The sequence below is a fragment of the Streptomyces sp. NBC_00503 genome, assembly GCF_036346895.1.
Taxonomy (GTDB): domain Bacteria; phylum Actinomycetota; class Actinomycetes; order Streptomycetales; family Streptomycetaceae; genus Streptomyces.
This window is the reverse complement of sequence record NZ_CP107855.1, coordinates 3237413-3294480: the sequence shown is the minus strand read 5'-3', so window position 1 is coordinate 3294480 and position 57068 is coordinate 3237413. Positions and strand designations below refer to the sequence as shown.

The following is a 57068-nucleotide window of genomic DNA, read 5'->3' as shown; positions in this document are numbered from 1 at the left end:
GCGAACGCGGTGGCCGACGCCCTGTCGTTGAGCAGCAACCAGGCCGCCAAGAACACCGGGGTGCAGCTGCTGCTGTTCAGCCAGGCCGTGGCACCGTCCGACCCGGCCTCCGCGTCCGCGCCCCTCAGCGGGGCCGTCGGGCTGTGCGCCGGCGGGCTGCTGGGCGGGCTGTGGATGCTGGCCCGGCCCGCGCGGCGCCGGACGCGGGAAGAGGCGGCCGAGGCAGTGGTCCCCGTCGTCGCCGGGGAGTTCGCCTCGCTGCCGGCGCAGGGTGACCACAGCGAGACCAAGGAGAAGGAGTCCGTCCGATGACCTCGGGCTCCGCAGGGCCCCTGTCGGTGACGCTGTGCCGCGATCCCCGGCAGTTCGCCGCGCTGGAAGAGTCGTGGAACCGGCTCGTACGGAACTGTCCCACCGCCACCCCGTTCCAGAGCCACGCCTGGCTCCACTCCTGGTGGCTGTCCTACGGCAAGGACGGCCGGCTGCGGATCGTGCTCGTGCGGCGCGGGGAGGAACTGGTCGGCGCGGCCGCGCTGATGCTCGTACACCGGCCGCTGCCGCTGCTCGTGCCGCTCGGCGGGGGCATCACCGACTACTTCGACGTGCTCGTGGCCGCGGAACACTCCGACCAGGTCGTCCCGGCACTGGCCAACGGCCTGCACCGGGCCGCCCGGGGCGCGGTCGTCGACCTGCGCGAGGTGCGGCCCGGGGCGGCCGCCGAGGCCCTCTGCGCGGCGTGGCCGGGGATCACCGCCAAGCTCGCCGACTCCACCTGCATGGAGTTGCCGGCCATGCCGTTCGACGAGCTCGTCAAGCGGATGCCGGCCTCCGGCGCGCAGCGGGTGCGGGCCAAGCTCCGCAAGACCGACGCGGCCGGGATCGAGGAGCGCGAGGTCACCGAGCAGGAAGTGCCACGTGCCGTACGGACGTTGCTGCGGCTTCACGAGAAGCAGTGGCGCGGCCGCGGGGTGACCCCCGAGCACCTCAAGCCGCGGTTCGCCGAACACCTGACCCGGGCCACCCGGCGGATGGTGCGGGCCGGGGAGGGCCGGCTGGCCGAGTTCCGGCTCGACGGAAAGGTGGTGGCCGCCAACCTCACCCTGCTGTCCGGTGCGTTGAGCGGCGGCTACCTCTACGGGGCCGACCCGGACTTGCGGGACCGCAAGGTCGACGTGGCGACGCTGCTGCTGCGCTACGAGACCAGCCGGGCGCACGCCGAAGGCCGCCCGGTGGTGAGCTTCCTGCGCGGCGACGAACCGTACAAGAACCACTGGCGGCCGCGGACCGTGGTCAACCAGCGCTTCCTGCTGGCCACTTCGGCGCTCGCGCCCCTGCTGCGACTGCACGAGTCGCAGGTGACGGGGCGCGAGCGGGCGGTGGACGCGCTGCGGGAGGCGCTGCCGGCCGCCAGGGACTGGCGGGCGCGGCTCAACGAACTGCGGGTCCGATGACCCGACCGCCTCGTCTAGAAGGGCCAGTAACCGGAGTCCTTGCCCCAGTCGACCTTGACGCAGACCGACTGCTTGCCGACCAGCTTGGAGAGCCACTCGCCGAAGTTGAGCGGCACGCACCACTGCTTGCTGTTGACGGGCGGCGTCGTCGGAACGGTCGGCTGGGGCTTCGGCACGACCGGCGAGGGCACCGGGGACGGGACCTGCGGGGACGGGACCTGCGGGGACGGGACCGAGGGGTCGGGCTTGGGCACCACCGGGGCGGGGCTGGCGTCGGGGCTCGGATCCACCGGGACCTGCGGACTCGGGACGACCGGGCTGATCTCGGGGGACGGGACCACCGGGCCCGGGTCCACCGGGCTCGGCACGACCGGGCTGGGCACGACGGGACTGGGCGCGACGGGGCTGGGGCTCGGGACGACCGGGACCGGGACCTCCGGGCTGGGCGCGACCGGGCTGGGCACGACCGGGCTCGGGGCGACCGGGCTGACCTCGGGGGACGGGACCAGCGGGCTCGGGACGACGATCGGCGGCGGGGTGACTACCGGCGGGGTGACGAGCGGCGGGGTGACGACCGGGGTCGGGATCTCCGGTGTGGGGATCTGCGGGCTCGGGACCACGGGCGTGGGGACCACCGGGGTCGGGACCACGGGCGTCGGGATCACCGGGCCGGGCTTCTGCGGGGTCAGTGCGTCCCGGAAGGCCTTCGCCGATTCCGGGTTCTGCTTGCACTGCCAGACGCCGTGCGGGCAGTAGTCGGTGATGGTGTGGTAGAGCGGCTTCTGCTGCTCGATCCACTTGAGCATGCGCCGCACGTACTCCGGGTTGTCCCCGTTGCGGTACAGGCCCCACTCCGGGTACGAGATCTGCTTGCCGTGTGCTTTCGCGAAGTCGACGTGCTGCTGGAGCCCGTACGGCTGGCTGATCTGGTCGTCGAAGGTGCGGCCGGGAGCCTGGTCGTACGAATCCATCCCGACGATGTCGACCACGTCGTCGCCCGGGTAGCACTTGGTCCAGCCGATCGCGTCCGTGCCGCGGTTCGGGGTGAAATCGAACTTGAACTCCTGGCCGGGCACGGAGCGCATCGCGTTGACGACCCGCTTCCAGTACGCCTTCCAGTTCTCCGGGTCGGGCCCGCACCGGTGGGTGTACGTGGTGCCGTTCATCTCCCAGCCGAGGACGATCACCGTGTCCGGGACGCCCAGCGACACCAGCCGCTCGGCGAGCTTCTTGAAGTGCCGGTCGTACTGGCCGTCCGCGCCCGCCCGGATCAGCTGGGCCACCTGGTAGTCCGGGATCCGGTCCTCGTTGCGCTCCTGCATGGGCACGTTGAGGACGAACATCCGGTCGTCCTTGGCCCGGCGCCATTCGGCCCAGTCCGCCAGGAAACTGACGTTGCCTTCGATGCCGGCCCACTGGTCACCGGGCAGATAGGTGTGCCCGACCCGGATCTCCTTGCCGCCCAGCCAGTGCGACAGGAAGGGGATCCGGGCCACTCCCGGCGGCCCGTAGTCGAGATAGGCGCCCATGGCGATGTCGGAGCCCGTGTTCTGTTCCTCGGGGGCCGCGAGGGCGGCCCCGGTGGCCAGCAGTCCGGCAGTCACCGTTCCGATGCAGGTGCTCGCCAGTCGGCGACGTGGTCTGGGCATGGCGTCTCCCGAGCTTTCCTGAATCGGTGTGCTTACCAAAGACGTTAGACATCACATCTGACGAATGGCCTGTCCGGTGACGTCCGCATAGGCCATTCGCAGCTGCGCACCCTCCCCGCTTGGTCCGACTAGGTGAAAGACACCGTTTCCATGCACGCGCATCCCAACCAAGTGCCCGCAGTTCTGCTCAGACTCGATCGGAATCCGTTCCACCACGGAACCCTCGGCGCCGTCAGATCCCTTGGGCGCAAGGGCGTGGAGGTCCATGCCGTCGTCGAGGCCGGGGGAGGTCCCATGGGGCGTTCGCGCTACCTGCATGCCGTGCATCCCGGGCCGCCCGAGGGCCTGGATCCGGAGGCGCCCGAAGCGCTGCTGGAGTGCCTGACCGGGGTGTCCGAGCGGATCGGCCGCCCGGCGGTGCTCATCGCGATGGACGATCTGAGCGCGATCGCGGTGTCCAGGGTCGCGCCGATGCTGACGGACCGTTTCCGGATTCCCCATCAGCCCGACAACCTGCCCGCGCGGGTGGCGGACAAGGCCGAGCTGTCCCGGCTGTGCGCCCGGTGGGACATCCCGCACCCGGAGACGGTGATCCCGGCGAGCGGGACGGAGGCGGCGGAGGCGGCCTGGCGGCTGGGGCTCCCGGTGATCGCCAAGTGGAGCCGCCCCTGGCTGCTGCCCGCGGGCACGGGCCTGCGCAGCACCACTCTGGTCCACGCGGCCGCCGAGGCCCGGCGGCTCTACGAGCGTGCCGAGGAGGCGGGCAGCCGACTGCTGCTCCAGCGGTTCCTGCCGGCTGGTCCCGACACCGACTGGTTCTTCCACGGCGCGTTCGGTCGGGGCGGGCACCCGCTGATCGTCGGGTCGGGCCGCAAGGAGATGTCCTGGCCGGTGCGCACGGGGCTGACGGCGGTCGGGCGGTGGCTGCCGGACCCGGCGGTCGAGGAGGCGGGTCTGCGGCTCGCCGAGCGGCTGGCCTACCAGGGCATCCTGGACCTGGACTTCCGCCGTGACGAGCGGGGCGTCTTCCGGCTGGTGGACTTCAACCCCCGGCCCGGGGCGCAGTTCCGGCTGTTCACGGACTCGGCCGGGCTGGACGTGGTCCGGGCGATGTACCTGGACCTGACGGGGCAGCGGGTCCCGGAGCCCTCCGGCGGTCCGGGCCGGATCTTCGTGGCGGAGAACTACGCCCTGCTGTCGGCCGTCCGCTCCCGCTCGCTCCCGCGCCGCGCACCGGCCCCCGTACCCGCGACACCTTCCGGCGCCGGACCCGCTTCTGCTCCCGCTTCTGCTTCCGCTTCTGCTTCCGCTTCCGTGGACGGCGGCGCGGCGCAGCCGGGCCGGGCCGTACGGGCGCTGCCGCGCCGGGAGCGGGTCCGGGTGGAGGCGGCCTGGTTCGCCGCCGACGATCTGATGCCCTTCCTCGCGATGCTCGCCGCGTTCCTGGGCCGGGGCGCGGGCAAGGCCGCGCGGGTGCTGCGCGGGGTCCCCGAGCAGGGGCGCCGCCGGGCCCGGGAGGTGGTCCGCGCGCCGCGCCAGCGCGCCCGCGGCCTGCCCCCGGCCGCGTCCGGCGGTCCGGGGGCCTCCCGGCCCGCTCCGCCGGAGGCCTCGGCGGAGCCGGACGAGCTGGTGACGCGGTGAGGGAATGACGGGGTAGCCCGCCCGGGACCGGATCCCCGGATCCCGGTGCGCAGGAGGTGGTGGACGAACCAAGGGACTGGAGGGACAGCGGTGACACGGATGGACGATCTTGTGGTGATCGGAGCGGGCCCGTACGGGCTGTCGATCGCCGCCCACGCCGCGGGCGCGGGGCTCGGGGTGAGGGTGCTCGGACGCCCCATGGCCTCCTGGCGGGATCACATGCCCGAAGGCATGTACCTGAAGTCGGAGCCGTGGTCCTCCAACCTGTCGGCGCCCGGCGGGCGTTACACGCTCGCCGAGTACTGCGAGGGCCGCGGGATCGCCGCCGGACACGGAACTCCTCTGCCCATCGGGACGTTCAGCGCGTACGGGCTCTGGTTCGCCCGGCATGCCGCACCCCCGGTGGAGGAGGCGACCGTCACCGAAGTCACCCCGCAAGGCGACGGGTTCCGCGTCCGTACCGCCGAGGGGCCGCCCCTGCTCGCCCGGACGGTGGCGCTGGCCGTGGGCGTCATGCCGTTCGTGCGGCACCCCGAGGCGCTACGGGACCTGCCCGCCGCCCATTACTCGCACAGCAGCGGCCACCGCGACCTGACCCGCTTCGCCGGCCGCGAGGTCGCCGTGCTCGGCGCCGGGCAGGCAGCCCTGGAAACCGCCGCCCTGCTCGCCGAGAGCGGAGCCCGCCCGTGCCTCGTGGCCCGGCGGTCCCGGCTGAACTGGAACACCGTGCCGCAGCCGCTGCGGCGGCCCGTGCTGCGGTCCCTGCGCGCACCGCACAGCGGCCTGGGCACCGGCTGGCGCAGCTGGGCCTGGTCGGAGCTGCCCTGGGCCGTGCGCAGGCTGCCCGCGCCCACCCGGGAGCGGATCGCGGCCACCGCGCTGGGCCCGGCCGGAGCCTGGTGGCTGCGCGAACGCTTCGAGCGGAGGGTCCCCGTACTGCTGGGGCACCACCTGCACCGGGCGGTTCCCGCCGGGGAGCGGACCCGGCTGGGGCTGACCACAGCGGCCGGGGAGTCCGTCGTCCTGGACACCGCCCATGTGATCGCGGCGACCGGATTCACCCCGGCCCTGGACCGCCTCGAGCTGCTCGACGCGGGGCTGCGGGCCGCGCTGGCCACCGTGGGGGAGAGCGGGACCCCGGAGCTGAGTCCCGGTTTCGAGTCCTCGTGGCCCGGGCTGTTCTTCGCGGGGCTGCTGACGGCTCCCTCATTCGGCCCTTCCATGCGATTCGTACACGGCGCCGGGTTCACGGCGGGGAGACTGGTGGCAGGAGTCCGCAAGCGCCTGGGCACCCGGGGCCCGCTGGCGGGTTCCACCGGTGCGCCGCGGGCCGACCGGGCTCCGACTGCCGGGCACAGAGCGTGAGAGCCAGTCACACAAGGTGAGAGGTGTCGCGATGGGCGCTGAGCGGGCACAGGGCAACGGCTGGGTGAGGATTCCCGCCAGCCGCGGGGAACAGCAGCCCGCCCAGGCGAGGCCGGCGCCCCCGCAGGCCCCGTACGGGCAGGCCCCATACGCGCAGCCCCCATACGGGCAGGCCCCGCACGGGCAGCAGCCGCAGGCCGGATACGCGCAGGCCCCGTACCAGGGCGCCCCGTACCCGCAGGCCCCGTACGACCCCTCGATGATCTACCTCTCCCTCGTCAAGCGCTGGCGGGAGGCCGGACGGACCCTTCCGGGGCATCCTGACGAGGAGTGGGAGCGGCTCATTTCCCAGCCGTGCTGGCCCGGCCGTTAGGTGGTGTGAGTCTCGTGGCAGCGGCGGAGCGACACGATCGCAGACCGGGCGGGAAGAGCCCGGGGAACCCCCGTACCGGGCCCGGCGAGCGGCTCGCGCTCAACGGCATGGGCAGTTTCGAATGGGACCTCACCGACGGGACCCTGGTGCTGGACGAGGCCGGGATGACGGTCTTCGACCTGGAGCCGGCGGAGTTCGACAACACCCCCGAGGGCCTGGGGCTGCGGATCCCGCCCGATGACGCCGCGCGGCTGGGGGACACCGTGCTGGCGGTGCTGGACGGCGGGGAGGACGCGTACGGCCAGTACTTCACGGTGCAGCGGCGCGACGGCCGCGACCAGTGGACGCACACCCAGGGCCGGGTGGTCCGGGACGAGGACGGGCGGCCCCTGCGGATCCTCGGCATCGTCCGGGACGCGACGGCCGAGCTGGCCCACCTCAACGCGCTGCGGAAGCTGGAATCGGCCCGAGCCCAGCAGGCCACCATCGTGCAGCGGACCACCGAGGCCCTGTCGCGGGCCGTGACGGTCGACGACGTGACGGCCACCCTGACGGGCGCGGGCGCCCTGGAACGGCTGGGCGCGGAGGGTCTCGCGCTCGGGCTGGTCGAGGGCGGCACCATGAAGATCATCGCGTTGAGCGGGGAATCCCTGGAGATCCTCAGCGAGCGCAAGTTCACCCGGCTGGACGGATCGCTGCCGCTGTCCCAGGCGGTGCTCACCAGGAAGGCACGTTTCGTCACCTCGCTCGCCGACCTCTCGGACGAGTTCCCGCTGCTCGCCGACTACCTGCGCCGCATCCAGTACGACGCGGCCGCCTACCTGCCGCTCATCGCGCAGGCCAAGGCCATCGGCGGGCTGGTGCTCTTCTACCGGCGGCGCACCGAGTTCAGCCCCGAGGAGCAGAACCTCTGCCTGGGCCTGGCCGGCATCGTCGCCCAGTCGCTCCAGCGGGCCCTCCTCTTCGACCAGGAGCGCGAGTTCGCCACCATGCTCCAGGCCGCCATGCTGCCCCGCCGGATCCCCGAGATCGTCGGCGGGGAGATCGCCGTGCGCTACCACTCCGCCTGGAGCGGGCGCGAGGTCGGCGGGGACTGGTACGACGTGATCGCGCTGCCACGCGACCGCGTCGGGATCGTGGTGGGCGACGTACAGGGCCACGACACGCACGCCGCCGCCATCATGGGCCAGCTCCGCATCGCGCTGCGCGCGTACGCGGGCGAGGGCCATCCGCCGTCCACGGTGCTGGCGCGCGCCTCGCGGTTCCTCGCCGAGCTGGACACCGAACGGTTCGCCACCTGCATGTACGCGCAGGTGGACCTGGAAACCGGAGGCGTACGGGCGGTCCGCGCGGGCCACCTCGGACCGCTGATCCGGCACACGGACGGACGAACGGGCTGGCCCAACGTGCGCGGCGGCCTGCCGCTCGGGCTGGCCACGGTCTTCGAGCAGGAGGAGTTCCCCGAGACCCGGCTCGACCTCGTCCCCGGAGAGACCCTGGTGCTGTGCACCGACGGGCTCGTGGAAGAGCCCGGCACCGCCATCACCCAGGGCATGGAAGCCCTCGCCCACGCGGTCCGCAGCGGCCCCCAGGAGGCCGGGGCGCTCGCCGACCACCTCTCCGACCGGCTGTGGGAGCGCTGGGGCTCCGGCGACGACGTGGCCCTGCTGGTGCTGCGCAGGGCCCCCGACCCGGGCACCCACCGGGCCCCGCGCATCCACCAGTACGTCCACCAGGCGGACCCCGAAGGGCTCTCGGAGGCCCGCTACGCCCTGCGGCAGGCGCTGCGCGACTGGGGCATGCCCGAGCTCGCCGACGACGTGGAGCTGGCGGCGGGAGAGCTGCTGGTCAACGCCCTGCTGCACACCGACGGCGGGGCGGTCCTGACCATGGAGGTGCTGCCCGAGCCGGTCCGGCGGATCCGGCTCTGGGTCAAGGACCGCTCCAGCGTGTGGCCGCGCCGGCGCACCCCGGGGGAGTCGGCGACCACGGGGCGCGGGCTGCTGCTGGTGGACGCGCTGGCCACGCACTGGGGGGTGGAGTCCCGGGGCGACGGCAAGGCCGTGTGGTGCGAGTTCGACGCGGCGGGCAGCGCGGCCCGCCGCGCACCGTGACCGGGCGCACACGCCGAGTTGTGGAGCCCGCGGGGCGGGGTGATGATGCGGACCATGGAACGGATTTCGTGGATTTCACCGTGCGCCGTCTGAGCAAGGGCGCGGTGACGGGTGCGCTGGCGCTGCTGCTGTTCGCTGCCGGGGCGCCGAAGGTGGTGGACTGGACGACCGGGCGTCCGCACGCGGCTCCCGGATGCCAGACGGTGGCCTTCATGTCGATGACGGGCGAGGCGCCCGCCTGCCGCTGAGGCGCCCGCTTGCCGTTGAGGCGGCCGGGGCCCGGCGACGGCCCTCGCGGCGGCGCCGCCGACGCCCGGGTCCGGGTAGCGGCGGCTACCGGACGGGGCGTCCTCGCGCACTCGGGCGGCTACCGGTGGTCGACCACCATGACCGGGTGGCTGTCCTGCGCGACCGTGTCGATCGACCGCGGCAGCAGTCCGCCGCCGAAGTGGATCTCCTCCAGCCGGGCTTCGGCCAGGGCCTCGCCCGCGTGCACGCCCGGGGTGAACCGGAGCGTGCCGTGGGCCGCCCACTCGTGCCGGGCGCCGTCGCACACGGCGTCGCCGGCGCCGATGCTCAGGCGGACGTCGTCCTGGACCACCGTCGCCTTGATCTGAACCGCTCCGGAGGGTGACGGGTCGGTGCAGTGGTAGGCCCCGAAAAGGTGGATCGTTCCGTCCTCGGCGATGTGAGCTTCCGAAGATACTTCAATTCCATTGCCGTAGGGGGCGGCATTCGCCGGGGCGGTGAATGCCGCCGTGGCGCCCAGTGCGGCGAGTGCGGCCAAGGCCATGCGGGGGCCGGTCGCGGCCATCGTTCCTCCAGTTGGACGGGGGTTGCAAGGGGTTGCGGAATTCCGCCGGAACGCATTGTGCTGGCATATGGGGCGCCATGTGTTCCGCGTGATCGTGTCGGTGTGTGCAATTCCCCGCTCGGGCGCGTGAGACTGGCCGGAATTCGTCCCCGAAGATCCCCGAAGGGATCCCGCATGCGTCAGCTCCCACGACCCGCCGCCCGGTCCGTCGCCCGCCCTGCCCGCCCCGCCCGCCCTGCCCAGGCGCTCGCCGCCGCCGCTCTGCTCCCGCTCCTGCTGTTCGGCGCCACGGGCTGCTCCGGCGGATCCGAGGGCGGCGCGCTGGCCCCGGCCGCGGTGCCCGCCGTACCGGTGGACGACGGAGCGCCCGGCGTGGGGGAGGATCCCGGGGCGGAACGCGAAGGGGTGGTGCGGGCGGCTTCGAAGGACGCCCATGTGGGTGACTCCGTACGGGTCAACGGGCGACAGGTCGGCCGTCACCTCCAGGTGGTCCTCAATGCCTACGTGGACCCGGCGGTCACCGTCGAGAAGAACTTCGCCCCGGCGGCCGGCAAGCGCTGGGTGGCCGCCTCGATGTCCTTCGTCAACGTGGGCGGGGCCTCGTACGGGGCTCTCGGGCGCATGTGGGCGCTCGACGGCGCGGGTCAGCGCCACGCGGTGGTGCCGACGGGAGAGCTCACGACCGGCAAACCCCTCGTCTTCGATTCCCTGGAGGTGGGTGAGCGGGCCGAGGGATGGGTGGTGTTCGAAATCCCGGAAAACGCTCGGATCGTGCGGCTCCAGTACCAGGACGCGAACATCCAGGCGAATTCCGGAGGTGGATTCTGGGCGGTCTAGCCCGCCCGGGTGAAACGCCGTGAAAAGGTCGGGTGGGAGACCACTAAGGTGCGGCGCATGACTTCTATCCAAGCCGAAATCGACCGCTCCCAGCTCGGCACCCTTTCGGTGCTGGCGTGGATCGGCGATCCCTCCGAAGGCCACGACCTCCCCTACCTCATCGCCTACACCCTCGGTGACGGTCCCGGAGGACGAGAGGCGAGCGAGGCAGCCGCGCGCGGGCTGCTGGAGGAGGGCGGCCTGCCCATCGGCGACGTGGTCCTGGACGGCCGCGACCCGGTCCGGAAGTTCCCCGTGCAGGTGCTCCTGGAGGGGAACCAGATCGCGCTCACCCTGCCCGGGATGAACGCCCGCTGCACCGCTCCGGACGAGTGGGTCGCCGCCGCCGACGAGGGCGGCCAGGTCTACTTCCTCTTCGCCACCCGCGCCTGGCCGGAGGCGGCACCCGGCGCCCCCGTCGCGCCGGAGGTGCTCCAGGCGTTCGCGGGCGACCCCGAGGTGCTCAACAGCTGCGCCCACTTCCTGCTCCAGGTGACCCGCCTGAAGCGGTAGCGGCGCACCCCGCTCCGGCCGCCGGGCTCCCAGCCTGCCCGGTGGCCGGTGGCCGGTGGCCGGTGGCCGGTGACCTTCGGCCGGTGGCCCCTTTCGGGGTCAGGGCCGTTCGAAGGCGAAGCGCAGGGAGCGGACCCGGTTGTCGAAGTTGGACCCGGCCAGGTCCGGCAGGCCGACCGCGCGCAGGCCGACGGGGCGGGTCAGGAGCTCGCGGAAGAGCGCCTTCATCTCCACCCGGGCCAGGTGCGCGCCCAGGCAGAAGTGCGGTCCGCCGCCGCCGAAGCCCAGGTGGGGGTTGGGGGAGCGGGTGAGGTCGAAGGCGTCCGGGTCGGGGAAGACGGCCTCGTCGCGGTTGGCGGAGGCGTAGTACAGCACCACCTTGTCGCCGGGGGTGAACAGGTGCCCGCCCAGGGTGTGTTCGGCGGCCACCGTGCGGCGGAACTGGATGATGGGTGTGGAGTGGCGGATCATCTCGTCCACCGCGCCGTCCGCGTACTTCTCGAAGTCGCCCAGCAGCAGGTCGCGTTGGTCCGGGTGGTCGGTCAGCAGGGTCAGCCCGTGGGTGATGGCGTTGCGGGTGGTCTCCACCCCGGCGACCATCAACAGCGAGAAGAAGGCGCCGAGCTGGCGTGCCCCCAGGGCCTGTCCGTCCACGTTGGCGGTGACCAGCGCCGAGATCAGGTCGTCCGTCGGGTTCTTGCGCCGCTCCCGCCCGATCCCCGCCACCATCCGCTGCATGCGCGCCAGCGCCCGCAGCCCGCGTCCGGGCATCCGCAGCCGGGCCGCGATGCCCCGCTCCACGCCGATGTTCTCGGAGGCGTGGTTGACGCGGTCGGCGATCTCGGCGCGGTAGCGCTCCGGGATGCCCATCATGTTGCAGATGACCTCCAGGGGCAGCCGGGAGGCCACCGCCGAGACGAACTCCTCGGGCGCCCCCTCCAGTACGTCGTCCACGATGCGGGCCGCCACCGCGTGGATGTCCTCCTCGGCCGCCGCCAGCAGCCGGGGCGTGAAGGCCCGCTGCACGATCTTGCGCAGCTGCGCGTGGTCGGCGCCGTCCAGATTGACCATCGAGTCCCCGAACAGCGCCCGCACCCACCGGGCCGGCTCGGGCGTGGTCACCCCGGGCGCGCTGGCGAACACCTTGGGGAGCCGGCTCGCCTCCTGCACGTCCGCGTGGCGCACCAGGGCCCAGTGGCCGGCGTTCTTCCCCTCGGGGACGAACACCGGGGAGTCGAGGGCCCGTAGACGGGCGAAGGCGGCCAGCCGGTGGGCGGGGGGCGCCTGCCAGAACGCCGGATCGGCCAGTTCCCGGCCGGGGGCTTGGCCGGGTCGTTGCGCGGGGAGTGTCATGGCCTGGAAACGCTCCCAGGGGCACGGGAGTGACGGTTCGGCGCGGCGCCGTTGCCGCTGGAAATATCCAGCCCCGCCAGGGGGTCCCCCCGGACGAAGTCTGGGGGAGTTTGAGGCGCGGGGTCTGGGGCGGAGCCCCAGGAGCGGCGCCGCACGGGGTCAGTGGCGGGTGCGCCCGGCGAGCGTCATGCCGACCGCGACGGTGGCCGTCGACACCAGGCCCGCGTACAGCACCGCGTACGGGCCCGCCCAGGTGCAGGCGAGCACCAGGAGGGCGGAGACCGGCAGGGTCAGCTGCTGGGCGGCGCCCCGCTTGAAGTGGCGGGAGTGCAGCAGCCAGACCATCAGCAGGAAGAGCGAGGCCGGGACGGTGACCGCCGCGTTCGCGGCCAGCTGCGACACGTGCGCCTTCCCGACCGCGTGCTCGACGCAGACCTCGATGCCCGCCCCGATCGCCGCGCCCGAGGCGAAGATCAGCAGGTGCCCGTACCCCCAGGGGATCGCCTCCCGGTTGGAGGTCAGCCGCTCGTGCATGGGCACGGCGAAGTAGATCCACCAGGCGGCGAAGACGATCAGCAGCCCGCCGGCGGCGATGGGCAGCAGCTCGCCCAGGGCCTCGTGTTCGTCGATGGCGGACTTCACGGCCACCGTGCTCGCGGAGATCGTCTCGCCGAGCACGATGATCGTGAACAGGCCGTAGCGCTCCACGATGTGGTGGGCGTGCCACGGCGTCTGGTGACCCCGCTCGGCCACCACCGGTACGAGCAGTTCCGCGGCGGCCACGATCAGGAACAGCCAGCGCTTGGCGCCGTCCGGGGCGAACAGCAGCGCCACCCAGCCGGCCTGGCAGACGACCAGCCCGGCCGCGTACTTCAGGGCCGCGGCGCGGGCCTCGCCGCTCTCGCCGGAGGCGGCGCGGAGCCACTGGGCGGTGAGCGCGACGCGCATGATCAGGTAGCCGATGACGGCCACCGTCCAGTCGTTGCGGTCGAACGCCGAGCCCACGCCCGCCGCGTAGACGAGCACGCCGGCGATCTGGACGAGCGTCGCGATCCGGTACGGCACGTCGTCGCAGTCGTACGCGGAGGCGAACCACGTGAAGTTCATCCACGCCCACCACACGCCGAAGAAGACGAAGAAGTAGCCGATCACGCCGGTGCCGGGATGGCCCTCGGCGAGGGCGTGCACGAGCCGGGCGCCCGCCTGCGCGATCGCGACGACGAAGCACAGGTCGAAGAAGAGCTCCAGCGGGGTCGAGGCGCGGTGGCCCTCGTCCCGGCTGCGGGCGGTCATGGGTACGTAAGCCAGAGCCATACCGCCCAGGACAGCAGTCCTACGGGGCTCAGCAGGCGAGGCGCGCGGCCCTCAGCACCCGTGTGCCCCGGGCGGACTCGTAGCGGCTGAGCACCAGCCCGGCCAGGCGCGGATGGTCGGCCAGCGGCTCCGAGACCGTCCAGGCGCCCGAGCCGCCCAGGGCGTGCGTGAACCGGCCCGGGGCCAGCAGATGCGCCGCGACCGCGATCCGGCGGTACCCGGCGGCCTGGAGGCGGGCCAGTGCCTCGGGGACGGTGGGCCCGGCCGAGGTGAGGTAGGCCGGGACCACCGGGACGGGGTCGGGGCCGCTGTCGCACTCCAGCAGGGCGGCCAGCTGGGCCGCGCAGGCCTGCGTACCGGCATTGCCGCCGGGGCGGGAGGAGCCCGCACCGGCCACGATCACCGCGTCGGCCCGGGTGTAGGGGCCGCGGCGGCGCTCGGCCTCGCGCAGACGGCCGTGCACGGCGCGGGCGACGTCGCGCTCGCCGCTGAGGCCTTCGGTGAGCACGCAGCCGGTGCCCTCCAGGACGGCGGGGATGTCGACGCGGCGGTGGAAGCCGTCGCCGAGGAGCAGCGGGACGACCACCGAGCGCGGGTGGTCCCGTACGACCTCGGCGAGGGAGGGGCGCTGCACGTCGAGGTGGCCGACGAGCGCGTGGACCCCGCTGACGGCCTCGATGGAGGCGGTCAGGCGGGCGATGGTCGCGGCGGCGGCCGGGGCCGCGCTGCCGTGGACGGCGAGTACGAGCATGTGGTCTGCCTCCCTGGTCCGCCCCCGGGTCCACCTCCCACGCTAGGCGCGCTGCGGACCCCCGGGGCCCTGGCCAAGGGCCCCCGTCGCAGGTCAGAGGTCCTGTGTGGAAAAGGTCCGTCTCCCCGCCCCGAGGGGTCCTTTTCGGTCGTCCGGGGCTGTGGGGCGGACCTACCGTCGAAAGGTCGGAATACATGCACGCGTGACGTTTTGGCCCGGCCGCCTCGACCGCCCCCGGACCGCGCGGCACAGGGACACACGGAGTGAGATCCATGGCGCAGACGCTGGTTGTCATCGGCCACGGCATGGTGGGACACCGCCTGCTGGAGGCGCTCGCCGAGCGTGACGCGCTCGCCGACCCGACCCGCCCCGAAAGCGGCGGCTGGCAGGTCACGGTCCTCGCGGAGGAGGAGCGCCCGGCCTACGACCGTGTGCACCTGTCCGCGGCGTTCACCGGCTCCACCGACGCGGAACTCTCCCTGGTCGAACCCGGTTTCCTGGAGCAGCACGGCATCGACCTGCGGCTCGGCGACCCGGCCGAACTCGTCGACACCGCAGGCCGCACCGTCACCGCCCGCTCCGGGCAGGTCTTCCCCTACGACGCTCTGGTGCTGGCGACCGGCTCCTATCCCTTCGTGCCGCCGATCGACGGCGCCGACGCCGAGGGCTGCTTCACCTACCGCACCCTCGACGACGTCGAAGCCCTGACCGCCTACGCCGCCGACGGCGCGGCCCGCACCGGTGTGGTCATCGGCGGCGGGCTCCTGGGCCTGGAGGCGGCGGGCGCACTGCGCACGCTCGGACTGACCACGCACGTCGTGGAGTTCGCGCCGCGGCTGATGCCCCTCCAGGTCGACGACGGCGGCGCGGCCGCCCTGCGGGCCACCATCGAGTCCATGGGCGTGGCCGTGCACACGGGCGTCGGAGCGGCCGGGGTGCAGATCCATCCCGACGGGCGGGCGCAGGCGCTGCGGCTGACCAACGGCGAGGAGATCAGCTCCGACGTCGTGGTCTTCTCCGCCGGGGTCCGCCCGCGCGACCGCCTGGCCCGCGAGTGCGGCCTGGCGGTCGGCGACCGCGGCGGGGTCGTCGTGGACGCCCACTGCCGCACCAGCGACCCGTACGTCTACGCGATCGGCGAGTGCGCGCAGACCGTCGACGGCAAGGTGTACGGGCTGGTCGCGCCCGGCTACCAGATGGCCGAGGCGGTGGCCGAGGCCCTCGCGGGAGCCGGCGAGCTGACCTTCACCGGGGCCGACACCTCCACCAAGCTCAAGCTGATGGGCGCCGACGTGGCCTCCTTCGGCGACCCCTTCGCCCCCGAGGGCCGCGACGGGGCCGTGTCGGTGGTCTTCTCCGACGCCCGCGAAGGCGTGTACAAGAAGCTGCTGCTCGGCCCCGACGGGGCCCTGCTCGGCGGCATCCTGGTCGGCGACGCGCAGGCGTACGGTTCGCTGAAGCCGCACGCCGGCCGGCAGCTCCCGGCCCCGCCGGAGGCGTTCATCCTGCCGTCGACCGAAGGCGTGGCACTGCCCGGCGCGGACGCGCTGCCCGACGACGCGGTGGTGTGCAGCTGCCACAACATCACCAAGGGCCGGGTGCGCGAAGCGGTCGTCGCGGAGTCCCTCACCGACATCGGCGGCATCAAGAAGTGCACCAAGGCGGGCACGGGCTGCGGCGGCTGCCTCGGCACGCTGCAGGCGGTCCTGGACGCCGAACTGGCCGCGGCGGGCATCGAGAAGCCGCGCGGACTGTGCGAGCACTTCACCCTCACCCGGGCGGAGATCTACGAGAAGATCGCCGCCGAGCACATCCGCAGCTTCAGCGAACTGCTGGAGACCTACGGCGAGGGCGGCGAAGGCTGCGCCGTCTGCAAGCCGGTCGTCGCCAACGTGCTCGGCACCCTCGCCCCCGACCTGGGCATCGGACACATCCTGGCGGGCGAGCAGGCCGCCCTGCAGGACTCCAACGACCTCTTCCTCGCCAACCTCCAGAAGGACGGCACCTACTCGGTGATCCCGCGCGTCGCGGGCGGCGAGATCACGGCCGAGCAGGTCATCGCGCTGGGCGAGGTCGCCCGGGACTACGGCCTCTACACGAAGATCACCGGTGCGCAGCGGATCGGCCTCTTCGGGGTCCGCAAGGAGCAGCTGCCCGACATCTGGCGGCGGCTCGGCGGGGCCGGGTTCGAGTCCGGACAGGCCTACGGGAAGTCCCTGCGCGCGGTGAAGTCCTGCGTGGGAGCCCGCTTCTGCCGCTACGGGCAGGGCGACTCGATCCAGCTCGCGATCGACCTGGAGCTGCGCTACCGGGGTCTGCGCACCCCGCACAAGTTCAAGGGCGGGGTCTCCGGCTGCCTGCGCGAGTGCGCGGAGGCGCGGGGCAAGGACATCGGCGTCATCGCCACCGCCAACGGCTGGAACCTGTACGTCAGCGGCAACGGTGGCGCGACCCCGCGCCACGCGGACCTGCTGGCCTCCGACCTGAACACGGCCGAACTCTTCGCGCTGATCGACCGGTTCCTCATGTACTACATCCGCACGGGCGAGCGCCTGGAGCGCACGGCGGCCTGGCTGGAGCGGCTCGGCGGCAGCGCGGCCGGGATGGAGCACCTCAAGGCGGTGCTGATCGAGGACTCGCTCGGGATCTGCGCGGAGCTCGAGGCGCAGATGGAGCGCCACGTAACGGCGTACGAGGACGAGTGGTCGGCGGTCCTGGAGGACCCGGCGGCGCTGGAGCGCTTCGGGACCGTCGACTTCGGTGCGGCCGGGGCCGCGGGGGCGTCGGCCGCGGACTCGCTGGAGCCGGGCCGCGGGCGCACGGCGGTGCTGCCCGACGGCACGCAGGCCGCGGTCTTCAAGGACCGCGACGGCGAGGTCTACGCGGTGGGCAACCGGGACCCCTTCTCGGGCGCCGACGTCATCGCCAACGGGATCATGGGTTCGCGCGACGGAGTGCCGGTCGTGGCCTCGCCGATGCACAAGCAGGTCTTCGACCTGCGGACGGGCATCTGCCTGGACGACCCCGAGGTGTCCCTGCCGCTGGTGGAGCTCAAGTCCTAAGGCTCTGCGCAGGCCGTACCAACGCACTGTGGGCGGCGGGACCTTGTCCTGTCGCCCACCCGACGTTCTCCCCTGACGCGGGGCACCCCGGTAGGCGGACCCTAAGAAGGTCAGGACTCTCAGCTTCATTCTTCTCAACTCCCTCGAACGTTCAGGACGTGTCATGAGTTCCGCCAAGCAGGACGTGCGCTCGGCGACCGGCCGAGTGCAGGCGCCCGATCCGGCGCAGTACCGCCCCGGCCGCACCATCACGGAGTGGACGCCGGAGGATCCGTCCTTCTGGCAGTCCACCGGCAAGAAGGTCGCCACCCGCAACCTGTGGATCGCGGTGCCGGCCCTGCTGGTGGCCTTCGTGGTCTGGCAGGTCTGGAGCATCACGGCGACCAACCTGAAGGACGTCGGCTTCGGCTTCAGCCAGTCGCAGCTGTTCTGGCTGACGGCCGTCCCCGGCATCACCGGCGGAACCGCCCGCATCTTCTACACCTTCATCGGCCCGATGATCGGCCAGCGCCGCTTCACGGCGGTCTCCACCGTCGTGCTGATCGTGCCGCTGCTGTGGCTGGGCTTCGCGGTGCAGAACCCGGACACGTCCTACGGCACGATGGTCGCCATCGCCGCGCTCTGCGGCATCGGCGGCGCCAACTTCTCGTCCTCCCTGGCCAACATCGGCTTCTTCTACCCGAAGCAGGAGAAGGGCAACGCGACCGGCATCAACGGAGGCCTGGGCAACCTGGGCGTCTCCGTGGTCCAGCTGCTCACCCCGATCCTGATCACCTCCTCGGTCCTGGCGATCGGCGCGGGCCAGAAGAAGGCGAACGGTTCGGAGATCTACCTCCAGAACGCCGCGTTCGTCTGGGTCCCGGTCCTGATCGTCCTTGCGGTCATCGCCTGGTTCGGCCAGAACGACCTGAAGGTCGCCTCCACCCCCTTCAGCCAGCAGAAGATCATCTTCAAGCGCAAGCACAACTGGCTGATGACCTGGCTCTACGTCGGCACCTTCGGCTCCTTCATCGGTTTCGCGGCGGCGCTCCCGCTGCTGATCAAGACCACGTTCCCGGCGTACTCCGTGGCCACCTACGCCTGGATGGGCCCGGCTCTCGGCGCGCTGGCCCGCTGGGCCGGCGGCTGGGTCGCGGACAAGTTCGGCGGAGCGCGGGTGACGATCCTGTCCTTCGTGGGCATGGGCGCGTCGATCATCGGCGTGATCACCTTCCTTCCGGCCGGCTCGGACACCGGCTCCTTCTACGGCTTCTTCTTCTGCTTCCTGTCGGCGTTCTTCTTCTCGGGCATCGGCAACGGCTCGACCTTCCGTCAGATCCCGGTGATCTTCCGCGGCCAGCACCTGGCCGGCCTGACGGAGGGCACCCCGGAGTACGCGAAGGGCCTGAAGCAGGCCGAGATCGAGTCCGGCGCGGTGACCGGCTTCACCGCGGCCATCGCCGCCTACGGCTTCTTCTTCATCCCGGCGATGTTCGCCAACTTCGCCGTGACCAGCGCGATGTGGGGCTTCGTCGCCTTCTACGCCAGCTGCGTCGTCGTCGCCTGGTGGTTCTACGCCCGCCCCGGCGCCGAGGCGCCCAGCTAAACCGGCCCTTGGGCTGGCTGGCCCGGGTGTGGTTCGGGCCTCCGCTCCGGCGGAACCCGACCCCGCCCGGGCTTCTCGGGGCCCGGCCCCCTTCGGGGCTGCGCCCCGATCCAGGCGTGGGCTGCGTCCGCGCCCGACCGCGGCGCCGTTCCCGGGGGCCAGCCCCCGGACCCCCGCTCCTCAAACGCCGGAGGGGCTGGATTTCCCCGGCCGTGCTGGATTTCGGGCCGGGTTCGGACCGGCCATCGGACAGACTGAAAGGTCACGCCAGTGCTCGGCATGTTTCTGCAGCTCGCCGTCATGGTGGCGGCCATTGCCCTCGGGTCGCGCAAGGGCGGGGTCGCCATGGGGCTCTGGGGGGCCGTCGGGGTGTTCGTGCTCGCGACGTTCTTCGGGGTGACGCCCGCCGACACCTCGGGCATCGTCGACGTCATGCTGATCATCCTCGCGGTGATCATGGCCGCCGCCGCGATGGAGGCGGCCGGGGGCATCGACTACCTCGTCGGGCTCGCGGAGAAGGCGATCCGGCGCAAGCCCAGCCGCGTGGTCTACGTGGCTCCTCTCGTGTCATGGGCCTTCACCCTGGGCGCTGGCACGGCGCACGTCTTCTACCCCCTGCTCCCCGTGATCCACGACGTCGCCCGGGAGGGCGGGGTCCGTCCGGAGCGGCCCATCGCCGTCGCCTCGATCGCCGCCACCTTCGGTATCACCGCCTCGCCCGTCTCCGCCGCGATGGCCGCCATGATCGTGATGTTCGACGGCGACGGCTGGAACCTGCCGCGGATCATGGCCGTCGCCGTGCCGTCCACGCTGCTCGGCGTGCTCGTCGCGGCCACCGTGCAGTCCCGGGTCGGCAAGGAGCTCGGGCAGGACGCCGAGTACCTGCGCAGGCTGGCCGCCGGCGAGATCGCGGCTCCCGCGCCGGCCGGAGCGGCCGGGCCGCTGCGGCCGCGGGCGCGCTGGTCCGCGTACCTCTTCCTCGGCGGGACCCTCGGTGTCGTCCTCAGCGGGCTCTTTCCTGGCCTGCGCCCCGAGACGGCCAAGGGGCCGCTGTCGATGCCCGCCACCATCGAGATCCTGATGATGGCCGTGGCCGCGCTGATCCTGCTGCTGTGCAAGGTCGACGCCAAGCGGATACCGGGCACGGACGTGGCCAAGTCCGGGCTCGTCGCCGTCGTCGGCGTCTTCGGGCTGTCCTGGCTGGGGCTGTCCTTCATCGGCGCCAACGAGCCCCGGATCACCGGTGCCCTCGGCGGGGTCGCACAGGACCACCCCTGGTTCTTCGCCATCATGCTGCTGCTCCTCTCCGCGCTGCTGTTCAGCCAGGCGACGACCACCAAGGCGCTGATGCCCCTCGGGCTGGCCCTCGGTATCCCGGCCCCCCTCCTCATCGCGATGTGGCCCGCCGTGAACGGCTATTTCCTCCTCCCCACCTACGGCACCTTCATCGCGGCGATCAACTTCGACCGGACCGGCACCACCCGTGTCGGCCGCTTCGTCGTCAACCACTCCTTCATGCTGCCGGGCCTGATCACGACGTGCGTCGCGGTATCCACAGGCTTCGCTCTGGTTCGGATTGTCTGACCGGTGAAGGCCTCCTTCCGGTTCTTTCCTGGCCTCCTCCAAAATCTTGTGAAAGTTTTCACAAGCGCACGAAGGACCTTTGACCTGCTCAAAGTGCCAGCTCAGCGGGGATGGGGGACGCTTGGGTCCGGGGATCGCAGGACCTTCGGGCCCCAGCTCAGGACCAACGCGGCGCCAAATGATCGATCAAAAGGCGTGCAATGGATACAAGCAATGAGGCGACTCGGAAGGTGCGGGCGATGACTGCCACCCCTGCGGAAACCACGAAGAACGGCGAGGCCTGGAACGGCTTCAAGGGCGGTCTGTGGCGCGACGCCATCGACGTCCGCGACTTCATCCAGCAGAACTACACGCCGTACGAGGGTGACGACACCTTCCTCGCCGGCCCCACCGAGCGCACCACCGCCGTGTGGAAGGCGATCACGGACAAGTTCCCGGAGGAGCGCGAGAAGGGCGTCTACGACGTCGCGTACGACATCCCGTCGTCGATCACCGCGCACGCCCCCGGTTGGATCGACCGCGACAAGGACCTGATCGTCGGCCTCCAGACGGACGCCCCGCTCAAGCGCGCGATCATGCCCTACGGCGGCTGGCGCATGGTCGCCGGTGCTCTGGAGACCTACGGCTACCCGGTCTCTGACGACCTGGAGAAGGTCTTCACGGAGTACCGCAAGACCCACAACGCCGGTGTCTTCGACGCGTACACCCCCGACATCCGCGCCGCCCGCAAGGCCGGCATCGTGACCGGCCTGCCGGACGCCTACGGTCGTGGCCGCATCATCGGCGACTACCGCCGCGTGTCCCTCTACGGCGTCGACCGCCTCATCGCCTTCAAGAAGGAGGAGAAGGAGGAGATCAACTCCCTTCCCGCGGGCAACCGCTCGCTGGAGGAGACGATCCGCCTGCGCGAGGAGCTCTCCGAGCAGATCCGCGCCCTCGCCGAGCTCAAGGCGATGGCCGCCTCCTACGGCTGCGACATCTCCGGCCCGGCCACCACCGGCCGCGAGGCCATCCAGTGGCTGTACTTCGCGTACCTGGCCGCCGTGAAGGAGCAGAACGGCGCGGCCATGTCGCTGGGCCGGACCTCCACCTTCATCGACGTCTACCTCCAGCGCGACATCGAGGCCGGAATCCTCACCGAGGAGCAGGCCCAGGAGCTGGTCGACGACTTCATCATCAAGCTCCGCATCGTGCGCTTCCTGCGCACCCCGGAGTACGACGAGCTCTTCTCCGGCGACCCCACCTGGGTCACCGAGTCGATCGCGGGCATGGGCGAGGACGGCCGTCCGCTGGTCACCAAGACCTCGTTCCGCTACCTCCACACCCTCTACAACCTCGGCCCGGCCCCCGAGCCGAACATGACCGTCTTCTGGTCGCCCCAGCTGCCGCAGGGATTCAAGGAGTTCTGCGCCCGGGTCTCGATCGACACCTCCTCGGTGCAGTACGAGTCCGACGAGCTGATGCGCCCGCGCTTCGGCGACGACACCGCCATCGCCTGCTGCGTGTCGGCCATGCCGGTCGGCAAGCAGATGCAGTTCTTCGGCGCCCGCGTGAACCTCGCCAAGACCCTGCTCTACGCGATCAACGGCGGCCGGGACGAGAAGTCCGGCGCCCAGGTCGGCCCGTCCACCGGCGCCCTCACCTCCGAGGTGCTGGACTACGACCAGGTCATGGCCAAGTTCGACGAGCAGATGGAATGGCTCGCGGACACCTACGTCCACGCCCTGAACGTCATCCACTACATGCACGACAAGTACGCCTACGAGCGCATCGAGATGGCGCTCCACGACCGCGACGTGCGCCGCACCATGGCCTGCGGCATCGCCGGCCTCTCGGTCGCCGCCGACTCGCTGGCCGCCATCAAGTACGCCAAGGTCACCGCCGTGCGCGACGAGACCGGCCTCGCCACCGACTACACCATCGAGGGCGACTACCCGGCCTACGGCAACAACGACGACCGCGTCGACTCGATCGCCGTCTGGCTCGTCGAGGAGTTCATGCGGAAGATCCGCAAGCACCCGACCTACCGCGACTCCGAGCACACCCAGTCCGTGCTGACCATCACCTCGAACGTGGTCTACGGCAAGAAGACCGGCAACACGCCGGACGGACGCCGCGCCGGCGAGCCGTTCTCCCCGGGCGCCAACCCGATGAACGGCCGCGACACCCACGGCTACGTCACCTCGGCGCTGTCGGTCGCGAAGCTCCCGTACCAGGACGCCGAGGACGGCATCTCGCTGACCAACACCGTCACCCCCGACGGCCTGGGCCGCACCCCCGAGGAGCGGATCAAGAACCTGGCGGGCGTCCTCGACGGCTACATGGCGGTCGACGGCTTCCACATGAACGTGAACGTGCTCAACCGCGACACGCTCATGGACGCCATGGAGCACCCGGAGAACTACCCGCAGCTGACCATCCGGGTCAGCGGCTACGCGGTCAACTTCGTCCGCCTCACGCGTGCTCAGCAGCTCGACGTGCTGAACCGCACCTTCCACGGCTCTCTCTGACCCCTAGGGGGAGACCCACGAACCGCGCGGCCCGGGGCCGGCCCTCACCCGGCCCCGGGACCGCGCGTCACCAGATCAGTCCACGGAATCTGGAAGCTGGAGCACCTGCCATGACCGTCCTCTTCGGTACGAGCCTCCCCGTCGGCCACGCCAACGCCATCAGCGTGAGCGCCGGCCAGACACTCGCCGCCGCCGCGACCCAGCGGCCGAGCGAGGGCACGGTGCACTCCTGGGACCTGTCCACCGGGGTCGACGGCCCCGGGACCAGGTTCGTGACCTTCCTGTCCGGCTGCCCGCTGACCTGCCTGTACTGCCACAACCCCGACACCATGCGGATGCGCAACGGCAAGCGCACCTCGGCCGACGACGTCATTGCCGAGGCGGGCAAGTACACCAAGTTCATCTCCGCCTCCGGGGGCGGCGCCACCATCTCCGGCGGCGAGCCGCTGCTCCAGCCCGTCTTCGCGGGCGAGCTGCTGCACCGGATGAAGAACGACCTCGGGCTGCACACCGCCCTGGACACCTCGGGCTTCCTGGGGGCCCGCGCCACCGACGCGCTGCTGCGCGATGTGGACCTGGTCCTGCTGGACATCAAGTCCTGGGACCGGGAGACGTACAAGAAGGTGACCGGTCGGCCCCTGGAGCCCACCCTGGACTTCGCCCGCCGCCTCGCCGACCTGGGCAAGGAGGTGCACCTGCGCTTCGTGCTGGTGCCGGGGCTGACCGACGCCCGGGAGAACATCGAGGGCGTCGCCGCCTTCGCGGGCACCCTCGGCAACGTCTCGCGGGTGGACGTACTGCCCTTCCACAAGCTGGGCGAGAGCAAGTGGGAGGCGCTGGACATGAAGTTCACCCTCCACGACACGCCCTCGCCGACCACCGGGCAGGTCGCCGAGGCGAAGGCGATCTTCGCCGCACAGGGGCTGAACGCGGTCTGAGCACCCAGGGGCTCCCGCCCCCGGAAGGGTCCTCACCCGAACGGCGCACCCGGAAACTCTGCAAAACGGGCTGAAACGGTACAGACCACCTAGCGTGGTGCTGTGTCCGAGCCCTCAGATGTCATCGACGCCGCGCCGCCCCCACCGGTGCCCGAGACCCCGCCGCCGGCCGGGCGGTCCGTGACCGCACGGGCCACCCTGGCCGGCACCGTCGTCTCGCTCCTGCTCATCCTCGCGATCGTGCTGGGCAGCCGACTGCTGCGCGACTTCGACTCCGCACTGCTGCCCTACGCCGTCGCCACCGTCTTCCTGGCCTTCGGCGTGGCCTACCGGTACACCGTGTGGGTCTCGGCTCCCGGCGCGCGCCGTCTCTTCAAAAAGGGCTTCGGCAGCTTCTTCTCGGCCGAGAACTTCCGCAAGGCGCCCACCGCCCTGCCGAAGATGATCGCCACCTACCTCGGCTTCCAGAAGTTCCTCGGCGCCCGCTCGCGGCCGCGCTGGATCGCCCACCAGCTCATGTTCTGGGGCTGCCTGCTCGCCGCGGCGATCACCTTCCCGCTGACCTGGGGCTGGTTCACCTTCACCTCGGACAGCGGTTCCGGCCCCGGCTACGACATGCGGGTCTGGGGCTTCAAGGTGCTCGGCTTCGACGCGCTCAGCGTCCTGGGCTGGCTGATGTTCCACGGCCTGGACATCGCCGCCGTCCTCGTCATCCCCGGCGCCACGTACTTCCTGTGGCGGCGGATGAAGGACCGCGGCGCCATCACCGGCCAGCGCTTCGCCTACGACATGCTGCCGCTGATCTGCCTGATCGTGATCTCCGTGACCGGTCTGCTGCTGACCTTCTCGTCGATCTTCCTGCACGGCGGCGGATACGAGTTCCTCGCGATCCTGCACATGGTGTCGGTGGTGTTCACCCTCATCTACATCCCGTTCGGGAAGTTCTTCCACATCGTGCAGCGCCCGGCCGCCGTCGGCATGCAGCTCTTCAAGTACACCTCCCGGCAGGGCGAGGAGCCCTTCGCCTGCAAGCGCTGCGGAGAGGCCATCGACACGGCCCCGTACGTGGAGAACCTGCGCGGCACGATGAAGGACCTGAAGCTCGACTTCGACGCCTGGGCCGAGTACTGCCCCCGCTGCAAGCGGGTGCTGCGCGGCAGCGCCTACCTGACCCAAGTCAAGAAGGGCTTCAAGTGACCGCGACGGACCCCGCCAAGGCCGCGTCCCGGCCCGTACCCGTCTCCATCGACCCCTCCATCGCCCCGCCCGGCACCCGCAACTTCCGCGACGCCGGAGGCATCCCGGCCGACAAGTGGCACGCCGACCAGAACGGCGAGACCCTCGTCCCCACCCATTGCTGCTTCTGTGGAGTGCAGTGCGGGATGTACCTGCGCGTCGACAAGGGCGGCAAGGTCTTCGGCGTGGAGCCGCGCAACCACGACATCAACCGGATGCGGCTGTGCCCCAAGGGCATCAACGCCTACCAGCAGGTCAACCACCCCGACCGGCTCACCTCGCCGCTGATGCGACGCTCGCGCGACGAGGAGTTCAAGGAGTGCTCCTGGGACGAGGCGCTGGACTTCACCGTCTCCGAGATCCGCCGCATCCAGGCCGAGCACGGCAACGACGCCTTCGGGCTGCTCGGCGGGGCCAGCCTCTTCTCCGAGAAGACCTACCTGGTCGGCAAGTTCGCCCGGGTCGCGCTGAAGACCAAGCACGTCGACTACAACGGCCGCCTGTGCATGGTCAGCGCCGCCGGGGCCAACAAGCTGGCCTTCGGCATCGACCGGGCCGGCAACCCCTTCTCCGACATCCTCCTCTCCGACTGCCTGCTCATCGCCGGGTCCAACGTGGGGGAGTGCTTCCCCGTGATGACCCAGTACCTGTGGGGCGCGCGGGACCGGGGGGCCACCCTGATCGTGATCGACCCGCGCGAGACGGCCATCGCCCGCACCGCCGACATCCACGTCGCGCTCAAGCCCGGCACCGACTCGGCCTTCTTCAACGCCGTGCTCAACGTGGTCATCGACCAGGGGCTCACCGACGAGGCCTACCTCGCCGCCCACACCACCGGCTGGGAAGAGGTCAAGAAGACCGTCGCCGAGTACCCGCCCTCCCGCTCCGCCGAGATCTGCGGGGTCCCGGCGTCCCAGATCGTCCAGGTGGCCCGCGTCTTCGCGGGTGCGGACAGGGCCATGGCCTGGCACGCCCGGGGCATCGAGCACCACTCCCAGGGCGTCGAGAACTGCCTGTCCGTCATCAACCTGTGCGTGGCCACCGGCAACATCGGCAAGCCCGGCGCCGGCTACGGCACCATCACCGGCCAGGGCAACGGTCAGGGCGGCCGCGAACACGGCCAGAAGTCCGACCTCCTGCCCGGCGGCCGCTCCATCACCAACCCGGAGCACCGCAAGCAGATCTGCCGGATCTGGGGCATCGAGGAGTCCGAACTCCCCGGCGCCGGCACCTCCATGATGGAGATGGTCTGGCAGATGCAGCGCAAGGAGATCCGCGGGCTCATCGGCATCTGCAACAACCCCTTTGTCTCGCTCCCCAACTACGCGGTGGTCAAGGACGGCTACGACACCGCCGAGTTCCACGCCCAGTTCGACTTCTTCCTCTCCGAGACCGCCGCCAACGCGCACGTGGTCTTCCCCGTCACCACCTGGGCCGAGGACGAGGGCGTGATGGCCAATGCCGAGGCCCGCGTGGTCAAGCACAACAAGGCCCAGGAACCCCCCGCCGGGGTGCGCACCGACACCTGGGTCATCTGCGAGCTGGCCCGCCGGCTCGGCGCCGGACAGCACTTCGACTTCCCCGGCTCCCGCGAGGTGTTCGAGGAACTGCGCATCGCCTCCGCCGGAACGGTCAACGACTACTACGGCATCACCTACGACCGCCTGGACGAGACCGGCGGGATCGTCTGGCCCTGCCCGTCCACCGAGCACCCCGGCACCCCCCGGCTGTTCGAGGACGGCCGGACCTACCACGCCGACGGCAAGATCCACATGCAGGTCGTGGAATGGCATCCGCCCATGGACGCCTACACCGAGGAGTTCCCCCTCTCCCTCACCACCGGCCGCACCGTCGCGCACTTCCTCTCGGGCAACCAGACCCGGCGCCTGGGCGCCCTCGTCGAGCAGACCCCCCGCCCCTGGGTGGAGGTCCACCCCTCGCACGGGTTCCGCAACGGAGACCCGGTCCGGGTGGTCACCCGCCGCGGCAGCGAGGTCTTCCCGGCCCTGGTCACCGAGGCGATCCGCCCCGACACCGTCTTCATCCCCTACCACTGGCCCGTCCCGACGGCTGCGAACGCCCTGACCATCGACGCCCTCGACCCCCGCTCGAAGATCCCCGAGTACAAGGTCTGCGCCGCCCGGATCGAGGCCGCCGAGCGGGTGGACGAGGTGCCCGCGCCGCCCACCGCCCCGGGCCACGAGGCCTATCCGGAGACCCAGGTCTCCCGCACCGACCCCCTGCCCCCCACGGCCCCGCAGGGCCGTGGCACGGCGGAGAGGAGCTGACCCGCCATGATGGGCCGCACGATCTTCATCGACCCGGGTCGCTGCATCGGCTGCCAGGCCTGCGTCTCGGCCTGCCGCGAGTGCGATTCGCACCGCGGCAAGTCGATGATCCACCTGGACTACACCGAACCCGGCATGTCCGTCGCCTCCCTTCCGTCCGTCTGTATGCACTGCGAGGACCCGGTCGCGCCCTGCGCCGAGGTGTGTCCCGCCGACGCGATCCTGGTGACCGCCGACGGGGTGGTCCAGCAGGCCGACACCACCCGCTGCATCGGCTGCTCCAACTGCGTCAACGCCTGCCCCTTCGGCATCCCGAAGATCGACCTCCAGGCGAAGCTGCAGATGAAGTGCAACCTCTGCTACGACCGCACCGCCTACGGCCTCGCCCCCATGTGCGCGACCGTCTGTCCCACCGGCGCCCTCTTCTACGGAACCCTCGAAGAGCTCCAGGCGGAGCGCCCCGGGGTCCAGGTCGCCGACTCCTTCGTCTTCGGCGACGTCGTCGTCCAGACCGGCGTGGCCATGGTCGTGCCCGCCGACAAGGTCCAGTGGCCCGTCCCCGGCGGCCTGCCCGTCGTCGAGATCAACGGAAGGGACGTCCGATGAGCGTCACCGAACAGCCCCCTCCGCACCCAGGGCCACAGGGCGACGGCCATGCGCACGACGGCGCGGCCGCCGACGCCGCGGTCGCGCAGCTGCGCGACCGGATCAGCGCCGACTCCCTCACCACCCGCCGCGACTACCTGCGGATCGTCGCCACCGTCTCCGGCGGCCTGGCCATCGGCGGGGTCGGGGTCGCGGCCGGCATCCTGCACCGGCACGGCGACAGCGAGCACCTGCCCGAGCCGAAGAAGATCACCGACCAGCTGGCCCCCGGCCAGTCCGTGGCCTTCCGCTTCCCGGGCGAGGACGACCGGGCCCTGGCCGTGCGGCTCGGCGACGGCTCCCTCGTGGGCTACTCCGCCGTCTGCACCCACCTGGCCTGCGGCGTGCTGTGGCGCGAGGACCGGGGCGCCGACGGGGAGCTGTACTGCCCCTGCCACGAGGGCGTCTTCGACGCCCGCACCGGCGAGGTGACGGCCGGCCCGCCACCGCGCCCGCTGCCCAGAATCTTCCTGACCGAGCAGGCCGACGGCAGCGTCTGGGCCGTCGCCACCGCCCGGTCGGGAGAGTCGGCCAAGGAAGCACTGTGCCGGCAGTTCAGCGAAACCCGCCCGGACGAGGCCGCCCGCCTGGGCTGCCCCGGGGCGGGCCGCGCCGGAGCCCCCGAGAGGCGGCCCACATGAGCGATACGCCCCTGCCTCCCGGGCCGGAGTACCACCCGGGCAGCGCCCAGCCACGGCTCAACCGTCCGGTGCACGAGCGGTACCCCCAGATCCGCTCCACCAGCGGGTACGGGGACCCCCGGATCCGGCACACGGGCCCGGGGCCCGGAGCGGGCACCGAGCAGGAGCCCGAGCGCTCCTCGAAGCTCAACGCGCGTCTGGCACTGGCCCTCACGGTCGTGATCGGCCAGCTCTGGGCGCTGACGGTGACCGTCAACGAGTGGATGAAGGGAAACACCGGCACGGCCTGGTGGGGAGCGGGATTCCTGATCCTGTCCTTCCTCGTCGTGCTCGGACTGTGGCTCCTCGACCCGAAGGACCGATGACCATGTCGATACCCACGCCGACCCCGGCGCCTCCCCGCAGCCACCGGGCGGAGACCTACAAGCCCGGGGCCACCATCGCCGACTGGCGGCCCGAGGACGCGAGCTTCTGGCAGTCCACCGGCCACCGGGTCGCCCAACGCAACCTCTGGGTCTCGATCCCCGCGCTGATGCTGGGATTCGTGGTCTGGCAGGTCTGGTCCGTGACCGTGGTCAAGCTGAACGACGTCGGCTTCGACTTCTCCAAGTCGCAGCTGTTCTGGCTGACCGCGATCCCCGGCATCACGGGCGGCACCTTCCGGATCCTGTACACCTTCATCGGGCCGATCTTCGGCGAGCGGAAGTTCACCGCGTTCAGCACGATCATCCTGGTCGTGCCGATGCTGTGGCTGGGCTTCGCGCTCCAGAAGAGCAGCACCCCGTACTGGGAGCTGGCGCTGATCGCGGCCGTCTGCGGAATCGGCGGCGCCAACTTCGCCTCCTCGATGGCCAACATCGGCTTCTTCTTCCCCAAGCGGGAGAAGGGCAGCGCCAACGGGCTCAACGGCGGCCTCGGCAACCTCGGCGTGAGCGTGGTCCAGCTGGTCGCCCCGCTGGTGGTCACCGCGGCCGTACTGGGTTCCCCGGCGGGCGGACCGCAGCACGACGCGAAGAAGAACACGGACATCTGGCTGCAGAACGGCGCCTTCCTCTGGGTGCCGCTGCTGGTCATCATGGCGCTGGCCGCCTGGTTCCTGATGAACGACCTCAAGGTGGCGGCGGCCCCCTTCAGCCAGCAGAAGATCATCTTCAAGCGCAAGCACAACTGGCTGATGACCTGGCTCTACGTGGGCACCTTCGGGTCCTTCATCGGCTTCGCCGCCGGCCTGCCCCTGCTGATCAAGAACAACTTCGAGGTGCAGGGCTACCAGGCCACGACCTACGCCTGGATCGGCCCGTTCATCGGGGCGATCACGCGCTGGGGCGGAGGCTGGCTCTCGGACAGGATCGGCGGAGCCAGGGTCACCCTGCTGTCCTTCGTCGGCATGGCGGCGGCCCTGGTCGTGGTGATCCTCGCGCTGCCGTCCGGCAGCGACCAGGGCAACTTCTGGGCCTTCTACGTGGGCTTCCTGGTCGCCTTCGCCTTCTCGGGCCTGGGCAACGGCTCGACCTTCCGGCAGATCCCGGTCATCTTCCGGGACCAGCACATGAAGGCGGCCGAGGGGCAGAGCCCCGAGGTGCAGGCCGCGGCGCTGAAGCAGTCGGAGATGGAGGCGGGCGCCGTCACCGGCTTCTCCTCGGCCATCGCCGCCTACGGCTTCTTCTTCATCCCCGCGATGTTCGCCGCCATGGCCGTCACCAACGCCCTGTGGATCTTCATCGGCTTCTATGCCACCTGCCTGGTGGTGTGCTGGTGGTTCTACGCGCGCAAGGGCGCCGAAGCCCCCAGCTGAGCCCCCGGCTGACCGGGACCGGTGGCGGGGGCGGCCGTACCCTGGAGGCATGAGCAACGCCCCCGCCACCGACCCGCAGGATTCACCGGCCGCGCAGGATCCCCGGACCCCGCAGGCCCCGAAGCCCGCGAAGCCGAAGCCGCGGCTGGTCTTCGACGACCCGCTGGACCAGCAGTCCTCGGACGACACCGACCGCGGCTGGGGCGAGCGGCCCCCCGCCGGCGGAAGCGCGGCCGACCTGGCCCGCTTCCTCGACGAGAAGCCGCCGCACCACGTCTGATCCGTCCGGCCCGTCAGGGCCGGACCCCTCTGAGCCGGACCCGCTAGAGCCGCGGCCCGTAGCCGCCGGAGGCGTCGGTGCCGCCGCCCGCGCCGCGCTGGGCGATCAGCTCGTCCCGGATCTCCTTGAGGACCACCAGCTCGGTGATCTCCATGGTCTCCTGGACGCCTTCCTTCGCCCGGCGGCGCTGCTCCACCTTGGCGAGGTACTTCGCCATCGGCAGCACCATCAGGAAGTAGACGACCGCGGCGGTGATCAGGAAGGTCAGTGCGGCGTTGAGTACTGAGCCCCAGAGGATCTCGACACCCGTCGGCTGGCCGTTCGGGCCGATGCCGCAAGGGTTCTTGATGCACGACTTGTAGCCGTCCAGGCTCTGCGTCCCGACGGCACCGATCAGCGGGCTGATGATCCCCTTCACCACGGAGTTCACGATGTTCGTGAACGCGGCACCGATGACCACGGCGACCGCCAGGTCGACCACGTTGCCGCGCATCAGGAAGGCCTTGAAGCCTGCCAGGACGCTCTCCTTCTTCTTCTCGCTCACCACTGAGCCTTTCTTCGTATCTGCCGAACATGGAGCCAACGGTTCCGAAAGCTACGGCAGTTTGGGCCCGGCGTGTCCAATCGACGCCCACCTCGAGGTGACTTGACCGCGCGCTTGTGCGATTCAACACAAGGTCACCGCCAGTCGGGATACAGTGCCCGCCCCCACCAGATCCCGCGCGGTTTCCCGGGGCACGGACAGGACCACCAGGGCCCCGCCGTCCTCAACGCCCTTCTCCGGAGCGGGTACTTCGGCCACGTGGGCCCCCGCGGCCACGACCCGGGGTGGCCCGCCGCGCTCCGCCGCGACCACGTCCACGCGGTCGCCGGGCCGCAGCAGGCGCACCGTCGCCGCGTCGGCGATCCGCACCGGCGCCGACACCATGCGCACCGGCGCCTCGGCCGCCGCTCCGCGGGAGACCCGCACCTCGGGCGGTGCGGAGCCCCGCGAGGCCTGGGCCTCGGTCCCGCCCACCGCCAGCGCGGCCGCGGCGACGGCCAGTCCCGCCGCGGCGCCGCGCCTCCGACGCCGTACGGCCCTGCGCAGCCGGTCCCCGCCCCGCCCCATCCGCAGCGGGGGGAAGGGCGGGACCGAGCGCGCGGGGGGACACGTAGCGGAAGGGGTGCGGGAAGGGCCCGGGGAGGGGGTCAGGGACGGATTCGGGGACGGATTCGTGGACGGGGTACGGGACTTCGCGGTCATGACGCCACCACCAGACGGAGTGAGATCCGATGCCCGGACCCAGCGCCCGGACACCCCTCACGATCCACCGCCCCGCCGAATCCCGCTCCGGCCTGTGCACGGCCCACAGCTTGTGGATATCGCCGCCACCCACAGGAGTTACTCGCAGGAGTCAGGAGTCAGGAGTCAGGAGTTACCCACAGGGCTGTCCGCCCGCCGCGATCCGCCGCAGCGCCGCCACCGGATCCGGGGCCCGCGTCACCGACCGCCCCACCACGACGTGCGAGGCCCCGTCCGCCAAGGCCGCCCAAGGCGTCCCGGCTCGGACCTCCCCGCCCCGCGGCCCCCGCTGCGTCTCCCCGGGCAGCGTCACGCCCGGCGTGACGATCAGCGGCTGCGGACCCAGCAGGGTCCGCAGCGCCGCCGCCTCCCGGGGTGCGGCGACGACCCCGTCGCATCCGGCCCGCGCCGCCAGCCGGGCCAGCCGCAGGACCTGCTCGTCGGTGCTCGAGGCGATGCCGACATCGGCGAGATCGCCCGAGGTCATGCTCGTGACCACGGTCAGCGCGAGCACCTTCAGCCGCGGGAACTCCCGCGCCGCCTCGACGGCGGCCGCCATGATCCCCGTACCGCCCATGGCGTGCACGGTCACCATGGACGCGCCCAGCGCTCCCGCGGAGCGGACCGCGCCCGCGACGGAGTCCGGGATCTCGAAGAGCTTCAGGTCGAGGAATACCTCGTGGCCCCGTGCGACGAGTTCGCGTACGAGGCCGGGCCCGGCGGCGGTGAGGAGTTCCAGTCCGACCTTGTACGCGCCGCACGCGTCGCCGAGCCGCGCGACGAGTTCGCCGGCGGCCCGGTGGCTGTCGAAGTCGAGGGCGACGATCACTTGGCTGTCCATGGCCGCCATTGTGCGGGGCCCGGGCGCGCAGCCCATGGCCCGCCCCCGTAAGCCCGTACCCCGCCCCCGTAGGCCCGTGGTCCGCCCCCGTAAGCCCGTGCCGCAGGTCAGCGCGCGGCCGGGACCCGGCAGGACTCCGAGAAGCCCTGGCTGGTCAGGCCGAAGGCGCTGTTGACCCGCGAGCGCAGGTTTTCGAGCGCGACCATGGCGGTCAGTTCGACGAAGGCGGCCTCGCCGAGGCGGGAGACGAGCTCGGCGGCGAGCTCGTCGGTGACGGTCGGCTCGGTCTCGGTCATGGCCTCGGCGTACTCCATGACCAGCAGCTCCAGCTCCGTGAACGCCTCCCGGGACTCGCGCCACACCGGGACCTTCTCGGCCTTCTCGGGGGCCAGTCCCATCTTGTCGCCCTCCCAGTAGCCGAAGTCCATGCACCACGAGCAGTTGATGCGGGAGGCCGTGGCCATCACCGCGAGGTGCTTCAGCCCGGCGTCGAGGGCGTTCCACTTCGCCGCGCGCTGTTCGAAGCGCAGGTAGCCGAAGAGCACCCGCGGGTTGTGCCCGTACGCCTGGCCGGGCTCCATCACCTTGCCGTAGGTGCGGCGCGAGTACCAGGAGACGAGGCGGTTGAGGACGGTGCGGGGCGGGGTGAGCGAGATGCGGGCCATGGCTGGTGCCTCCTGGATCGGACGGTCGGTCTCGGTGGTTGTTCGTCCTTCACCAGCTGAGACCGGACAGCCCTGCGGAATGTGACACCAGCCGACGACCAGCGGGCCATCAGTCGACCGCCCGCCTACGGCAGCTCGATGCCCAGGTCCCAGCCGTCGTGCGCGTGCGTGCACAGGCAGTCGCGGGATTCCGTCGGCGGCAGGGCGGTCACCGCGTCGAAGAGGACCTCGCGCAGGCGTCCGACGTTCTCGCCGAAGACCTTCAGGACCTCCGTGTGGGAGACCCCCTCGCCCGTCTCGGCGCCCGCGTCGAGGTCCGTGACCAGGGCCATCGAGGTGTAGCAGAGCCCCATCTCGCGCGCGAGGACCGCCTCCGGGTGGCCGGTCATGCCGACGACCGACCAGCCGGCCGCCGCGTGCCAGCGGGATTCGGCGCGGGTCGAGAAGCGCGGGCCCTCGATGACGACCATGGTGCCGCCATCCACCGGCTCCCAGGCGCGCCCGCGCGCCGCCGCGAGGGCGACGGACCGGCCGACGGGGCAGTAGGGGTCGGCGAAGGTGGTGTGCACGACGTTGGGGACCGAGCCGTCGGGGAGGGGCTCGCCGTCGAAGAAGGTCTGCGCACGCGCCTTCGTACGGTCGACCAGCTGGTCGGGGACGAGCAGCGTGCCCGGACCGTACTCGGGGCGCAGGCCGCCGACCGCGCACGGGCCCAGCACCTGGCGGACGCCGACGGAGCGCAGGGCCCACAGGTTGGCCCGGTAGTTGATCTTGTGCGGGGGCACGGTGTGGCTGCGGCCGTGCCGGGGCAGGAACGCCACGGTGCGGCCCGCCAGCTCGCCCAGGTACAAGGAGTCGCTCGGGGGCCCGTAGGGGGTCTCGACCTGGATCTCGGAGACGTCCTCCAGGAAGGAGTAGAAGCCCGATCCGCCGATGACACCGATCTCTGCATTCGCCATGCGTCCCACCCTAAAGGGGTCCCGCCGCAAGGGGCTCAGCGCAGCGGGGGGTATGCCGAAGGCCCCGGGTCCGGAAGGACGGCGGGGCCTCGGGTGAAGCGTGTGAAGCGGCGGTCAGGCGGCCGAGGTGCTCGACGACGACGAGGAAGAGCTCGACGAAGACGAAGAGGACGACGAAGAGGACGACGACGAAGACGCGGCCGGGGTGGCGGCCGGCGTCGACGCGGGCTTCGAGGCAGGGGTGCTGCTCGACGAGGCGCCGCGGCTGTCGTTCCGGTAGAAACCGGAGCCCTTGAAGACGATGCCGACCGCGGAGAACACCTTCTTCAGGCGTCCGTCACAGCTCGGGCACACGGTCAGTGCGTCGTCGGTGAACTTCTGCACGGCCTCAAGGCCCTCACCGCACTCGGTGCACTGGTACTGGTAGGTCGGCACGAATTTCCTCCTGGCACTCTCACTCAATGAGTGCTAACGACGCTCCATGGTGACGTATTCCGGCGGATCAGTCCACCGTCACCGGCACGCGGTGACCCAGACCACGCTCGTTCACACCCGCGGAGGGTGCCTTCGAGGTGGCCGTCGCGGCCGAGGTGGCCGGCTTGGACGAGCTGACGATCCGGCTCGGGGCCTTCGGAGCCAGCTTCGCACGCAGCGTCAACAGGATGGTCAGCGCGATCGCGGTGGCCACCAGCGGCACGAGGAAGCCGTACGAGGACCCGTGGGCGTCCGTCAGGCGCCCGGCCAGGGTCACGGCGCCGGCCTGCCCGAAGGCGACCGCTCCGGTGAGCCAGGTGAAGGCCTCGGTGCGCGAGGTGGCCGGGATCAGCTGCTCGATCATGGTGTAGCCGGTGATCAGCGCGGGGGCGATGCACAGGCCGACGACCAGGCCGAGCGCGCCGAGCAGGATCATCGAGTGGGCCGCCCACAGGACCGAGGCGGCCGCGGTGAGGCCGATGTAGCCGAGGATCAGGCGGCGGCGCGGGCCGATCTTCCAGGAGATCGCACCGCAGGCGATGCCGGCGATCATGTTGCCCGCGGCGAAGACGCCGTAGAGCAGGCCGTTGGCGCCGGGGTTGCCGATCTCCTCGGAGAAGGCTGCCAGCGACACCTGCATGCCGCCGAAGACGGCGCCGATGCCGATGAAGGCGACGATCAGGACGCGCAGGCCGTGGAACGAGAGGGCCGAGGCGCGCTGCTCGCCGTGCGCCGGACGGGCGACGGGCTTGGGCTGCGTGGCGCGCTGGGCGGCGAAGAGCAGGCCGCCGATCAGGGTCAGCGCGGCCTCGGTGACCAGGCCGGCGGCCGGGTTGATGCCGGTGCACAGCGCGGTGGCGAGCACCGGGCCGACGACGAAGGTGAACTCGTCGGTGACGGACTCGAACGCGGCGGCCGTCGGCAGCAGCGGGGAGCCCTCGAGCTTGGCCGCCCAGCGGGACCGGACCATGGGCCCGACCTGCGGAACGGATGCACCGGCGGGGACGGCCGCCAGTGCGAGCGCCCAGACGGGCGCCCCCAGCAGCGCGAACGCCGCCAGGGAGCTGACTGCGGTGGCGTGCGTGAGGGCCACCGGGACCAGCACGGCGCTCTGGCCGTGGCGGTCGATGAGCTTGCCCATGACGGGAGCGAAGAGCGCCATGGAGATACCGGTGACGGCGGCGACGATGCCGGCGCTGCCGTAGGAGCCGGTGGTGTGCTGGACGAGCAGCAGGATGCTGATCGTCAGCATGCCGAAGGGGAGACGCGCGGCGAATCCCGGGAGAACGAAGCCGAGGGCGCCGGGCGTGCGCAGGAGCTGCCCGTAGCCGGGTCGGGTGGACTTGGCGGACTTTTCGGTCGTGACCGCGGATGTCACGGCCTGGCCTTTCCGCTGCCTGGTAGAACTCCCCGTCTGCGGACGATGCGCCGCTTTTTGAGCGATCGCACCCGTACATGTGGGAGCCCCGAGAGCTGTCCTCTTGCGCCGAACCGAGTGATACCTGGGCACCCACTGCGGGAGGGAGCCACGGCCGCTTTGCGGTCGCGCCAGCTCTGCGTCAGACAGAGTTGGTTCGATGTGTTGTGCCTTAATCGTACAGGCAGATCGGCTTTCACGCCCTGTGATTCGGGCTACAGGGCGTGTCTTCACCTGCGATTAACTGGAACTTCGCATTCAAGCTCAGGCTAAAGCGGGTGAATACGGACATAAGGCCTCGAAGGCGGCCGAATTAGAGCGCTGCTCTAACCCTTGGTACCGCTTCCGTCGTTCCCTTTGCCGTTCCTGCCGCCGTTCCTGCCGCCGTGCCCGTTGCCGTTCCCCCCGCCGGTCCCCAGCCAGCCCGCCAGCTTGCCGCCCCGGGCCACCGCCCGCAGCCGCGCCTCCGCCGCGTCCCGGACCGGATCCGTGGCCACCACCAACAGCTCGTCCCCGCGCCGCAGCACCGTCGACGGAGCCGGTACGAAGCTCTTCGCGTCCCGTACGACCAGCGTGACGGAGGCGCCCGGCGGCAGCCGCAGCTCGCTCACCTCGACGCCGTGCATCCGTGAGGCCGGCGGGATCGCGAAGGACAGCAGGTGTCCGCGCAGCTTCTCCAGCGGGGCCGATTCGATCCCCAGGTCGGAGGCGGTCTCGTCGCTGTCGCCGAGCTTCAGCTTGCCGGCCAGCCAGGGCAGGGTCGGGCCCTGGATCAGGGTGTAGACGACGACCAGGACGAAGACGATGTTGAAGACGCGCTCGCTGCCCTCGATCCCGGTCACCATCGGGATGGTCGCCAGGATGATGGGCACGGCCCCGCGCAGGCCCGCCCACGACATCAGGGCCTGCTCCTGCCAGGGCAGCCGGAACGGCAGCAGCGAGACGAAGACCTCCAGCGGCCGCGCCACCATGGTCAGTACCAGCCCGATGACCACCGCCGGCCAGAAGTCCCCGGCCAGCTCGTGCGGGGTGACCAGGAGGCCGAGCAGGACGAACATGCCGATCTGGGCGATCCAGCCGAGCCCGTCCGCGAATCCCCGGGTGGCGGGCCAGTGCGGCAGCTTGGCGTTGCCGAGGACCATCGCCGCCAGGTACACGGCGAGGAAGCCGGAGCCGTGGGCCATCGCGCCGGCCGCGTAGGCCGTGATGGCGATCGCCATGACCGCGATCGGGTAGAGGCCGGAAGCGGGCAGGGCCACGTGCCGCAGCCCGTACGAGCCCAGGAAGCCCACGGCCAGGCCGATGGCGGCGCCGATCGTCAGCTCCAGGGCGATCTTGCCGATGAGGACGTACCACTGGTCGACCGGTCCGACGGTGGCGAAGGCCACGACCAGGATGACCACGGGTGCGTCGTTGAAGCCGGACTCGGCCTCCAGGACGCCCGTCACCCGGGAGGGGAGGGGGACCTTGCGCAGGACGGAGAAGACCGCAGCCGCGTCGGTCGAGGAGACGACCGCGCCGATCAGCAGGGCTTGCCGCCATTCGAGTCCGACCAGGTAGTGCGCGCCCGCCGCGGTCACACTCACGCTGACGGCGACGCCGACCAGCGACAGCACGATCGCGGCCGGCAGGGCCGGCTTGATCTCTTTCCACTTGGTGCCCAGACCGCCCTCGGCGAGGATGACGACGAGTGCGGCGTAGCCGATCACCTGGGTCAGCTCGGCGTTGTCGAATACGACGTTGCCTATGCCGTCCTGGCCTATGGCTATGCCTATGCCGAGGTAGATGAGCAGGCTGGGGAGGCCGCTGCGTGAAGAGATGCGTACCGCCGCGACGGCGACGAGCAGCACGAGCGAGCAGACCAGCAGTAGCTCGTTGAGCGTGTGGACAGTCAGCGGGCGGCCCTTTCCTCGACGTGCCTGGCGATGGCGGACTACCGATCGCGTCGGGTGGAATGACGGATCGTTCCGGCACGGGCACGGACGGCAAGTACTTCGTTACCTTACCTAATCTTTGACGCGCCCTTTACTCGACAACCACATTGTGAAACGCCGGAGGGGCCCTGTCCTCATGACCTTGACCCCTGGCGGATCAACGCACCCGGTCCTGCGCCTATGGTTGCTCCCAGCACTCCCAGGACCACCCTGCCCCTCGAAGGACAGCGATGCCCGCCAACGAAACCGCCCCTTCCGTCAAGAAGAAGGGACGACGCGCCCGTCTGATCGTGCTCGTCCTGGTCCTGGGGCTCCTCGCGGGCTTCGGCTACGGGGGCTACTGGACCCTGGACAGCGTCCGGGGCTCGTTCCCACAGACCACCGGCTCCCTCAAGGTCCCCGGCATGGCCGGGACCGTGGACGTCAAGCGCGACGCCCACGGAATCCCGCAGCTCTACGCCGACTCCGACGAGGACCTCTTCCGCGCGCAGGGCTTCGTGCACGCGCAGGACCGGTTCTGGGAGATGGACGTACGCCGCCACATGACCTCCGGGCGCCTCTCCGAGATGTTCGGCGCCGGCCAGGTCGAGACCGACGCCTTCCTGCGCACGCTCGGCTGGCGCCAGATCGCGCAGCAGGAGTACGACACCAAGCTCGCGCCCGACACGAAGAAGAACCTCCAGGCCTACGCCGACGGGGTCAACGCGTACCTCAAGGGCAAGTCCGGCAAGGACCTCTCCGTCGAGCACGCCGCGCTCAAGCTCAGCGACGACTACCGGCCCGAGCAGTGGACCCCGGTCGACTCCGTGGCCTGGCTCAAGGCGATGGCCTGGGACCTGCGCGGCAACATGCAGGACGAGATCGACCGCGCGCTGATGACGGGCAAGCTCTCGCCGACGCAGATCGACGACCTCTACCCGCCGTACCCCTTCGACCGGAACCGGCCGATCGTCGAGGGCGGCTCCGTCGCGGGCGGGAAGTACGCACCCGCGACGGGTTCCGGCGGCTCCGGCTCCTCCACGGGGTCCTCGGGCTCCGGCGGACAGGGCAGCACCGTCGGCTCCCAGGCCTCCGCCCGGACGGGTACGGACGCCACCGCCGAGCCGACCGGCCTGACCGGCAACGCCACCGCCCAGGGCGCGACCGTGGGGCTGCGCACCCACCTGAGCGCACTGGCCGACACCCTCGACCAGATCCCCGCGATCCTCGGCCCGGCCGGCAGCGGCATCGGATCGAACTCCTGGGTCGTCTCGGGCAAGTACACGACCACCGGCAAGCCGCTGCTCGCGAACGACCCGCACCTCTCGCCGCAGCTCCCCTCGGTCTGGTACCAGATGGGCCTGCACTGCCGCACGGTCTCGGCCGGCTGCCAGTACGACGTGGCCGGCTACACCTTCTCGGGCATGCCCGGCGTGGTCATCGGCCACAACGCCGACATCGCCTGGGGCATGACGAACCTGGGCGCCGACGTCACCGACCTCTACCTGGAGCAGGTCAGGCCCGAGGGCTACGTCTACGACAACAAGGTGCTGCCCTTCACCACCCGCGAAGAAGTGATCAAGATCGCCGGTGGCGGCGAGAAGAAGATCACGGTCCGCAGCACCAACAACGGCCCGCTGATCTCCGACCGCAGCAGCGAGATCGCCTCGGTCGGCTCCCGCGCCCCCGTCGCCAGCTCCGCACCGGACCGCGGCAACGGCTACGGGGTGGCCCTGCGCTGGACCGCGCTGGACCCCGGCAAGTCGATGGACGCGGTCTTCAAGCTCGACCGGGCCAAGGACTTCGCGGGCTTCCGCGCCGCGGCCCGCGACTTCGAGGTCCCGTCCCAGAACCTGATCTACGCCGACAACAAGGGCGCCACCGGCAACATCGGCTACCAGGCTCCCGGCCGCATCCCGGTCCGCGGTGCGGGCGACGGCCGCATGCCGGCGCCCGGCTGGGACTCGAAGTACGGCTGGAAGGACTTCATCCCGCAGGACGAGATGCCGTACGCCTCCAACCCGTCCCGCGGATTCATCGTGACCGCGAACCAGGCCGTAGCCGAGCCCGGCACCGGCGCGGGCAAGTACCCGAACCTGCTGACCACCGACTGGGGCTACGGCGCCCGCAGCCAGCGGATCAACGACCTCATCGAGGCGAAGATCAAGGACAGCGGCAAGATCTCCACCGACGACATGCGCACCATGCAGATGGACAACAGCAGCGAGATCGCCGCGCTGCTGACCCCGATGCTGGCCAAGATCAACGTCTCGGACCCGGACGTCCGTTCCGCGCAGAAGCTCCTGGAGGGCTGGAACTACACCCAGGAGCCCGACTCGGCGGCCGCCGCCTACTTCAACGCGGTCTGGCGCAACATCCTCAAGCTGGCCTTCGGCGACAAGATGCCCAAGGAACTGCGCGTCGAGGGCAGCTGCATGAACGTCCCCGAGCAGACGACCGGACCGGCCGACGACCTCGCCAAGATGGTCCGCGAGTGCGGTACGCGCGGCTCCGACTCGGCGCAGCCCGACGGCGGCGACCGCTGGTTCGAGGTGGTCCGCCGACTGGTCAAGGACGAGAACTCCAAGTGGTGGCAGGCGCCCGCCGTCGGCCGCAACGTGCCGGCCACCGCCACCCGCGACCAGCTCTTCGCGCGGGCCATGAAGGACGCCCGCTGGGAGCTGACCGCCAAGCTCGGCAAGGACCAGTCCACCTGGAGCTGGGGCCGCCTGCACCAGCTGATGCTGAAGAACCAGACGATCGGCTCCGAGGGCCCCGGCTACATGCAGTGGCTCCTCAACCGGGGTCCGTGGAACCTGGGCGGCGGCGAGGCCACCGTCAACGCGACCGGCTGGAACGCCTCCAGCGGGTACGGGGTCACCTGGGTGCCCTCGATGCGGATGGTCGTGAACCTCAACGACCTCGACAAGTCCCGCTGGATCAACCTGACGGGCGCCTCGGGGCACGCCTACCACTCCCACTACACGGACCAGACGACCATGTGGGCCAAGGGCGAACTGCTGGAGTGGCCCTTCGGCAAGGAGGCCGTGGACAAGGCCACGGTCGAGACGCTGCAGCTGACGCCGTAGCGGCGCCGTAGCTCAGAAGCGGACCACCCCCGACGGGGTGGCCACCGCCCGGACGGGGTGGTCGTGCGGTTCCTCCGGGACCCGCGCGACCACCTCGTTGTCGTAGAGGAGCACCACCAGTGCGGGATGCGCCCCGGCGCGCTCCAGCCGCTCCAGCACCCGGTCGTACGAGCCTCCGCCCCGCCCGAGCCGCATCCCGCGCCGGTCCACGGCCAGTCCGGGCAGCAGCACGGCGTCGGCGCCGGTCACCGCGTCCGGGCCGAGGCGCGGACCGGCGGGTTCGAGGAGCGTCATCTTCCCCGCGTGCGCGGCCTCGGCCAGGCTCCCGGGGCCCTCGTACAGGGCCCAGTCGAGGTCGTTGCCGGGCAGCAGGACGGGCAGCAGCACCCGCTTCCCGGCCGCCCTGAGCGCGTCGATCAGTTCGCGGGTGCCGGGTTCGCTCCCGATGGAGACGTACGCGGCCACCGTGTGCGCGTCGGCCAGTTCGGGCAGTTCACGGGCGGAGCGGGAGAGCGCGCGTGCCGACGTACGCAGGAGGTCGGGGGACAAGGCGCGGCGGGCGGCGAGGAGTTCCCGGCGCAGGGCCGATTTGGCGGCCGACGGTGCGGGCGGGGGCGGGGGAGGCTGGTTCTCTACCACGGCTGGCTCGTATCTCTTCCTCTTGGTACATACCTGATCATGTTCACCTGAATCTCATCTGCCGCAACCCCTCAACGACTATCGTTCGACCATGACTCAGTTGCACCCCGTGATCAAGAAGGCCGTCATCCCGGCCGCGGGACTCGGCACTCGCTTCCTCCCCGCGACCAAGGCGACGCCGAAGGAAATGCTTCCGGTGGTGGACAAGCCGGCGATCCAGTACGTGGTCGAGGAAGCCGTATCGGCCGGCCTGGACGACGTACTCATGATCACAGGGCGTAACAAGCGTGCTCTGGAAGACCACTTCGACCGCAACTACGAGCTGGAGTCCGCGCTCATCGCCAAGGGCGACGACGACCGGCTGAAGAAGGTCCAGGAGTCCAGCGACCTGGCCACCATGCACTACGTCCGCCAGGGCGACCCGCGCGGTCTCGGCCACGCCGTGCTGTGCGCCGAGCCGCACGTCGGCACCGAGCCCTTCGCCGTCCTCCTCGGCGACGACCTCATCGACCCGCGCGACCCGCTGCTGCGTCAGATGGTGGAGATCCAGCAGCGCACCGGCGGCACCGTCGTCGCGCTGATGGAGGTCGAGCCGTCCCAGGTGCACCTCTACGGCTGCGCCGCCGTCGAGCCCACCGACGAGGACGGGGTGGTCCGCGTCACGGGTCTCGTCGAGAAGCCGGACGCGGTGGACGCGCCCAGCAACTTCGCCGTGATCGGACGCTACGTCCTCAATCCGGCGATCTTCGGCATACTGCGGGAGACCGAGCCGGGCCGCGGCGGTGAGATCCAGCTGACCGACGCCCTGCAGAAGCTGGCCGCCGACGAGACCCTCGGCGGCCCGGTGCACGGCGTGGTCTTCCGGGGCCGCCGCTACGACACCGGGGACCGCGGGGACTACCTGCGGGCCATCGTCCGACTCGCCTGCGAGCGCGAGGACCTGGGCCCGGAGTTCCGCACCTGGCTTCACCGTTACGTCACGGAGGAGATGTAGCACCTTGAGCAAGCCCGACGCACCGCAGGACACTGGCCACCAGCGTTTGTGGTCGGTGGACGAGCACCTCGCGGACGTCCTCGCCACCGTCCGGCCCCTGGAGCCCATCGAGCTCCAGCTGCTGGACGCCCAGGGCTGTGTCCTGGTCGAGGACGTCACCGTGCCCGTCGCCCTTCCGCCCTTCGACAACAGCTCGATGGACGGCTATGCCGTCCGGACCGCCGACGTCCAGGGCGCGAGCGAGGAGTTCCCCGCGGTGCTGACGGTCATCGGGGACGTCGCGGCCGGCAGCGGAGACCTGCCGACCGTCGGCCCCGGCCAGGCCGCCCGCATCATGACCGGCGCCCCGCTGCCGCCCGGCGCCGAAGCCGTCGTACCGGTCGAGTGGACCGACGGCGGTACGGGCGGGGGCGCGGCCTCGGGGATGACCCCGGCCAGCGAGTCGCCCGAACTCGCCGCCGGCGAGGTACGGGTCCACCGCGCCGCCGAGGCGCGGGCGCACGTCCGCTCACGCGGAAGCGACGTCCAGGCCGGGGACCTCGCGCTCGCCGCGGGCACCGTGCTCGGCCCGCCGCAGATCGCCCTGCTGGCGGCCATCGGGCGCGGCACCGTACGGGTGCGGCCGCGCCCGCGCGTCGTCGTGCTGTCCACCGGCAGCGAACTGGTCCAGCCCGGCGAGGCGCTGACGGCCGGCACGATCTACGACTCCAACAGCTTCGCGCTGGCCGCCGCCGCGCGGGACGCCGGTGCCATCGCCTACCGCGTCGGCGCCGTCGCCGACGACGCCGAGACCCTGCGCTCCACGATCGAGGACCAGCTCATCCGGGCCGACCTCCTGGTCACCACGGGCGGGGTCAGCGTCGGCGCGTACGACGTGGTCAAGGAGGCCCTCACGGCCGTCTCCACCGGCGAAGAGGGCGTGGACGGCGCCGGAATCGACTTCCGCAAGCTCGCCATGCAGCCCGGCAAGCCCCAGGGCTTCGGCACCATCGGCCCCGACCACACCCCTCTGCTGGCCCTGCCCGGCAACCCGGTGTCCTCGTACGTCTCCTTCGAGCTGTTCGTGCGCCCCGCGATCCGCGCCCTGATGGGCCTGCCCGCCTCCGAGGTCAGCCGGCCCAGCGTGCGCGCGGTCCTGGAGGCCGACAAGGCGATCGGCTCCCCGGCCGGCCGCAGGCAGTTCCTGCGCGGCAAGTACGACGCGGCGAGGGGCACGGTCAGCCCGGTCGGCGGATCGGGCTCGCACCTGATCGCCGCGCTGGCACACGCCGACTCCCTGATGGTCGTACCGGAGGACGTCACCTCGGTGGAGCCCGGAGCCGAGCTCGAAGTGGTCCTGCTCGGCTGAGGTCCGGCGGATGCGGGTAGCGTGTTGCACCACACAGGCCCTTGTGGGGCCCGGACGGGAGCGGCACGCACTTATGGCAGCGATCTCCCGGGGGGAAACCCCCGGACCCCTTGAGCAGAGCGGCGCCGGCGGCGCCGGTGGCACCAAGCTGACGCACATCGACGAGGCCGGTGCGGCCCGGATGGTGGACGTCTCGGAGAAGGCCGTCACGACGCGGACGGCACGGGCCAGCGGACGCGTGCTCGTCTCCCCGCGGGTGATCGAGCTGCTGCGCGGTGAGGGCGTTCCCAAGGGCGACGCCCTCGCCACCGCGCGGATCGCCGGGATCATGGGTGCGAAGAGGACCCCCGACCTGATCCCGCTGTGCCACCCGCTGGCGGTCTCCGGCGTGAAGGTGGACCTGACGGTCGCCGACGACGCCGTCGAGATCCTCGCGACCGTCAAGACGGCGGACCGGACGGGCGTCGAGATGGAGGCGCTGACCGCGGTCGCCGTCGCCGGGCTCACCGTCATCGACATGGTCAAGGCCGTCGACAAGGGCGCCGTCATCACGGACGTGCGGGTCGAAGAGAAGACGGGCGGCAAGTCCGGCGACTGGGCGCGCTCGTGAACCCCCCGCGCGGCGGCGAGGTCCACAGCCACAGCCACGGGCCCGCGTCGGAGGCCGTAGCGGCCCCGGTGACTCCTGTCGCGGAGTCCGGGCTGCGCGCGCTGGTGGTCACCGCCTCGAACCGGGCGTCCGCGGGCGTGTACGAGGACCGGGGCGGCCCGGTGCTCGCCGAGGGGCTGCGCTCGCTCGGCTTCGCCGTGGACGGCCCGCGCGTGGTCCCCGACGGGGATCCCGTCGAGGCGGCCCTGCGCGAGGGCGTGGCCGCCGGGTACGACGTCATCCTCACCACCGGCGGAACCGGCATCTCGCCGACCGACCGGACCCCGGAGGTCACCGCCCGGGTGCTGGACTACGAGATCCCGGGCATCCCGCAGGCCGTTCGCGCCGAGTCGCTGGCGAAGGTGCCGACCGCGGCGCTGTCGCGGGGCCTGGCGGGCGTGGCGGGCCGCACCCTGATCGTGAACCTGCCGGGTTCCACCGGCGGGGTCCGCGACGGGATCGCGGTGCTCTCGCGGGTGCTGCTCCACGCCGTCGACCAGATCCGGGGCGGCGACCACCAGTCGCCTCCCGGAAGACCCTCGGGGAGCACGAACTGAACGGCCCCTCCTGGCCGGTGGTGCTGGCGGACGGCGATGTCACGCTCCGGCCGATAAAGCTGCGGGACCAGGCCGCCTGGCGCGAGGTCAACCGGCGCAACCGCGACTGGCTGCGCCCGTGGGAGGCCACCATTCCGCCGCCCGCGCCCTGGGGGCCGGTGATCCAGCGGCCGACGTACCGCCAGATGGTCCGCCATCTGCGGGCGGAGGCGAACGCGGGGCGGATGCTGCCCTTCGTCATCGAGTACCAGGGGCGCCTGGTGGGCCAGCTGACGGTCGCCGGGATCACCTGGGGCTCGATGTGCGCGGGCCACGTGGGCTACTGGGTGGACCGCGAGGTGGCGGGCCGCGGGGTGATGCCCACGGCGGTCGCGCTCGCGGTGGACCACTGTTTCGCGAAGGTCGGGCTGCACCGGATCGAGGTCTGCATCCGGCCGGAGAACGGTCCGAGCCGACGGGTGGTGGAGAAGCTCGGGTTCCGTGAGGAAGGGCTGCGGCCGCGCTATCTGCACATCGACGGCGCGTGGCGGGACCACCTCGTGTACGCGCTGACGGTGGAGGAGGTGCGGGAGGGGCTGCTGCACCGCTGGCACCGGGAACGGCATCCGCACGCTTAATGGGAATCCGATATTTGTTCGAATTCTTCGAGCGGCGACCGATTCGCCCATAACCTGATCCGAAGAATCACAAAAAAAGTCCGTGATATCAGCGAGATCGTGCGACACGCCGTCCCAATTGGCGGATTCCCCCGGCCGTACCCCTCTACGGTGTGGGGTGTGAGCAGCAGCGGCCTCATCTACGCAGTCATTGTCGGGGCCTGGGCCGCCTACTTGGTGCCCATGTGGCTCCGGAGGCAGGACGAGCTGAACGAAGCCCGTCCGACGGAACGCTTCTCCACCGCCATCCGGCTGCTTTCCGGCCGGGCTGGAATGGAGCGCCGTTACGCCAAGGGACTACGTGAGCGCGGTGACGAGGAGGCGGGACCCCAGCCCCCCGCGGACCCGGATGCAGCGACGGAAACGGTGAATTCCGTGGACGTCGACGACGTCCGGGCTGTTGTCGTGCCCCCGCCGACCCGTGCCGAACCGAGATCGGCCGCCTCCGAGCGGGCCGACCGTGCGGAGCGGGCCCGCCGCGAGCAGCGGCTCGTCGTCCTGGCCCGCCGCCGGCGCACCACGGCGCTCCTCTTCCTGATCTTCACCCTCGGCGCGGTCGTCGCCGCCGTCGGCGGACTCCAGTACCTGTGGGCCCCCGCCGTCCCCGCCCTGCTGCTGAGCACGTACATCGTGCACCTGCGCGTCCAGGAGCGACGGCGCTACGAGTTCACCATGGACCGGCGTCGCGCCGAAGCGGCCGCCCGCCGGCTCCGCGAGAACCGGCCCCGCCGTCGGGAGCCCGAAGCCGCGGCGGGCTCCGACCCGGACCCCGCGCCACCCGTCTCCCCGCAGGAGGCCGGCCGGCGCGCCCTGGTCGAGCAGACGGACCACGCCGAATGGGTGGACCAGCAGCGCGAACGCGAGCGCGGCCCGGCCCGCGGTGACAGCTGGGAGCCCGTACCGGTCCCGCTGCCGACGTACGTGACGGCCCCGGTCGCCCCCCGCGCCACCGGCGGTCCCGCGACCCCGGACCCCTGGAGCGCGACCCGCTCCAGCACGGCCGAGCCGACGGAACCCCGCCTGCGCGCCCAGCCCGCGGCCCCCCAGCAGTCCCGCCCGCGCACCCGCGACGCGGCGCGCACGCCGCTGTTCGACCAGTACGAGGGCGACGAGCGCCCGCGCGCCGCGAACGAATGATCGATGACCTGCGCGGACGCTCCCCGAAACCGGTTTTGGAGCACCCGCGAGGGGATGCTAATGTTTCACACGTCGCAAGGGCCTGTGGCGCAGTCTGGTAGCGCACCTCGTTCGCATCGAGGGGGTCTGGGGTTCAAATCCCCACAGGTCCACAAACGACAGTTCACGGGTTGCTCCCGAGAACGGTGACGAGATCCCGTCCGATCGAAAGATCGGGCGGGATCTTCGTCGTTTCAGGGGTCGGGCGATGTTCCGGACGGCGCGTCAGCGCCGTCCGGAAGCGGGTCAGGCCGGGAGCAGGGGCTTGGTCATGCAGCGGCTGGATTCGTAGAAGCGGTAGTGGCCGAACTTCTCCGACAGGGAGTAACCCGAGGAGAGGTAGAGGGCGATGGCCTCCGGCTGCTGGTCGCCCGTTTCCAGGGCCATCCGGATCCGGCCGGCCGCGCGGGCGTCCGCTTCGAGCTCGGCGAGGATGCGGCGGGCCAGGCCGAGGCCGCGGGCCTCGGGGACCACGTACATGCGCTTGAGTTCGGCGTCGCCGTCCGCGTAGCCCTCGTCGTTCGCGTCCTGGCCGCGCCAGCCGCCGCTGGCCACGGGCGCGCCGTGGGCGTCGTAGGCGAGGAGGTAGAGACCCCTCGGTGGAGTGAACATCGCCGGGTCGAGGAATGTGACATCGCCCTCGCCGTCGTAGCGCGCCTGGTATTCGACCTGCACTTGGTCGTTGAGCTTGACCGCGTCCGGGTGGTCGTACGACACGGCGCGGAGCTGGATCCCCTGAGACATTCGAACATCGTACGGAACGCTCCCGCTATGGTGCAGGGATGCTCATCGTGACCTCTGTGAATGTGAACGGAATCCGCGCCGCCGCCAAGAAGGGGTTCTCCCCGTGGCTCGCCGGGTCCGACGCCGACGTCGTGTGCCTGCAGGAAGTGCGGGCCGAGGAAGGGCAGATTCCCGAGGAGGTGCGGGCGCCCGAGGGGTGGCACACCGTGTTCGCCCCGGCCGCCGCCAAGGGCCGGGCCGGGGTCGCGCTGTACACGCGCCGGGAGCCCGAGCGGGTGCAGGTCGGATTCGGGAGCGAGGAGTTCGACACGAGCGGGCGGTACCTGGAGATCGACCTGCCCGGTGTGACCGTGGCCAGCCTCTACCTGCCGTCCGGGGAGGCCGGGACCGAGAAGCAGGACGAGAAGTACCGGTTCATGGGCGAATTCCTCGCCTACCTGCGGGAGCTCAAGGTGCGGGCCGCCGCGGACGGCCGGGAGGTCGTCGTCTGCGGCGACTGGAACATCTGCCACCAGGAAGCCGACCTGAAGAACTGGAAGACCAACCGGAAGAACGCCGGCTTCCTGCCCGAGGAGCGCGAGTGGCTCGGCGAGGTGTACGACTCGGCGGGGTACGTGGACGTCGTGCGCGGCCTGCACCCCGACACCGAGGGGCCGTACTCCTGGTGGTCCTACCGCGGGCGGGCCTTCGACAACGACGCCGGCTGGCGGATCGACCTCCACGTGGCGACGCCGGGGCTGGCGGCCAAGGCCGTGAAGGCCTTCGTGGAGCGGGCCGAGACGCACCCCGAGCGCTGGTCCGACCACGCGCCCGTGACCGTGGCCTACGAACTCGGTTCCTGAGCCGGGCCGGAAGCCGGGCCGGAAGCCGGGCCGGGAGCCTGGGCGCGCGCCGGTGACGGCGGGCGCAGGCGGTCCATCGCCATCGTGAGCTCGGCCTCGACCACGCTCTTCGCCAGGGGGCGCAGCCGCGCGACCGCCTCCTCGGAGATGTGCGTGGAGATGAGCTCGGTGAACAGGGCCGCCATTGCGTCCGCGTGCTCGCGCACCCGGCGGCCCGTCTCCAGGACGGCCGCCAGCGGTACGCCCTCGCGGACCAGTGCCGAGGAGACGTCCAGCAGCCGGCGGCTGACGTGGACGATCTCCTCGCCGTCGGCGGCCAGGTAGCCGAGGTCGAGCGCGGCCGCCAGGTTCTCCGGGGTGACCTCGCCCTCGAAGTAGTCGGCGAGGGTCTCGGGCGAGAGCCGGACCGGGGTCTCCTCCGACCAGCCGATGCCGAGCAGCTCCCCGAGCTGGCCGACGTCGCGGCCGTTCTCGAAGGCGACGGTCAGCTCGGCTATGCCGCCGAGGGTGTGGCCGCGTTCCAGCAGGGCGGCGATGGTGCGCAACCGGGCCAGGTGGTGGTCGTCGTACCAGGCGATGCGGCCCTCGCGGCGGGGCGGCGGCAGGAGCTTGCGCTCCCGGTAGAAGCGCAGGGTGCGTACAGGGATGCCGGCGGCCTCGGCCAGCTCCTCCGTGCGGTATTCGCGCACTGTGTTCCTTGCTTCCGTGGTTTGCGCTTCGTTCTGCGTCGCATTGTCCGGCACCTGCGCAGCCTAGGGCGTACTCGCAGTAACTTTCCTGGCGCGACCCCTACCCATGAGTACGGGGCTGCTCTACTCTCCCGATTGTGCCAGTGATTGCTGGCAGCATTGGTATCCGAAGGCGGCGGGCATGGGCGGTGGCATGGACGGGCGCGAGCACGTACGAGTGGCGGTGATCGGCTCCGGGTTCGGCGGGCTGGGCGCCGCGGTACGGCTTCGGCGGGAGGGGATCACCGACTTCGTCGTGCTGGAGCGCGCCGACTCGGTCGGCGGCACCTGGCGCGACAACAGCTACCCCGGGTGCGCCTGCGACGTGCCCTCCCACCTCTACTCCTTCTCCTTCGCGCCCAACCCCGACTGGCCGCGGACCTTCTCCGGGCAGCCCGCCATCCGCGAGTACCTGGAGCACGTCGCCGACACCTTCGGACTGCGCCGCCACATCCGCCTGAACCACGAAGTCCGGATGATGCGCTGGGACGCGGACGAGATGCGCTGGGACATCGAGACCTCGGGCGGGGAGTTCACTGCCGATGTGGTCGTCTCCGCCACCGGGCCGCTGTCCGACCCGAAGATGCCGGAGATCCCCGGGCTCGCCGGCTTCCCCGGCAAGGTCTTCCACTCCGCCCGCTGGGACCACGACTACGACCTGCGCGGCAAGCGCGTCGCCATGATCGGTACGGGCGCCTCCGCCATCCAGATCGTCCCCGCCATCGCCCCCGACGTGGAGCGGCTCACCCTCTTCCAGCGCACCCCGCCATGGGTGATGCCCCGCACCGACCGGGCCATCAGCTCCGTCGAGCGCTGGCTCCACCGCCAGCTGCCCTTCACCCGGGCGGCGCGCCGCGGACTGCTGTGGGGGATCCGCGAGCTCCAGGTCAGCGCCTTCACCAAGCGTCCGAACCAGCTCGGGCTGATCGAGTCCCTGGCCAAGGCCAACATGGGGCGCTCCATCAAGGACCCGGAGCTGCGGGCCAAGCTGACGCCCTCGTACCGGATCGGCTGCAAGCGGATCCTGCTCTCCAGCGAGTACTACCCGGCGCTCGCCCGGCCCAACGTGGACCTCATCGCCTCCGGGCTGAAGGAGATCCGGGGTTCCGTGCTGGTCGCCGCCGACGGGACCGAGACCGAGGTCGACGCGATCGTCTTCGGCACCGGCTTCCACGTCACCGACATGCCGATCGCCGACCGGGTGGTCGGCGCGGAGGGGAAGACCCTCGCGGAGGCGTGGAAGGACGGCATGCAGTCGCTGCGCGGGGCCACCGCGGCGGGCTTCCCCAACTGGATGACGATCATCGGCCCGAACACCGGGCTCGGGAACAGCTCGATGATCCTGATGATCGAGTCGCAGCTGAACTACATGGCGGACTACCTGCGGCAGCTGAACGTGCTGGGAGGGCGGGTCGCGCTCGCCGCCCGGCCGTCCGCCGTCAACGCGTGGAACCGGCAGGTGCAGGTGCGGATGGAGCGGACGGTGTGGAACACCGGCGGCTGCACCAGCTGGTACCTGGACGCGCAGGGGCGCAACACCACCGTGTGGCCGGGGACCACGGGGGAGTTCCGGCGGGAGACGCAGGGCGTGGACCTGGCGGAGTACGAGGTCGTACGGGGCCGCGCGCCGGTCCCGGTGGCCGGATCGGCGAAGCCCGCCGCCGAGGACGGTGCCGCGTGAGCCGCCCGGGGTACGTCACCGCCGGGCCCTACGCCCCGCCCGTCGCCCGGCGCGAGCTGGTCGCCACCTCCGCCGACGGATCGCGCCTGCACGTGGAGGTGCACGGGGAGGACGGGGCCCCGGCCGTCGTGCTCGCGCACGGCTGGACCTGTTCCACCGCCTTCTGGGCCGCGCAGATACGGGCCCTGGCGGCCGGCCACCGGGTCATCGCCTACGACCAGCGCGGCCACGGGCGCAGCCCCGCCGCCTCGCGGTACAGCACCGCCGCCCTCGCCGACGACCTGGTCGCCGTCCTGGGGGCCACCCTCGCCCCCGGCGAGAAGGCCGTCGTCGCGGGCCACTCCATGGGCGGGATGACCGTCATGGCGGCCGCCGGCCGGCCGGAGTTCGCCGAGCACGCCGCGGCCGCGCTGCTGTGCAGCACCGGCAGCGGCCGCCTCGTCGAGGAGGCGCTGGTCCTGCCGCTCGGGCCCGGCCGCGCGAGGACCCGTATCACCGGGGCGGTCCTCGGATCCCGGGCGCCGCTCGGGCCCGTGACCCCGGTGGCCAGGAAGGTGCTGAAGTACGCCACCATGGGGCCCGGCTCGGCGCCCGAGAGGGTCGAGGCCTGCGCCCGCATCGTGCACGCCTGCCCGACGAAGGTGCGCCACGCCTGGTCCGAGGTGCTGGCCGGGCTGGACCTCGACGTGAACCTGGCCGCGCTGACCGTGCCCACCGCCGTCATCGGCGGCAAGAGCGACCGGCTGACGCCGATCGTGCACGCCCGGGGGCTGGCGGCCGCGCTGCCGAACTGCGTGGGGCTGACCGAGCTGACCGGGATGGGGCACATGACCCCGATCGAGGCGCCGGAAGCCGTCACCGAGGCCGTGCGCGAGCTGGCCGCCCTGTACCTGCCCACCCCGCAGAAGGAGAAGACGCCGTGAGTGCTCGCAGGAGTCTGGAAGGCCAGGTCGCCGTCGTCACCGGCGCGGCGCGCGGAGTCGGCGAGCTGCTGGCCCGCAAGCTGTCGGCGCGCGGTGCGAAGGTGGCCCTCGTCGGCCTGGAGCCGGAGGCCCTCAAGGAGGTCTCCGAGCGGCTGCACACCGAGAGCGACCACTGGTGTGCCGACGTCACCGACCACGAGGCCATGGCCCGGGTCGCGCAGGAGGTCAAGCAGCGCTTCGGCAAGGTGGACATCGTCGTCGCCAACGCGGGCGTGGCCTCCGGCGGTCCGTTCGTCGACTCCGACCCGGACGCCTGGCGCCGGGTCATCGAGGTCAACCTCATCGGCGGCGCCGTCACCGCCCGCGCCTTCCTGCCCGTGCTGATGGAGAGCCGCGGCTACTTCCTGCAGATCGCCTCGCTCGCCGCGATCACCCCGGCGCCCATGATGACCGCGTACTGCGCCTCCAAGTCGGGCGTCGAGGCCTTCGCCCACTGCCTGCGCGCCGAGGTCGGCTACAAGGGCGTCAAGGTCGGCGTCGGCTACCTGTCATGGACCGACACCGACATGGTGCGCGGAGCCGACCGGGACGAGGTCATGCGCGAGCTGCGCCAGCGGCTGCCCTGGCCCTCGAACCAGACCTACCCGCTGGGGCCTGCCGTCGACCGCATCGTGGCGGGCATCGAGCGGCGCTCCGCGCACGTGTACGCGCAGTGGTGGCTCCGCGGCATGCAGGGGATCCGCGGCTACCTGCCGGGGATCATCTCGACAGTCGGACAGCGCGAGATGAAGCGGTTCGAACCCCGACTGGCCAGTGTTTCCAAGGGACTTGTCGGGGCCGGCGGGGCGGCGGACGAGCAGGAGCGCACCGGCGGCCGCTGATCACAATGCGAGGAATGTCCACTTATGAAAGCCTGGTCGAGGCCCCATCCCCGAACACCCCTCCAGGAGTGAAGAAGCATGGGCATCAAGGATCAGTTCCAGGACAAGGCGAACCAGCTCGCGGAGAAGGCGAAGGCCGCGGCGGCCGGCCACCAGGACGAGGCGTCCGAGCGCGCTTCGCAGGCTGCCGACCAGGCCAAGGACAAGGCCCGCGACACGTTCGACGAGAACTTCGACAAGTAAGCGCTTAGCGCGCAGCAGGTAAGCGCACAGAGGGGCGCGACCCGCCGTTCCCGGGTCGCGCCCCTTCCGCATGCCCTACGGGATCACCCGCGCGGCGGCAGCTTCGGCCGCCGCCGGTCCGGTACGTCCGTGTAGCCGGGCGGTACCGCCGCCGGGTCCTGTTCCAGCAGCTCCAGCGCCAGGTGCACGGCGTCGTCCAGCTGCGCGTGCCGCCCCTCCGCCCAGTCGAGCGGGGTGCGCAGGATCGGCAGGTCCGGTTCCACGCCCTGGTTCTCCACCGACCAGCCGTACTCGGGGAACCATGCCGCGTTCATCGGCACCGTGATCACCGTGCCGTCGCCGAGGGTGTGCCGGCCGGTCATGCCGACCACCCCGCCCCAGGTGCGCTGGCCGACGACCGGGCCGAGCCCCAGCAGCTTGAAGGCCGCGGTGATCATGTCCCCGTCGGAGGAGGTCGCCTCGTCGGCCAGCGCCACGATCGGGCCCCGGGGCGCGTTGGAGGCGTAGGAGACGGGCTGCGCGTTGCGGGTCAGGTCCCAGCCGAGGATCGAGCGGGTCAGCTTCTCCACCACCAGCTCGCTGATGTGCCCGCCCGCGTTGCCCCGTACGTCCACGATCAGGGCGGGCTTGGACATCTCGGCCCGCAGGTCGCGGTTGAACTGCGCCCAGCCCGAGCCGCCCATGTCGGGGATGTGCAGGTAGCCGCACTTGCCCTCGCTGACCTTGCGGACGACCGCGCGGCGTTTGGCCACCCAGTCCTGGTAGCGCAGCGGCCGCTCGTCGATCAGCGGCACGATCGCGACCCGGCGCGAGCGGCCCTGCCCCTCGGCGGGCTCGAAGGTGAGCTCCACGGTGGTGCCGCCCGCCGCCGACAGCAGCGGGTACGGGCCGGCCACCGGGTCCACGGGCCGGCCGTCGACGTGGGTGAGGACGGCGCCCTCCCGGATGCCGGTGCCCGCGAGCGGGGAGCGGGCCTTGGAGTCGGAGGACTCGCCGGGCAGGATCCGGGCGACGACCCAGGTCCCGTCGCGGGGGACGAGGTTGACGCCGAGCAGGCCGATGGCCCGCTGGTAGTGCGGCGGCCCTTCGTTGCGGCGCGCGGGGGAGACGTAGGCGTGCGAGGTGCCGAGCTCGCCGAGGACCTCGCGCATCAGGTCGGCGAACTCGTCCGGGGAGGCGACCCGTTCGACGAGGGAGCGGTACTGGCGCAGCACCCCGTCCCAGTCGATCCCGCACATCTGCGGCTCCCAGAAGTACGCGCGGATGAGCCGCCCGGCCTCCTCGAAGGCCTGGCGCCATTCGGCCGCCGGATCCACCTCGTGCAGGATGCGCCGCAGGTCCAGGTAGACGGTGGAGTCGTTGTCGCCGGATTCGGTGGCCGGGACCGCCCGCAGGTCCCCGTCGTCGTTGACGACGAGCCGGGTGCCGTCCCCGCTGACCGCGAACCAGTCCAGCCCGGAGGCCAGTTCCGTCTTACGGGCCTTCGTGAGGTCGAAGTGCTCCAGCGTGGGCTTGCCGCTGGTGTCGGCCGGGTTGGCGAAGGTCTCGCCGAGCGCGCCGGAGATCGGCCAGCGCAGCCACACCAGCCCGCCGCCGCTCACCGGGTACAGGGCCGAGTACTTGGACGCCGTCACCGGGAACGGAGTCACCCGGCTCTCCAGCCCCTCCACCTCCACGGTGACCGTGCCGTCGCCGGAATCGCCCTCGGCCGGGTCGAGTCCGCCCGCCGCCGGGCGGCCGTCGGGGGTGAACGCGAAGGGCGAGGGGGTCGCCGAGGAGAGCGGCACCAGGTACGGGCGGCAGCCCAGCGGGAAGGACAGGTCGCCGGTGTGCACGTCGTAGACCGGGTCGAAACCGCGCCAGGACAGGAAGGCGAGGTAGCGGCCGTCGCTGGTGAAGACCGGGTTCTCGTCGTCGAAGCGGCCGTTGGTCACGTCCACGATCGTGCGCGCGCCCGGTCCCGTGATCCGGGCCATCTTGATCTGGCGCAGCGAGCGCCCGACGCCCGGGTGCGACCAGGTCAGCCAGCAGCCGTCGGGGGAGAAGGCGAGGTCGGTGACGGGCCCGTTGTCCGACCGGATCAGCTCGCTGGCCTCCCCGTTGGACTCCTCGGTGGCGTCGATGAGCAGCAGCCTCCCGTCGTTGGAGGCGATGGCGAGCCGCTCCCCGTCCGGATCGGACAGCAGCTCCAGTACGCGGCCCAGCTCGCCCGAGGCCAGCCGGCGCGGCTCCCGGTCCCCGGAGGCCCGGGGCAGGTAGGCGATCTCGATGGCGTCCTCGCCCTCGGCGTCCGTCACGTACGCCACCTGCCCGCCGCTGCCCAGCATCTCGGGCAGCCGGACCCGTACGCCCGGGGTGTCGGCGATGGTGCGGGCGGGCCCGTCGCGGTGCGTGAGCCAGTACAGGCTGCCGCGCACGACGACGGCGCTGGCCCGCCCGGTGGCGTCCACGGAGAGCGAGTCGACGTGGCTGGCGGCCGGGACCTGGTAGGTGCGCCGGCCCGCGCGGGGGCCGCCGAGGCGGACCTCCAGCTTGCGCGGGGCGGCGTCCGGGGCCAGGGATTCGACGATCCACAGGTCGCCGGCGCACTGGTAGACGACCCGGGAGCCGTCGCTGGAGGCGTGCCGGGCGTAGAACTGCTCGTGGTCGGTGTGCCGGCGCAGGTCGGTGCCGTCGGGCAGGCAGGAGTAGAGGTTGCCGATGCCCTCGTGGTCGGAGAGGAAGGCGATCCGGCCGGCCACGAACATCGGGGCGTCCAGGTGCCCCTCGATGCCCTCCAGCAGCCGCTCGCCGTGCAGCCACAGCCGTCCGGTGGCGCCGCCGCGGTAGCGCTTCCAGGCGGCCGGTTCGTGCGGGGGCTTGCCGGTCAGCAGCAGGGTGCGCCGCTCGCCGGGGCCCTCCCCGTCGCCCGGCTCGTCATGGACCGCGATGTCGGAGACGGGCCCCCACGGGAGCCGGCCGCCGGGGCTGCCGTCGGTGGGCAGGCTGTAGGCCCAGGAGTAGTAGGAGAAGGGCTGGGCGTGGGAGGAGACGGCCAGGATGTCGCTGCGGCCGTCCTTGTCGGGCGGGGTCCAGCCGCAGACCCGGGTGTCGGTGGAGCCCCAGTAGCTGAGCCGGCGGGCCGGTCCGCCCTCGACGGGGGCGAGGTGGATCTCGGGGTCCAGGCTGCGCCAGGTGGTGAAGGCGATGTGCTTGCCGTCGGGGGAGAACCGGGGGTGGCCCACCCGGGTCCGGTCGACGGTGATCCGCCAGGCCCGGCCCGCGGGTTCTCCGGGTGGCACCAGGGGGGCCACCCAGAGGTCGTCCTCGGTGGCGAAGCAGAGCAGGTCGTCGTGGAGGTGGGGGAACCGGAGGTACGCCGCGTCGTGACTCACCCCCCAATGCTTTCCGCGGGGAGGGGGGCTGGCAACTCGTACAGGTGATCCATGCGCGTGTCGCGACGCCCCTCCGGAGTGACCGACACCACTGCCGAAACGAAACGGAACGGTTTCGTTTCGCTGGATCCGGGGAGTATCGTCCTACGAGTACGAAACGGTTTCGTTCGGATGGGCAAGGTCGGGAGGAGACGCCGAGATGGTCGAAGAGG

At 71.5% G+C, this 57068-nt stretch carries 51 protein-coding genes and 1 tRNA gene (2 of these 52 running past the window's edge); 35 read left to right on the top strand and 17 right to left on the bottom strand.

The annotated features are described in order from the left end of the window. Window positions 1-312: the final stretch of a lipopolysaccharide biosynthesis protein gene (locus OG490_RS15230; RefSeq protein ID WP_330296825.1), read on the top strand. 387 nt of this gene lie to the left of the window's left edge; only the last 312 of its 699 coding nucleotides appear in the window; its start codon lies beyond the left edge, outside the window; its stop codon occupies window positions 310-312. Next, window positions 309-1451: a GNAT family N-acetyltransferase gene (locus tag OG490_RS15225; RefSeq protein ID WP_330296824.1), complete on the top strand. Its 1143-nt coding sequence runs from the start codon at window positions 309-311 to the stop codon at window positions 1449-1451. The genes OG490_RS15230 and OG490_RS15225 overlap by 4 nt, the downstream gene beginning before the upstream one ends. A 14-nt stretch (window positions 1452-1465) precedes the next feature. On the opposite strand, the gene OG490_RS15220 is transcribed toward OG490_RS15225, so the two are convergent. Further along, a complete protein-coding gene (locus OG490_RS15220) occupies window positions 1466-3100 on the bottom strand; it encodes a glycoside hydrolase family 26 protein (protein ID WP_330296823.1) in 1635 nt (544 codons plus the stop codon). A gap of 150 nt (window positions 3101-3250) precedes the next feature. On the opposite strand from OG490_RS15220, the gene OG490_RS15215 reads away from it, so the two are divergent. The 5 genes from OG490_RS15215 (at window position 3251) to OG490_RS15195 (ending at window position 8841) form a co-directional block, all read left to right on the top strand. After that, window positions 3251-4741 carry a carboxylate--amine ligase gene (locus OG490_RS15215; protein WP_330296822.1) on the top strand — a complete coding sequence of 497 codons (1491 nt, stop codon included), beginning with the start codon at window positions 3251-3253 and terminating at the stop codon, window positions 4739-4741. A 99-nt stretch (window positions 4742-4840) separates the two neighbouring features. Then, on the top strand, window positions 4841-6106 hold the full coding sequence (locus OG490_RS15210; RefSeq protein WP_330296821.1) for an NAD(P)-binding domain-containing protein: 1266 nt from the start codon (window positions 4841-4843) through the stop codon (window positions 6104-6106). 31 nt (window positions 6107-6137) lie between these two features. Next, a complete protein-coding gene (locus tag OG490_RS15205; protein WP_330296820.1) occupies window positions 6138-6479 on the top strand; it encodes a hypothetical protein in 342 nt (113 codons plus the stop codon). A gap of 107 nt (window positions 6480-6586) precedes the next feature. Further along, window positions 6587-8593 carry a SpoIIE family protein phosphatase gene (locus OG490_RS15200; RefSeq protein WP_443065819.1) on the top strand — a complete coding sequence of 669 codons (2007 nt, stop codon included), beginning with the start codon at window positions 6587-6589 and terminating at the stop codon, window positions 8591-8593. Between the two features lie 68 nt (window positions 8594-8661). Then, entirely contained in the window at window positions 8662-8841 is a 180-nt protein-coding gene (locus OG490_RS15195) for a hypothetical protein (RefSeq protein WP_330296819.1), read from the top strand. 119 nt (window positions 8842-8960) lie between these two features. Here OG490_RS15195 and OG490_RS15190 read toward each other — a convergent pair whose 3' ends face one another. Further along, window positions 8961-9407 (bottom strand): DUF6299 family protein, encoded by a 447-nt coding sequence (locus OG490_RS15190; protein ID WP_330296818.1) that lies wholly within the window; start codon window positions 9405-9407, stop codon window positions 8961-8963. Between the two features lie 174 nt (window positions 9408-9581). On the opposite strand from OG490_RS15190, the gene OG490_RS15185 reads away from it, so the two are divergent. Both OG490_RS15185 and OG490_RS15180 read left to right on the top strand, forming a co-directional pair. Next, the gene (locus OG490_RS15185; RefSeq protein ID WP_330296817.1) at window positions 9582-10244 is read left to right on the top strand and encodes a DUF4352 domain-containing protein; all 663 of its coding nucleotides are present in this window, start codon (window positions 9582-9584) and stop codon (window positions 10242-10244) included. 57 nt (window positions 10245-10301) lie between these two features. After that, window positions 10302-10796, top strand: a complete 495-nt coding sequence (locus OG490_RS15180; RefSeq protein WP_330296816.1) for a DUF5949 family protein — start codon at window positions 10302-10304, stop codon at window positions 10794-10796. A gap of 99 nt (window positions 10797-10895) precedes the next feature. On the opposite strand, the gene OG490_RS15175 is transcribed toward OG490_RS15180, so the two are convergent. The 3 genes from OG490_RS15175 to OG490_RS15165 all read right to left on the bottom strand — a co-directional run bounded on the left by OG490_RS15175 (window position 10896) and on the right by OG490_RS15165 (window position 14214). Next, the gene (locus tag OG490_RS15175) at window positions 10896-12149 is read right to left on the bottom strand and encodes a cytochrome P450 (protein ID WP_330296815.1); all 1254 of its coding nucleotides are present in this window, start codon (window positions 12147-12149) and stop codon (window positions 10896-10898) included. A 159-nt stretch (window positions 12150-12308) separates the two neighbouring features. After that, window positions 12309-13463: a low temperature requirement protein A gene (locus OG490_RS15170; protein ID WP_330296814.1), complete on the bottom strand. Its 1155-nt coding sequence runs from the start codon at window positions 13461-13463 to the stop codon at window positions 12309-12311. Between the two features lie 28 nt (window positions 13464-13491). Beyond that, window positions 13492-14214, bottom strand: coding sequence for a sirohydrochlorin chelatase (locus OG490_RS15165; protein ID WP_330296813.1), 723 nt, complete (start codon window positions 14212-14214; stop codon window positions 13492-13494). 272 nt (window positions 14215-14486) lie between these two features. On the opposite strand from OG490_RS15165, the gene nirB reads away from it, so the two are divergent. The 12 genes from nirB (at window position 14487) to OG490_RS15105 (ending at window position 30778) form a co-directional block, all read left to right on the top strand. Further along, window positions 14487-17276: a nitrite reductase large subunit NirB gene (gene nirB, locus OG490_RS15160; protein WP_330296812.1), complete on the top strand. Its 2790-nt coding sequence runs from the start codon at window positions 14487-14489 to the stop codon at window positions 17274-17276. A 163-nt stretch (window positions 17277-17439) separates the two neighbouring features. Then, entirely contained in the window at window positions 17440-18861 is a 1422-nt protein-coding gene (locus OG490_RS15155; protein WP_330296811.1) for an MFS transporter, read from the top strand. A gap of 279 nt (window positions 18862-19140) precedes the next feature. After that, complete coding sequence (locus tag OG490_RS15150; protein WP_330296810.1) at window positions 19141-20445, top strand: anaerobic C4-dicarboxylate transporter family protein; 1305 nt, start codon at window positions 19141-19143, stop codon at window positions 20443-20445. Window positions 20446-20684: 239 nt separating this feature from the next. Further along, window positions 20685-22955, top strand: coding sequence for a formate C-acetyltransferase (gene pflB / locus OG490_RS15145; protein WP_330296809.1), 2271 nt, complete (start codon window positions 20685-20687; stop codon window positions 22953-22955). A 110-nt stretch (window positions 22956-23065) separates the two neighbouring features. Continuing rightward, window positions 23066-23893 (top strand): pyruvate formate-lyase-activating protein, encoded by an 828-nt coding sequence (pflA, locus tag OG490_RS15140; protein WP_330296808.1) that lies wholly within the window; start codon window positions 23066-23068, stop codon window positions 23891-23893. A 102-nt stretch (window positions 23894-23995) separates the two neighbouring features. Further along, window positions 23996-25090 carry an MFS transporter gene (locus OG490_RS15135; RefSeq protein WP_330296807.1) on the top strand — a complete coding sequence of 365 codons (1095 nt, stop codon included), beginning with the start codon at window positions 23996-23998 and terminating at the stop codon, window positions 25088-25090. Then, on the top strand, window positions 25087-27417 hold the full coding sequence (locus tag OG490_RS15130; protein WP_330296806.1) for a molybdopterin oxidoreductase family protein: 2331 nt from the start codon (window positions 25087-25089) through the stop codon (window positions 27415-27417). The genes OG490_RS15135 and OG490_RS15130 overlap by 4 nt, the downstream gene beginning before the upstream one ends. Before the next feature lie 6 nt (window positions 27418-27423). Continuing rightward, window positions 27424-28023: a 4Fe-4S dicluster domain-containing protein gene (locus OG490_RS15125; RefSeq protein ID WP_243335392.1), complete on the top strand. Its 600-nt coding sequence runs from the start codon at window positions 27424-27426 to the stop codon at window positions 28021-28023. After that, entirely contained in the window at window positions 28020-28703 is a 684-nt protein-coding gene (locus OG490_RS15120) for a QcrA and Rieske domain-containing protein (RefSeq protein WP_330296805.1), read from the top strand. The genes OG490_RS15125 and OG490_RS15120 overlap by 4 nt, the downstream gene beginning before the upstream one ends. Beyond that, window positions 28700-29068: a hypothetical protein gene (locus OG490_RS15115; protein ID WP_330296804.1), complete on the top strand. Its 369-nt coding sequence runs from the start codon at window positions 28700-28702 to the stop codon at window positions 29066-29068. Before OG490_RS15120 ends, OG490_RS15115 begins: the two co-directional genes overlap by 4 nt. Window positions 29069-29070: 2 nt before the next feature. After that, window positions 29071-30498: a NarK family nitrate/nitrite MFS transporter gene (locus tag OG490_RS15110; RefSeq protein ID WP_330296803.1), complete on the top strand. Its 1428-nt coding sequence runs from the start codon at window positions 29071-29073 to the stop codon at window positions 30496-30498. A gap of 49 nt (window positions 30499-30547) precedes the next feature. Beyond that, window positions 30548-30778, top strand: coding sequence for a hypothetical protein (locus tag OG490_RS15105; protein ID WP_330296802.1), 231 nt, complete (start codon window positions 30548-30550; stop codon window positions 30776-30778). Between the two features lie 43 nt (window positions 30779-30821). Here OG490_RS15105 and mscL read toward each other — a convergent pair whose 3' ends face one another. From mscL to OG490_RS15065, 8 genes are all read right to left on the bottom strand, one after another. Next, complete coding sequence (mscL, locus tag OG490_RS15100; RefSeq protein WP_330296801.1) at window positions 30822-31325, bottom strand: large conductance mechanosensitive channel protein MscL; 504 nt, start codon at window positions 31323-31325, stop codon at window positions 30822-30824. 120 nt (window positions 31326-31445) lie between these two features. Next, complete coding sequence (locus OG490_RS15095) at window positions 31446-32024, bottom strand: hypothetical protein (protein ID WP_330296800.1); 579 nt, start codon at window positions 32022-32024, stop codon at window positions 31446-31448. Window positions 32025-32196: 172 nt separating this feature from the next. Further along, window positions 32197-32904: an orotidine-5'-phosphate decarboxylase gene (pyrF, locus tag OG490_RS15090; RefSeq protein WP_330296799.1), complete on the bottom strand. Its 708-nt coding sequence runs from the start codon at window positions 32902-32904 to the stop codon at window positions 32197-32199. Window positions 32905-33011: 107 nt separating this feature from the next. Further along, window positions 33012-33569, bottom strand: a complete 558-nt coding sequence (locus tag OG490_RS15085) for a carboxymuconolactone decarboxylase family protein (protein ID WP_330296798.1) — start codon at window positions 33567-33569, stop codon at window positions 33012-33014. A 125-nt stretch (window positions 33570-33694) separates the two neighbouring features. Beyond that, window positions 33695-34528: an S-methyl-5'-thioadenosine phosphorylase gene (locus OG490_RS15080; RefSeq protein ID WP_330296797.1), complete on the bottom strand. Its 834-nt coding sequence runs from the start codon at window positions 34526-34528 to the stop codon at window positions 33695-33697. 114 nt (window positions 34529-34642) lie between these two features. Then, window positions 34643-34963, bottom strand: coding sequence for an FmdB family zinc ribbon protein (locus OG490_RS15075; protein ID WP_330296796.1), 321 nt, complete (start codon window positions 34961-34963; stop codon window positions 34643-34645). Window positions 34964-35030: 67 nt separating this feature from the next. Next, the gene (locus OG490_RS15070; protein ID WP_330296795.1) at window positions 35031-36380 is read right to left on the bottom strand and encodes an MFS transporter; all 1350 of its coding nucleotides are present in this window, start codon (window positions 36378-36380) and stop codon (window positions 35031-35033) included. Between the two features lie 365 nt (window positions 36381-36745). Further along, the gene (locus OG490_RS15065; protein ID WP_443065955.1) at window positions 36746-38287 is read right to left on the bottom strand and encodes a potassium/proton antiporter; all 1542 of its coding nucleotides are present in this window, start codon (window positions 38285-38287) and stop codon (window positions 36746-36748) included. Between the two features lie 296 nt (window positions 38288-38583). Here OG490_RS15065 and OG490_RS15060 point away from each other — a divergent pair, with 296 nt between their 5' ends. Beyond that, entirely contained in the window at window positions 38584-41421 is a 2838-nt protein-coding gene (locus OG490_RS15060) for a penicillin acylase family protein (RefSeq protein WP_330296794.1), read from the top strand. A 12-nt stretch (window positions 41422-41433) separates the two neighbouring features. On the opposite strand, the gene OG490_RS15055 is transcribed toward OG490_RS15060, so the two are convergent. Further along, window positions 41434-42060: a 5-formyltetrahydrofolate cyclo-ligase gene (locus OG490_RS15055; protein WP_330296793.1), complete on the bottom strand. Its 627-nt coding sequence runs from the start codon at window positions 42058-42060 to the stop codon at window positions 41434-41436. 91 nt (window positions 42061-42151) lie between these two features. On the opposite strand from OG490_RS15055, the gene galU reads away from it, so the two are divergent. The 7 genes from galU to OG490_RS15020 all read left to right on the top strand — a co-directional run bounded on the left by galU (window position 42152) and on the right by OG490_RS15020 (window position 47553). Next, window positions 42152-43054 carry a UTP--glucose-1-phosphate uridylyltransferase GalU gene (gene galU / locus OG490_RS15050; protein WP_330296792.1) on the top strand — a complete coding sequence of 301 codons (903 nt, stop codon included), beginning with the start codon at window positions 42152-42154 and terminating at the stop codon, window positions 43052-43054. Between the two features lie 4 nt (window positions 43055-43058). After that, on the top strand, window positions 43059-44402 hold the full coding sequence (gene glp / locus OG490_RS15045; protein ID WP_330296791.1) for a molybdotransferase-like divisome protein Glp: 1344 nt from the start codon (window positions 43059-43061) through the stop codon (window positions 44400-44402). Window positions 44403-44475: 73 nt separating this feature from the next. Then, the gene (gene moaC / locus OG490_RS15040) at window positions 44476-45012 is read left to right on the top strand and encodes a cyclic pyranopterin monophosphate synthase MoaC (protein WP_330296790.1); all 537 of its coding nucleotides are present in this window, start codon (window positions 44476-44478) and stop codon (window positions 45010-45012) included. Beyond that, window positions 45009-45608 (top strand): MogA/MoaB family molybdenum cofactor biosynthesis protein, encoded by a 600-nt coding sequence (locus OG490_RS15035; protein ID WP_443065818.1) that lies wholly within the window; start codon window positions 45009-45011, stop codon window positions 45606-45608. Before moaC ends, OG490_RS15035 begins: the two co-directional genes overlap by 4 nt. A gap of 17 nt (window positions 45609-45625) precedes the next feature. After that, window positions 45626-46225, top strand: coding sequence for a GNAT family N-acetyltransferase (locus tag OG490_RS15030; protein ID WP_330296789.1), 600 nt, complete (start codon window positions 45626-45628; stop codon window positions 46223-46225). 159 nt (window positions 46226-46384) lie between these two features. Further along, complete coding sequence (gene sepX / locus OG490_RS15025) at window positions 46385-47401, top strand: divisome protein SepX/GlpR (protein WP_330296788.1); 1017 nt, start codon at window positions 46385-46387, stop codon at window positions 47399-47401. A gap of 78 nt (window positions 47402-47479) precedes the next feature. Next, window positions 47480-47553: transfer RNA gene (locus OG490_RS15020), tRNA-Ala, on the top strand. Window positions 47554-47686: 133 nt separating this feature from the next. Here OG490_RS15020 and OG490_RS15015 read toward each other — a convergent pair. Next, window positions 47687-48184, bottom strand: a complete 498-nt coding sequence (locus OG490_RS15015; RefSeq protein WP_330296787.1) for a GNAT family N-acetyltransferase — start codon at window positions 48182-48184, stop codon at window positions 47687-47689. Between the two features lie 38 nt (window positions 48185-48222). Between OG490_RS15015 and OG490_RS15010 the strand changes: the two genes are divergently transcribed. Further along, window positions 48223-49026, top strand: a complete 804-nt coding sequence (locus OG490_RS15010; RefSeq protein WP_330296786.1) for an exodeoxyribonuclease III — start codon at window positions 48223-48225, stop codon at window positions 49024-49026. On the opposite strand, the gene OG490_RS15005 is transcribed toward OG490_RS15010, so the two are convergent. Further along, complete coding sequence (locus OG490_RS15005; protein ID WP_330296785.1) at window positions 49008-49715, bottom strand: MerR family transcriptional regulator; 708 nt, start codon at window positions 49713-49715, stop codon at window positions 49008-49010. The genes OG490_RS15010 and OG490_RS15005 overlap by 19 nt on opposite strands. Window positions 49716-49908: 193 nt before the next feature. Here OG490_RS15005 and OG490_RS15000 point away from each other — a divergent pair, with 193 nt between their 5' ends. The 4 genes from OG490_RS15000 to OG490_RS14985 all read left to right on the top strand — a co-directional run bounded on the left by OG490_RS15000 (window position 49909) and on the right by OG490_RS14985 (window position 53482). Next, the gene (locus tag OG490_RS15000; RefSeq protein WP_330300936.1) at window positions 49909-51435 is read left to right on the top strand and encodes a flavin-containing monooxygenase; all 1527 of its coding nucleotides are present in this window, start codon (window positions 49909-49911) and stop codon (window positions 51433-51435) included. Beyond that, window positions 51432-52358 (top strand): alpha/beta fold hydrolase, encoded by a 927-nt coding sequence (locus tag OG490_RS14995; RefSeq protein ID WP_330296784.1) that lies wholly within the window; start codon window positions 51432-51434, stop codon window positions 52356-52358. The genes OG490_RS15000 and OG490_RS14995 overlap by 4 nt, the downstream gene beginning before the upstream one ends. Further along, on the top strand, window positions 52355-53239 hold the full coding sequence (locus OG490_RS14990; protein WP_330296783.1) for an SDR family oxidoreductase: 885 nt from the start codon (window positions 52355-52357) through the stop codon (window positions 53237-53239). The genes OG490_RS14995 and OG490_RS14990 overlap by 4 nt, the downstream gene beginning before the upstream one ends. A 78-nt stretch (window positions 53240-53317) precedes the next feature. Further along, the gene (locus tag OG490_RS14985; protein WP_330296782.1) at window positions 53318-53482 is read left to right on the top strand and encodes a hypothetical protein; all 165 of its coding nucleotides are present in this window, start codon (window positions 53318-53320) and stop codon (window positions 53480-53482) included. A gap of 83 nt (window positions 53483-53565) precedes the next feature. Here OG490_RS14985 and OG490_RS14980 read toward each other — a convergent pair whose 3' ends face one another. Next, on the bottom strand, window positions 53566-56856 hold the full coding sequence (locus OG490_RS14980) for a S41 family peptidase (protein ID WP_330296781.1): 3291 nt from the start codon (window positions 56854-56856) through the stop codon (window positions 53566-53568). 199 nt (window positions 56857-57055) lie between these two features. Between OG490_RS14980 and OG490_RS14975 the strand changes: the two genes are divergently transcribed. Further along, on the top strand, window positions 57056-57068 hold the start of the coding sequence (locus tag OG490_RS14975) for a TetR/AcrR family transcriptional regulator (RefSeq protein ID WP_330296780.1). It continues 578 nt past the right edge of the window; only the first 13 of its 591 coding nucleotides appear in the window; its start codon is at window positions 57056-57058; the stop codon falls past the right edge of the window.

Excerpts from the sequence above, each read along its gene's own strand:
- OG490_RS15225 (WP_330296824.1), top strand. The coding sequence starts at position 309 with ATGACCTCGGGCTCCGCAGGGCCCCTGTCGGTGACGCTGTGCCGCGAT.
- OG490_RS15220 (WP_330296823.1), bottom strand. The coding sequence starts at position 3,100 with ATGCCCAGACCACGTCGCCGACTGGCGAGCACCTGCATCGGAACGGTG.
- OG490_RS15215 (WP_330296822.1), top strand. The coding sequence starts at position 3,251 with ATGCACGCGCATCCCAACCAAGTGCCCGCAGTTCTGCTCAGACTCGAT.
- OG490_RS15210 (WP_330296821.1), top strand. The coding sequence starts at position 4,841 with ATGGACGATCTTGTGGTGATCGGAGCGGGCCCGTACGGGCTGTCGATC.
- OG490_RS15205 (WP_330296820.1), top strand. The coding sequence starts at position 6,138 with ATGGGCGCTGAGCGGGCACAGGGCAACGGCTGGGTGAGGATTCCCGCC.
- OG490_RS15200 (WP_443065819.1), top strand. The coding sequence starts at position 6,587 with ATGGGCAGTTTCGAATGGGACCTCACCGACGGGACCCTGGTGCTGGAC.
- OG490_RS15190 (WP_330296818.1), bottom strand. The coding sequence starts at position 9,407 with ATGGCCGCGACCGGCCCCCGCATGGCCTTGGCCGCACTCGCCGCACTG.
- OG490_RS15185 (WP_330296817.1), top strand. The coding sequence starts at position 9,582 with ATGCGTCAGCTCCCACGACCCGCCGCCCGGTCCGTCGCCCGCCCTGCC.
- OG490_RS15180 (WP_330296816.1), top strand. The coding sequence starts at position 10,302 with ATGACTTCTATCCAAGCCGAAATCGACCGCTCCCAGCTCGGCACCCTT.
- OG490_RS15175 (WP_330296815.1), bottom strand. The coding sequence starts at position 12,149 with ATGACACTCCCCGCGCAACGACCCGGCCAAGCCCCCGGCCGGGAACTG.
- OG490_RS15170 (WP_330296814.1), bottom strand. The coding sequence starts at position 13,463 with ATGGCTCTGGCTTACGTACCCATGACCGCCCGCAGCCGGGACGAGGGC.
- OG490_RS15165 (WP_330296813.1), bottom strand. The coding sequence starts at position 14,214 with ATGCTCGTACTCGCCGTCCACGGCAGCGCGGCCCCGGCCGCCGCCGCG.
- nirB (WP_330296812.1), top strand. The coding sequence starts at position 14,487 with ATGGCGCAGACGCTGGTTGTCATCGGCCACGGCATGGTGGGACACCGC.
- OG490_RS15155 (WP_330296811.1), top strand. The coding sequence starts at position 17,440 with ATGAGTTCCGCCAAGCAGGACGTGCGCTCGGCGACCGGCCGAGTGCAG.
- OG490_RS15150 (WP_330296810.1), top strand. The coding sequence starts at position 19,141 with ATGTTTCTGCAGCTCGCCGTCATGGTGGCGGCCATTGCCCTCGGGTCG.
- pflB (WP_330296809.1), top strand. The coding sequence starts at position 20,685 with ATGACTGCCACCCCTGCGGAAACCACGAAGAACGGCGAGGCCTGGAAC.
- pflA (WP_330296808.1), top strand. The coding sequence starts at position 23,066 with ATGACCGTCCTCTTCGGTACGAGCCTCCCCGTCGGCCACGCCAACGCC.
- OG490_RS15125 (WP_243335392.1), top strand. The coding sequence starts at position 27,424 with ATGATGGGCCGCACGATCTTCATCGACCCGGGTCGCTGCATCGGCTGC.
- OG490_RS15120 (WP_330296805.1), top strand. The coding sequence starts at position 28,020 with ATGAGCGTCACCGAACAGCCCCCTCCGCACCCAGGGCCACAGGGCGAC.
- OG490_RS15115 (WP_330296804.1), top strand. The coding sequence starts at position 28,700 with ATGAGCGATACGCCCCTGCCTCCCGGGCCGGAGTACCACCCGGGCAGC.
- OG490_RS15110 (WP_330296803.1), top strand. The coding sequence starts at position 29,071 with ATGTCGATACCCACGCCGACCCCGGCGCCTCCCCGCAGCCACCGGGCG.
- OG490_RS15105 (WP_330296802.1), top strand. The coding sequence starts at position 30,548 with ATGAGCAACGCCCCCGCCACCGACCCGCAGGATTCACCGGCCGCGCAG.
- OG490_RS15095 (WP_330296800.1), bottom strand. The coding sequence starts at position 32,024 with ATGACCGCGAAGTCCCGTACCCCGTCCACGAATCCGTCCCCGAATCCG.
- pyrF (WP_330296799.1), bottom strand. The coding sequence starts at position 32,904 with ATGGACAGCCAAGTGATCGTCGCCCTCGACTTCGACAGCCACCGGGCC.
- OG490_RS15085 (WP_330296798.1), bottom strand. The coding sequence starts at position 33,569 with ATGGCCCGCATCTCGCTCACCCCGCCCCGCACCGTCCTCAACCGCCTC.
- OG490_RS15080 (WP_330296797.1), bottom strand. The coding sequence starts at position 34,528 with ATGGCGAATGCAGAGATCGGTGTCATCGGCGGATCGGGCTTCTACTCC.
- OG490_RS15060 (WP_330296794.1), top strand. The coding sequence starts at position 38,584 with ATGCCCGCCAACGAAACCGCCCCTTCCGTCAAGAAGAAGGGACGACGC.
- galU (WP_330296792.1), top strand. The coding sequence starts at position 42,152 with ATGACTCAGTTGCACCCCGTGATCAAGAAGGCCGTCATCCCGGCCGCG.
- moaC (WP_330296790.1), top strand. The coding sequence starts at position 44,476 with ATGGCAGCGATCTCCCGGGGGGAAACCCCCGGACCCCTTGAGCAGAGC.
- OG490_RS15015 (WP_330296787.1), bottom strand. The coding sequence starts at position 48,184 with ATGTCTCAGGGGATCCAGCTCCGCGCCGTGTCGTACGACCACCCGGAC.
- OG490_RS15010 (WP_330296786.1), top strand. The coding sequence starts at position 48,223 with ATGCTCATCGTGACCTCTGTGAATGTGAACGGAATCCGCGCCGCCGCC.
- OG490_RS15000 (WP_330300936.1), top strand. The coding sequence starts at position 49,909 with ATGGACGGGCGCGAGCACGTACGAGTGGCGGTGATCGGCTCCGGGTTC.
- OG490_RS14985 (WP_330296782.1), top strand. The coding sequence starts at position 53,318 with ATGGGCATCAAGGATCAGTTCCAGGACAAGGCGAACCAGCTCGCGGAG.